Below are 57,012 nucleotides of genomic sequence, written 5' to 3'. Positions count from 1 at the left end.
CCCGCGCGCTGGAGCTGGGCATGATCAACCGGGTGGTACCCGCCGATCAGGTGCTCGACGCCGCACTGGAACTGGCGGGCCGGATCGCGGCCAACGCGCCGCTGGCGGTGCAGGCCAGCAAGCGGGTGGCGCTGGGCATCGTGGACGGCAAGCTCGCCGACGACGCGTCCTGGGAGCAGAGCAACCGCGAGATCGTCGCCGTCGCGGGCACTGAGGACGTCCGCGAGGGCACCCTCGCGTTCATGCAGAAGCGCAAGCCCGAATGGCAGGCGCGCTGAGCCACACCGCCACCGGCGAACTCAGCCGGGTTCGCCGGTCTGCGCGCTGATCGCCGTGCCCATCCAGCGGCGCAGATAGCGCCGCAACTCGTCCTCGCCGCGCGGCGGATCGCCCGGTGAGAGGAAGAACGACTGCATGGTGCGCAACGCGTACTCCACCAGTTCGCGCAGCGCGGGCTCGTCGTACCCGGCGCCCGCCCAGTCGACGTCGAAGCGCCCGATCATGGTCATGCCGAACGCCTGGGCCTCCTCGGAGGTCAGGCTGTCGGTGTGGGCGCTGGCCGAATACGAACTCGACAGCAGGATGCCCAGGTGCGGCGTCCGGCGGACCTCGGTGAGCGTGTAGACCACCGCCTCGGTCATCGCCTCGGCCGGATCGCGCAGGCCGCGCACATGGGCGGCCAAGCGATCGAGGAAACCGTCGACCGAGGCGATGGCCGCCGCCGTCATCAGGGCATCGGCGCTGGGGAAATACCGGTAGACGGTCTGACGGATGACGCCGAGGGATTCGGCGACATCGGCGATGCTGATCTCCGCCCCGGTCCGGCCGATGAGTTCCACTGCGGCGCCGATGATCCGGCGCGCGGCCTCCTCGTCGTCCCCCGGCGGGCTCCCGCCCCATCCACGTCTACGCGCCACCGACTGGACGCTAGCACAACCCCAGGTCAGGGCGAATTCCGTCAAAGTGATCATACACTCGATGACTCATTCGTATGATTGCGTCACCATCCGAGCAGCCCCGTGCGCGCCCGACAACGAGGTACACCACCGTGACCGATCTTCATGTCCGCAAAATGGACTTCGCCTTCTCCGACTACGACGTGCCGTTCCTGTGGAACCCCGAGAATCCGGCCTTCTCCTCGATGGCCAACGCGGTCTCGTTCCTGGCCATCGGCTTCGAGAAGATGATCGTGCAGCTCATCACCCAGGCGAAGCCGCAGATCACCGACCCCGAGGTGGCCGAGGAGGCCGACGCGTTCATGCGTCAGGAAGGCCAGCACTCGAATGCCCACCGCCAGCATGTGAAGGCGCTGATCCGCCGCTACCCCGGCCTGCAGCAGACCCTCGACGCGGTGATCGGCGAGTTCGACCAGCTCACCGCGAGCACCCCGGTGAAGTACCGGCTCGCCTACACCGCCGATCTCGAGGCCACCTTCACCCCGGTCTTCAAACTCATGCTCGACAACGACGCCACCCTGTTCGCCCCCGGTGACGACCGCGTGGCCTCGCTGTTCATCTGGCACTTCGTCGAGGAGGTCGAGCACCGCAGCTCGGCGCTGATCATCTTCAACTCCGTGGTCGACAGCGAGTTGTACCGGATGCGGGTGGCGCCGTCGATCTTCCGGCACGTGCTGCGGGTGATCCGGGTGGCGTGCGAGGGCTTCAACGAGCATGTGCCGCTGGCGGATCGCCAGGTCGACGCGCTGTCGATGTTCGCCAACTACCGCCGCGGCCAGACTCTGCGCCGCTGGCTGCCCGGCCTGCGCCCCGCCGACAACGGCACCATGCCGCGCGCCTTCGACGACCTGGGCCTGGGCGAACAGCTCGTCGCCCTGGGCGGCATCATCCGCAGCCAGATGCCGCACCACAATCCGGCGCACGAGAACCTGCCCGCCCTGGCCGACGAGTGGTTCCGCCGCTACGACGAGGGCTACGACGTGACCCGGTGGTACACCGCCGATTCCGTGAACTCCTAGGAGCGCGTCATGGCCGAACACTGCTCCCCCACCTTCGCCGAACTCGCCACCGAACTCGGCTTCTCCTGCGAGGAGGCGGGCGGACTCGTCGAGTTCCGCGGCCCGTTCGCCCTGGAGAACTGGACCCTGCCGGTCCTGGAACTCACCATCGTCGTCGGGGCCGTGCTGGCCCTGTGGTTCGCGGTCGCGCGGCTGCGCCGAAAGGGCGACCCCACCGACCTCGTGCTGTGGTTCGGCGCGACGGCGTATCTGTTCGTCATCGAACCGCCGCTGTACTTCCCGGCCGCGTTCGGCATCGAGGACCACGTCGACACGATGTTCGCGCACAACGTGTTCACCGTCGACTTCCTCTGGGGCCGCCTGCCGCTCTACATCGTGGCGATCTATCCGCTGATGGCCACGCTGGCCTTCGGCCTGGTCCGCATGCTGGGTGTGTTCCGGCGGTACGGCACCCTCGTCGGCGCCGCCTGCGTCGGGTTCGTCCATCACGCGTTCTACGAGATCTTCGACCACCTGGGACCACAACTGCGCTGGTGGGAGTGGTCCGTGGACAACCCCATCAACCAGCCCATGTTCGATGCCGTGCCGATGGGCTCGGTGGTGGTCTTCGCGGCGCTGTGGCCGATGTCGCTGGCCTTCTGCGTGCAGTACTTCGTGGGCCGTCAGGTCGAGGCGGGCAGGCATTTCGGTGGCGTCGAATTGGTCTGGCGCACACTGGTCATCGGCCTGCTGGCCTCGGTGGGCACGTTCCTGCTGCCGCTGCCCGCGACGGTGATCGGCCTGGCCGGTGACACCGTGCGCGGCGTGGTCTACGCCCTGGAGCTGCTGACACTGTCGGTGGTCGCGGGGGTGGCACTGGTGCGCCGGTGGCGGCAGTTGCGCGACGGCGCGGCGCCGGTGGAGTACGTCAACCGCTTCGTCCAGCGCTACAGCGTGGTGTATCTGCTCGTGTTCGCGGTGCTCTGGATCGCCTCTCTGCCCGCGTATTTCGACGCCGTCGACGGACAGACCGCCAACGGTGATCCCATCGGCAATCTCTGGTACACCCTGGCCTGCTTCGTGGTCGCGACCCTGACGGTCCTCGCCACGGTCACACTGCCCCGAAACGCCCCGAGCACACCGACGACAGCGGCGGCCGCCGTTCCCGGCTAAACCCCCCGATACCCACCAGAAGCGCCGGTGCAGGAACCCCCTGCACCGGCGTTTCTCTGTGTCACCAGGGGCCGGGTGACGAGAGTTAAGTTACCGACTATTTCTGCCTAAGAGAGACGTTTTCCGGAACTTCCATCGATTCAGCTCCCGAGACGATCCACGACCGATTCCTTGTCAGTGGGAGTTGATCAGCCCTGACGTGCGCGTTCGCGGGCGAATCCCCGATCCGCCGCTTACCGCCACCTCCTGGTGTTAAGTTACTCACCATTCTGAGGTCGACGGAATGAGTGTGAGCTCACCGTCCGGCCGGGCACCGTACTCGACGAGGAGTGGCGTCATGGACGCGATCAACAGGCGCGACGCAATGAAAATCGGCGGAATCCTGGGCGCGGTGGGCGCCTTCGCCGCGACCGCACCCGCCCGCGCGCAACCGTGGACCTGGTCACCGGACGGATCGGTGGCCGGAACCGGGGCGGGCGCCGATCCGATGACGATGTGGGACCCCGAGGCCGATTCCCTGGTCGCGAATCTCATCGACCGGGGCGAGGTCCCCGCGGTCAACGAACTGTTGCGGACCTGGCGGACCAACGGCCAACCGCTGCCCGCCGGATTGCCCTCGGACCTGCGCGATTTCATGGAATACGCCCGACGGCTGCCGCAGTGGACCGACCCCGGTCAGCTCGACGCCGCCATCCGGTTCAACAAGAAGCGCGGCCTGTATCTGGGCGTGCTCTACGGCTTCGCCAGCGGCATGATGAGCACCGTCATCCCGAAGGAGGCCCGCGCGGTCTACTACTCCAAGGGCGGACACGATCTGAAGGACCGCATCACCAAGACCGCCAAGCTCGGTTACGACATCGGCAACGCGAACGCCTATGCCGCCGACGGGGAGATGATCGTCACCTGTGTGAAGACCCGCCTCGTGCACGCCGCGGTACGGCATCTGCTGCCGCGGTCCCCGCACTGGGTGAACTCCGCCCAGGAGGACATCCCGATCAGCCAGAACGACATCATGGTCACCTGGCACAGCCTGCCGACCACCGTCATGAAGCATCTGACCGCGTGGCGGGTGCCGATCCCGGCCGACGAGTCGGCGGGATTCCTGCACTCCTGGCAGGTGGCCGCGCATCTGCTCGGCGTGCGTGACGAGTACATCCCCAACACGTGGCCCGCCGCCGATGCCCAGGCCGCGCAGGTTCTCGATCCCGTCATCGCTGTCACCCCCGAGGGCGTCAAACTCGCCGATCGACTGCTCGGCCTCGGCGCCAATATCGACTTCGCCCTGCTGAGCAAGCCCATCCTGGGCGCGTTCACCCGCTTCCTGCTCGGTGACACCATCGCCGACGGGCTCGCCATTCCGCGTGAACCGGTGTGGGACCCGTTGTTGCGGCTGAGCTGGGGACCGTTCATCGCCGTGCGGGAGGGCCTGCTCACGGCGGTGCCGCCGATCGGCGATCCGTACTGGCTGCTCGACGAGTTCCTGCGCAAGGCCGCGCTGATCTACCTGGCCGAACTGCGCATGCCGATCAGCATCGAGATCCCGACCATGAACCGCGACATGACCCAGCCCCACCGCTGAAAGGACTCACCCACCATGCGTTCTCCGATCACCCTCGCCGCGACCCTGGCGGCCGCGACGCTGCTCGCCACCGCACCGGCCGCCGCGGCCCAGACCGGACCCACTCCCGTCGCCGAGGCCGGAACCGGTTCCGCCGCTGTCGATTCCGGCTCGAACGCCGCGCGATCCGCCGTCGACCTGGCCCAGCGCGGCGACCTCGTCGGATTCCTGGTCCTGCTGGCCATCACCCCGATCCAGATGGTCACCGGCGGCATCTGCGATGTGGTCACCGGCGCGGGCTCGGCCAACCCCTGTAGCCCCACCCGCTACTGACCCGAGCCACACCGAAAGGGGTGGTACCGCGATCGCGGTACCACCCCTTCTCCGTGCAGCGGATCAGATGAGCGCCTTCTGCTTACGGATGCGGCGGCGCACATCGCGCATCATGGCGTGGGTGCCCGCGAACCGGATGAACTTCGGGATGAAGCGGTTCACGAACCCGACGAACAGGAACAGGTGCTCGAAGCGGCGCTGGTCGGACTCGTTCCACTCGATGCCCATCTGGTCGCGGAAGTGCGGCGGCAGGAAACCCGCGGTGAGGAACTCGAGCAGGCTGCCGAACAGGATCCGCAGCGACCAGTGGATCATCCGCAGGTGCACGAGATCGTCGATATAGGCCCGGAATTCGTCGTCGCACACCACGCCCTTGCACGCCTCGAGCCAGTAGGCGTCGAAGTCGGCGCGGGTCGCGGGCCACATGTCCGGATGCACCTGCAGGGTGGTGCCGAAGGTGTCGGCGCCCTGATAGAACGCCTCCAGTTCGTCGTCGGACATCTTGCCGTGCAGCAGCTGGTGGGTGTCCTCGAAGCCGATGTAGATGGCCGCGGCCACATACATCTGCAGGTGCCGGTCGAAGGCGTTGTACTTCACCTTCGAGCCCGGCCGCGACCGCACCTGCCGGTGCGCCACATTGACCGCCTCGCGCATGGCCTTCTTGTCCTCGTCGGTGCCGAGCACCGCCGTCGCGAGATAGGCCGCCGTGGTCCGCAGTCGTTTCCACGGATGCACCATCAGCGCCCCGGATTCGACCTGGCTCTCCATCACCCCGGCGGCGACGCCCTGGTGCGCGAACTGCATCGCCACATTCGCCGCCGCACCGGCGAACATCCAGAAGTCCAGCGCCTCGGCCAGGTGCGCGGGCTTCCTGCGCGGGGAACGGTAGATGTCGGGGATGTGGATGCGCACGCGATCGAGCGTCAGCCCCGCCTCGACCGGCTGGTCCGCCGCGGGGTCCTGCGCGGATCGCCACTGTGGCGCAGGACCCTCCTCGACGTAGCCTGCGCTGGTCGGATCGCTGTACTCGGGGTCGCCGGGCTTCGTTGCCGTGGTCATCGTCATCCTTTCCCTTCAGGGGTCCGCGCCCCCCGGATCTCGCGAACGCGGATCGATGCCAAGAGCTCATCGACGCCCATTATGTTACCGCTGATTCTCGCGGTGGACGGGGCGATTCGAAAGAAGCCGACGAACCTAAGTTGGTGTCAGTTCACAGCATCGCGCATCCTCAGACGAGGTTCGTTCCCCTGGCTCGACGCCTGCGCATATCGCCGAGGTAGTAGTCGAACGGCTGCATGCGCACCGAGGCGGGCGCGACCGCCAGCAGGCGGCCCGCGGTGCGCAACAACACCTCGAAGACACGCTGCCGCCGCGGGCTCCACGCCAGGCCCAGCTCGTCGCGGAACCACTGGGGCAGGAAGCCGGTGGTGAAGAACCGATTCGCGCGTCGGAACACGAATCGGGTGTGCGGGCGATACGGCGCCAGGCCGACGACCTGGTCGAGCAGATAGGCCCGCACCTCGTCGTCGAAGGACAGACCGCCCTGCATCGAGTCCCAGTACTGGGCGAAGGCGGCCCGGTCGGCGGGCCACAGGTCGGCGGGCATCTGCAGCGTCGTCCCGAAACGGGCGGCGTCACGGTACAACTCGTCGGCGAAGGTGTCGTCCAGGCCGCCGTAGAGCCAGGTCAGCGAGTCGAGCGTGCCGCGATACAGGCAGGCGGCGACCCACAGTTGCAGCTTCGGATCGAAGGCGTTGTAGCGGACCGGACTGTCCGGCCCGGAGCGCACCTGACGGTGCGCGGTGCCGACCGCGGCGCGGTAGGCGGCGCGATCCTCGTCGGTGCCGACCATCGCCACGGCCAGGTAGGTCAGCGTCGTGCGGCCACGCTTGACCGGATGCGCGGCGAAGCTGCCGGATTCGACCACGCTCTCCACCACACCCCGCCCCACCGGCGGCAGGCTCAGCTGCATGATCACATTGGCCGGGCCGCCCAGCGCGGCGCCGAATCCGGTGAGATAGCGGCGCCTACGGGCCAGATCGGCGGCCATGTCCTGCGACTCGGCCGCCTGTTCGGACCGCGTCACAGCCCGACCTCCACGCTGAGGTGATGAGAGATTCATTCACCCATACTCTCATCGCGACGTCGGCCGGACAATGGTCGACCCCGGTTCAAGTTACTGCATATTCCTCAATGCATGGAGAACATCCATCGGCGTCCACGTCGCCCACCTCGGAGTAGTACCCAATAAGTTACCAACGATTCTCGCGCCAGCTATGCTCGGTCGCGAGGCGTCGGCACTCCGCTCCGACAGCTCTTCCCCGATCACCCCGACCTTCTCGGAGGTATCCGTGCCCCTGGTCTCCGCCGCGCCGACCACCGTCGTCCGCGCTGTCGCCGACGCCCTGTCCGCCACCCTGGTCCTGCACCGGCGCGGCGCACTCGAACTACGGCACCCCATCGAGCTGGTCCGCACCGCGCGCGACGCCACCACGCTGGGTCCGGTCGTCACGACACTGGCCCACGCGACCCGCGGTACGCGCGGTGCCATCGCGCTGATCGACGATCGCGGACCGATCAGTTTCGAGCAGCTCGACGCGGCCTCCAACCGGCTCGCCAACGGCCTTGCCGCCCAGGGCGTCACACCGGAGACGGTGATCGCGGCACAGTGCCGCGATCACCGGGGTTTCGTGCTGACACTGCTGGCCGCGGGCAAGATCGGCGCCCGGATCGTCCTGCTCAACACCGACATGGCCGGGCCGCGGCTGACGACGGTGCTGGCACGGGAGCGGGTCGGCATGCTCCTGCTCGACGCGGAGTTCGTCGACCGCTTCGGCGATCTCCCCGCCGACCTGCCCGTCGTTCTCACCCGCGCCGGAGACACCAACCGGCGCGGCCTGCCGACCATCCACGGCATCGCCGCCTGGCGTTCGGCCCTGCCGCTGCCGCCGCCGGTCGACCCCGGCGGCATCGTCGTACTCACCAGCGGTACCACCGGTACACCGAAAGGCGCTCCGCGCGGCAAGATCTCGCCGCTGCAATCGGCCCAGTTCCTCGACCGGATCCCGATCCCGAAGGCGAGCACCATCGTGCTGGCCGCGCCGCTGTTCCACGGAACCGGACTGTCCCAGCTCATCCTGGGCTGGGCGCTGGGCAATACGATGGTCGTGCTGCCGGGACGCTTCGATCCCCAGCGCACGCTGGCCGCGGTCGCCCGACACCGCGCGAGCGCGCTGGTCCTGGTGCCGACCATGTTGCAGCGCATCGTGGACCTGGGTCCGGAGGAACTGTCCCGCTACGACACGGCCGCCCTGTCGGTGATCTTCTCCGCGGGGTCTGCGCTGTCGCCGGATCTGAGCAGACGCACCGCCCTGCTGTTCGGCGAGGTGCTCTACAACCTCTACGCCTCGACCGAAGTCACCGTCGCGGCGGTGGCGACGCCGCGGGATCTGCGCGAGGCACCCGGCACGGTCGGCCGTCCACCGGTGGGCTGCCGGGTCGCGGTGTACGACGAGCAGCGGCGCCGGATCACCACCCCGCACGTGGTGGGCACCGTCTTCGTCGGCAGCGCGCTGAGTTTCAGCGGCTACACCGACGGCTCCGGCAAGGAGATCGTCGACGGCCTGCAGTCCAGTGGCGACCTCGGGCATTTCGACGAGGACGGCCGATTGTTCATCGACGGCCGCGACGACGACATGATCGTCTCCGGCGGCGAGAACCTGGGCCGACTCCCGCGCAATGCCACCGGCAAGGTGTCGCGCCACCGCCTGGAAGGTACCGATCACCGGTGACCCACGAACCCGCCGCGGGCCCACTGCTGCGCCGCCACCTGGGCGACCGCCGGTTCCTGCTGATGCTGCCGCGCGCGGTGGGCCTGCAGGTCCTGCACCCCGCCATCGCCCCGGCGCTGATCGAGCACTCGTCGACGCGCCTGTGGGAACACAAGAAACGCGCCGTGCTGCAGATGATCTATCTGGCCTGCGCCGCGCACGACACCGCCGCCGCCATCCGCTTCGCCCACGAACACATCAAGGGCCACGACGATCTGGGGCACCGCTATCACGCGCTGCACCCGGACACCTTCCTGTTCCAGCACGCGACCTACGTCGAGACCCTCATGACGGCGGCCGATGTCTTCGGCCCAGCCCTGACCGACGAGACCCGCGCCGAGCTCTACGACCAGTGCTGCCGCTGGTATCGCGGCTACGGGATCAGTGACCGCTCGCTGCCCGGCACCTGGCCGGAGTTCACCGCCTATTTCGCCGAGGCGTGCGCCACCCGGCTCCGACTGACCCCGGCCGCGACACGACTCGCCGATCAGGTGCTCCGCCCGGACGCCTGGGTCGTCCGGCGACTGCCCACCGCCGCCGTGCGGGCCATGCAGCACGAACGCGCGGTCGAGCTCTACGGCCTGACACCGCGCGCGGGCGACGCGGCGGCACTGCGCGCCGTGGCGGTGGCGACCCGCGCGGGCTTCACGACCGCACCGCGCCGACTCCGGATCGTCACGCAGGCGCGCTGATCCGACGACGACCGCACGCGCCCTGGCACATCGCCGGGGCGCGGCGCGGGGACGTCCACCGGCCCGGTCTCACAACCGTTCGATGATGGTGGCGTTGGCGAGTCCACCGGCCTCGCACATGGTCTGCAACCCGTAGCGGCCACCGGTCTGCTCGAGGTGGTTGACCATGGTGGCGAGCAGGCGGGTGCCGGAGGCGCCGAGCGGATGACCGAGGGCGATCGCGCCGCCGCGAGGGTTCACCCTGTCGGGGTCGGCGCCGAGTTCGTGCTGCCACACCAGCGGGACCGGCGCGAACGCCTCGTTCACCTCGAAGGTGTCGATGTCGTCGACGGTGAGCGAGACGCGCTCGAGCGCCTTGCGGGTCGCGGGGACGACCGCTGTCAGCATCAGCGTCGGGTCGTCACCGGTGACGGCGAAGGAGTGGAAGCGGGCGCGCGGGGTGAGTCCCAGTTTCGCGGCCGTCGCCTCGCTCATGATGAGCGCGGCCGAGGCACCGTCGGTCAGCGGCGAGGAGTTGCCCGCGGTGACCGACCAGCCGATATCCGGAAAACGTTCCAGCACAGCCGGATCGGTGAAGGCCGGGCGCAACCCCGCGAGCCCCTCCACCGTGGTGCCGGTGCGGATGGTCTCGTCGGCGGTGAGGTCACCGGCGCCCACCAGCTCGGCGTCGAAGCCGCCCGCCGCGGCGGTGGCGGCCGCCAGGCGGTGCGAGCGGGCGGCGAACTCGTCGAGGACGGCGCGGTCCAGCTTCCAGCGCGCGGCCAGGATCTCCGCGGCGATGCCCTGCCCGATCAGACCGTCCGGGTAGCGGGCGGCCAGCGGCGCGCGCAGCGAGTCCTTGCCCTGGGTGTTGGAGAACATCGGCGCGCGACTCATCGACTCGACACCGCAGGCGATCGCCACGTCGTAGGCACCGGCGAGCACGCCTTGCGCGGCGAAATGCACCGCCTGCTGGCTGGATCCGCACTGGCGGTCGACCGTGGTGGCGGGCACCGACTCGGGGAACCCGGCGGCCAGCACGGCGGTGCGGGAGATGTTGTTGGCCTGCTCCCCGCTCTGGGTGACGCACCCGCCGATCACATCGTCGACCAGCGCCGGATCGATGCCGGTGCGCGCCACCAGCTCGGCCAGCACTCCGGCCAGCAGCGTGGCCGGATGCACCGACGACAGCCCACCGCCGGGCTTGCCCCGGCCCGAGGGAGTGCGAACCACATCGACGATCACTGCGGACATTGCGTTCCTCCTGCACCGTCACCGACCCTCGGCGACGCTCGCACTAAGTTACTCACGATTCTCGCGGGCGACAACCAGTCCGGGTTTTCTCACGGCGACCTGTAGGCAATCGCCGATTCATGCGATATGTTACCCGTAATTCTCATCACAGCAGCGAGAATTAGTAGTAACTTATCTCGGATGCACGCTGCGGATCGCCGCAGACGTCGCCCAGCCGTCCGGAGATCACGGGGAGGATCGCCGGTCGTCAAGCACCCTTCCCCAAGAATCATCGGCAACATCACCTGACCGTCGACGACGACGTCGGCCCGCCACGTCGCCCCGGACGGTCCCCGCAGGAAGGAACACCGGTACCGCCATGTTGCGACGGCTGGACAGGTTTCTCAGCTACGAGATGAAGGTGTCCGAATTCCTCGGCACGCTCATCATCATCGGCATCCCCTACGGCCTCGTCGGGGTCGTCTGGTCACTCACTCACACGAGCCATCTCGGCGATCTCCACGGCGTCGACCTGGTCGTCTCGTTCCTCGGATCGATCGTGTGCTGGCCCGTGCTGCTCTTCGCGAACGTGACGATGACCTGATGATGGCGCTGGTCTGGGTCATCGATCTCGTGGTGATCATCGTCAAGATCCTCGGCGGCCGCACGCAGGTGAATCCGGTGCTCCGCTTCGGTATGTGGCTGGCCGTTCTGTGCGTGCTCGCCCTCGGTCTGGCGGCCGTCGCCGGACTCGTCGTCCTGCTCCACCACTGGCTGAGCACGCTCTAGCCCCGAGCCCCCACCCCGCAGCAAGAAAGGATCGGTGCAGCGTGACGCCGCAACCGGCCACCGAACCGTCCGAACTCGGGCGGATCATCGACAGCGCCACCGGGCTCTGGCGACGACATCCCCAGCAGTCGGTCGAAACGCTGGGCAGGCAGGTCCTGCTCGGCCGGGCCGCGCTCGCGCAGCTGTTCCTGTCGCTGGTGCGACGGCGATTCCCGTTCCAGGAGTTCGTCAAGCAGTGCGCGTTCATGGCCAATGTCTCGGCCCTCCCGACGGTCTTCGTCGCGATCCCGGTCGCGGTGGTGGTCTCGATCCAGGTGGGCGCGCTGGTCAATCAGGTCGGCGCGACCACCTTCATCGGTGCGGTGGCCGGGCTCGGCATCATCCGCCAGGGCGCGCCGCTGGTGACCTCGCTGATGATCGCGGGCGCGGTCGGTTCGGCCATCTGCGCCGATCTCGGTTCGCGCACCATCCGCGAGGAGATCGACGCCATGAAGGTGATGGGCGTGGACCCGGTGCGCAGGCTGGTCGCCCCTCGGCTGGCGGCGGCGGTGCTGGTGAGCATGCTGCTGTGCGGGTTCATCGTGTTCGTCGGCTTCGCGACGGCCTACATGTTCAACGTCTACGCCCAGCACGGCACGCCCGGCTCGTTCATCAGTTCCTTCGCCTCCTTCGCGGTGGCGAACGACCTGCTGGTGGCGCTGTTCAAGGCCGCGATCTTCGGCGCGCTCACCGCGATCATCGCCTGCGACATCGGCCTGCACACCAAGGGCGGGCCGGGCGGGGTGGCCAACTCGGTGAACTCGGCGGTGGTCACCTCGGCGCTGATGCTGTTCGCCACCAACATCATCGTCACCCAGCTCTACAACAGCTTCTTCCCCTCGAAGGTGGTGTGAGATGGCCGCCGAGTACATTCCCCCGGCCCTGCGTCCGGTCCGCGCGCTGAGCAATACGGTCAAGGTCCCGGTCGAGGTCAACCAGCGCATCGGGCACCAGGCGATCGTGTTCTTCCAGGCGCTGCTGGCCATCCCGTTCACCCTGCGCCACTACCGCAAGGAGGTGGCGCGACTGGTCGCCGATGTCGGCTGGGGCAACGGATCGTTGATCGTGGGCGGCGGCACGGTGGGTGTGGTGGTGGTGCTGTGTGCCTTCGGCGGCATCACCGTGGGCGTGGAGTCCTACACCGCGCTCAACCTGCTGACGATGGGACCACTGACCGGCGCCATCTCCGGCTTCGCCACCACCCGCGAGATCGCGCCGATCCTGGGCACGCTCGCCTTCGCCATCCAGTCCGGCTGCCGCTTCACCGCCCAGCTCGGCTCCATGCGGATCTCCGAGGAGATCGACGCGCTCGAGTCCATCGCCATCCGGCCGCTCCCTTACCTGGTGACCACCAGGATGATCGCGGCGACCATCACCATCGTCCCGCTCTACACCCTGGGCCTGGCGGTGGCCTATATCGCGACCAAGCTGTCGGTGCTGTTCCTCGGCAGCACCACCGCGGGCACCTACGACCACTACTTCTTCCAGTTCCTGCTGGGCGGGGACGTGTTCTTCTCGCTGTTCAAGGTGGTGGTGTTCGTGCTCATCGCCGCGTTCATCCAGTGCTACTACGGCTTCGTGGCCACCGGCGGTCCCGAAGGTGTCGGGGTGGCGGCCGGACGCGCGATCAAGATGGTCATCGTCGTGATGGTCTTCACCAATCTCTTTCTCACCCTTGCGATCTGGGGCATCGACCCCGGATTCCGGATCTCGGGATAGGTCGATCGAATGATTCTCGATCCCAGCGGCCGCGGCCCCAAACCGCTGCAGCTCACGCTCGCGGGGCTGGCGGTGATCACCGCCTTCGCGGTGGCGCTGTATCTGCTCGCGTTGCGCTACAACGGCGAGTTCGAGGACACCGTCGTGGTCGGCGCCGACCTGACCAGCACCGGTGACGGGCTACCCCAGCGCGCCGACGTGAAGTTCCGCGGCATGGTCGTCGGCGTGGTCGGCTCGGTGGAGATGGTGGCCAAGGGCGAACGCCAGCGCGCCACCTTCGAACTGAAACCCGGTCTGGCCGAGACGATCCCGGACACGGTGACCGCCCGCGTGGTCCCCGACAACATCTTCGGCGTCTCCTCCATCCAGCTGGTGGACAACGGCACCGCGACCTCCACGCTGCGCGCGGGGGTCACCATCGCCGAGGACACCAGCGAGGCCACCGTCCAGCTCCAGTCCACCCTCAACACGCTGCGCGATGTGCTGGCCACCATCCAGCCCGAGAAGCTGGGCCGCGTTCTGGCCACTCTCTCGGCCGCGCTCGACCCCGGTGCCAGGGTGCCCGGGTCCACCATCGAGCGGCTCGACCAGTGGCTCACCACCGTGCACCAGATCCCCGAGATCGGCGGGCTGCTCGGTGATCTGGGCCGGGCGGCGACGGCGCTGAGCGAGTCGGCGCCCGAGCTGGTCGGGGTGCTGGCCGATTCGGTCACCTCGGCGCGCACGCTCAACGAGCACCGCGCGCAGCTGGTCGACCTGCTGGTGCAGGGCAACGCCACGGTCGACTCGGTGAACGCGCTCTTCGCCGCGAACCCGAATTCGGGCAAGGAACTCGTCGCCGGGTTGGACGGGCTGATCGGCGGAATGGCCAAGGACCCCGGCGCGCTGCAGTCCACGGCGGCCAATCTCAACGCCTCGTTCCGGAAGTTGCAGCAGACCTTCAACTTCGGTCCGCGCGAGCAGATGACCTGGCGCATGGATGTGACCTTCACGCCGTTCCAGCAGTACACCGCGCAGGACTGCCCCCGCTACGGCGAGATGACCGGCCCGCGCTGCGGCGGCCCGACCGTGCCCGATGTCGCACCGCCGCAGGAGTATCCGGCCTCGATGCTGCCGGGGTGGCTCGAGGCGGCCGGGCCCGCACCGGAGGCCCCGGCGGTGCCCCTGCCCGGCCTGCCCACGCTGCCGCAGATCACCCTCCCGACGCTGCCCGGCCTGCCCGCGATCCCGGGACTGCCCGCCATCCCGGGCATCACCGCCCCGGCCGCGGCCGTCGATCCCGCGCCCGCCACCACCCCGGCGACACCACCCCGCCTCACCGGGATCGCCGCGGTGTCGGCGCTGGTGGGCGGGACCCCGACCTTCAGTCAGCTGCTGCTACTCGGGTCGATCCTGGGCAATGTTCCCGTCGTCCCCGACACCGAAGGGGGTGTCCAGCAGTGAAATCCGGTAAAGCGCTCATCGGGTTCAGCCTGTTCGTCGTCCTGGCGACCGTGCTCACCTACACCATCTGGTCGACGCTGCAACGCAGCGTCCCCGGCACCACCTCCAGCTACTCCGCGGTGTTCACCGATGTCCTCGGTTTGCGCGTCGGGGACGACGTCCGGATGGCCGGGGTGCGGGTCGGGCGGGTCGACGAAATCGACTTCACCGACGACTACGCGGCCAGGGTCGAGTTCCGGATCGAGTCACGTCAGCATCTGACCGACACCACCAAGGCCCTGGTGCGCTACCAGAACCTGATCGGTCAGCGCTATCTCGCGCTGGCGCCGGGCACCGAGGCGGGAGCGGTGCTGGCGCCGGGCGCGGAGATCCCGCTGGACCGGACCGAGCCGTCCTTCGATGTCTCCGCGCTGCTGTCCGGGTTCGAGCCGCTGTTCAGTGTGCTGCAACCCGATCAGATCAACTCGCTGTCGGAGACGCTCATCCAGGCGTTGCAGGGCAACGAGGTCTCGCTCTCGGCGCTGATCACCCAGGCCGCGCAGCTGGCGAGCACCTTCGGCGAGCGCGATCAGATCCTCGGCGACGTGCTGAGCAATCTCAGCTCGGTGCTGGCCGGTCTGGCCAATCGCAGCGGCGAACTGGAAACCCTCATCACCCAGACCCGCAGCCTGATGGACGGGCTCTACGCCGAAGGCGAAGCGCTGAAGAGTTCGGTGGAGCGGGTGGCCGGGGCGACGGATTCGCTGGTCTCGCTCATCGGCCAGGTCAAGCCCGGCATGGCCGAGGCACAGCGCAACGCGACCACCGGCGTGATGATGCTGCTCTACAACGGGGCCGCCCTGGACCGCATGGCGCTCGAGTTCCCCGACTTCCTCAACGGCGTGGCCCGGTTCACCCAGTACGGCACCTACGGCAACGCCTACATCTGCCGCCTCGACGTCTCGCTGTGGGGCGTTCTCCTCCCCGAGGGCCTGTTCTCGCAGGTCGGCGGCACCTCGCAATCGGGAGTGTGTCGATGATCAAGCCACGCGTTCCAGCGTTCCTGCTGCACAACCGGCATCTGCGACTGGGCCTGCTCGCGGCGGCGTCGGTGCTGGTGCTGCTGGGAGCCTCGAGCTTGCTCACCCAGATCCGGCTCGGTGATGTCACCGTGCACGCCGAGTTCGCCCAGGCCGCCGGTCTGCAACCGGGCGCGACCGTCGACATCTCGGGGATCGAGGTGGGTGCGGTGCAATCGGTGAAGCTGGTGAACGACCGCGTCGACGTCGCGCTGCGCATCCGCCACGACATCCGGCTCGGCGCCGACGCCCGCGCGGCGATCGAGATGTCGACCATCCTCGGTCGCCTCCACATCGACCTGCATCCCGGCGACGGGAAAGGGCTGCCCGACAAACGGATCAAGATCGGGAACACCTCGGTGCCCTACAACCTGAGCAAGGTCATCCAGGACCCGAAGTACACCTCCTCGTTCGAACGGATCGAACGCATCGACCCGGCCAAGCTGCGCACCGCGCTCGACGTGTTCAGCGCCCAGCTCGGTGACTCCCCGGCCATGGCGGTGCAGGCGCTCGACAGCATCGGCGCGCTGGCCCAGGTGATCAACAGCAGGCGCGACGAGGTCGACACGCTGTTGAAGAGCATGGACCAGGTCTCCCAGCTGGTCTCGGACAACCGCAACAGCGTGCTCGTGCTGCTGACCAGGGGCGAGGCGATCGGCGCGGCCGTACAGCAGCGCCAGACCCTGCTCGCCCAGCTGCTCGACAACGTCGCCGAGATGTCGAAGTTGTTGCAGGACATGGGTATCGAGAACAACGGCGAGCTCGGTCCGCTGATCACGAACCTCAACACGATGTCGGACGGGTTGACCAAGAACAAGGAGAACCTGGACCGGCTCTACGAGATCGCGCCGGTCACCTTGCGCCAGTTCAACAATCTGCTGGGCAACGGCCCGTACGGCGAGATCTGGGCGCCGTGGATCCTGCCGGACAACTGGCTGTGCTTCGCGCAGGCCGTACAGGGGTGCAACTGATGAGGACAGGCAAACTCGCGGCGCTGTGCCTGGCGGCGCTGCTCGCGTCGGGCTGCGCGCTGCTGCCCGACAGCGTCACCGGGCTCGGTGACCGGCTGCTGAGCGAACACAAGCGCATCAGCGCCGATTTCGAGAACGTGGCCGGGCTCTACCCGGGCAACGAAGTCTCCATCCTGGGCGTGCCGGTCGGCGTGGTCGACTCGGTGACCCCGCGCGGCAGCTATGTCGAGGTGGTGATGTCGGTCGACCGCGAGGTGCGCGTGCCCGCCGACGCCATGGCGGCGCTGATCTCGCCGCAGCTGATCACCAACCGGCACGTCGAACTCGCCCCGGCCTACACCGGGTCGGGCCCGGAACTGGCCGACGGCGCGCACATTCCGCTGGCCCGCACCAGGACACCGGTCGAACTCGACCGCATCCTGGCCAATTTCGACCAGCTCGGCGAGGCACTCAAAGGCGACAGCGAGAACGGGCCGATGGCCAGCCGGGTGCTGTTCCCGCTGCTCGACGGCAACGGCGACCGGCTGCGCGAGACCCTCGACCAGCTCTCCGCGGCCTTCGAGGTCACCTTCGCCAACAAGGACCAGATCGCCAACACCATCGTGAAACTCGGCGAGATCACCCAGATCATCGCCGAGAACGACCAGACCGTGCGGGATTTCAGCGGGCGCATCACCGAACTGGTGGCGCTGTTCGGTCAGCAGTCCCCCGGCCTACAGGCGGTGCTGGCCCAGCTCGACGACTTCATCACCAACACCTCCTCGGTGGTCGGGCAGAACCAGGACCAACTCGCGGGCGCGCTCACCAAGTTCGTCGCCATCGCGGCCCAGATGCGGGCCAATGCCCGCAATCTCACCGAGATCATCGATGTGGGACCGCTGATGTTCCAGAACTTCGACAACGCGATCAGCCGCGAGCACCAGGCCCTGCGCCTGCACGGCCTGCTCGACAAGATCGTGCTCGACAGCGAGGTCATCGCCACCTTCTGCGAGCGCGTGCAGATGCGGCTCGACGGCTGCCGCACCGGCAAGATCTCCGACATGGGCCCGGATTTCGGGTTGACCGCCGCGCTGTTGGGACTGACGAAATGACCCTGCGCACCTCCCTGGCCGCGGCCCTGTGCGCCGCCGCCGTCACCGTCGCGGCCACCGGTTGCTCGATGACCGTGGCCGAACTGCCGATGCCCGAACCCGGCATCGGTGGCCCCGGCTACACCCTGCACGCCACCTTCCGCGACGCGCTCAACCTGCCCGATCGCGCCCACGTGAAGATCGGCGGCACCGATATCGGCGTGGTCACCGGGATCTCCACGACCTCGTTCCTGGCCGATGTGGAGATGTTGATCCGCACCGACATCCAGCTGCCCGAGGGCACCACGGTGGAGCTGCGTCAGGCGACTCCGCTCGGTGACATCTTCGTGGCCGTCACCCTGCCCAGCGCCGAGCAGGCCGGGCCGCCCCTGCGTCCCGGTGCCACCATCGGCGCCGAGCACACCGCCTCGGCGGCCTCGGTCGAGCAGCTGATGATGTCGGTGTCGATGCTGATCAACGGCGGCGGCCTGAACCAGGCCGCCCGGATCACCGCCGAACTCGACGCCATCTTCGCGGGCAAGGCACCCCAGCTCCAGCACCTGATCGGCGAGATGACCTCGGTGATCACCGCGCTCAACGAACGCACCGGCGATCTCGACGCCACCCTGCACGGCCTGTCGGTGCTCACCGGTGAACTGGCCCGGCGCAAGGCCGAACTCGGTGCCGCCGCCGACAGTTTCCCGCAGCTGATCGGCTTGTTCGCCGAGAACAACCAGGCCATCGTCGATCTGATCACCAAGGTGGCGGTGACCATGGACGCGCTCGGTGATTTCAGCGCCAGCAACGGCCCGCAGTTCGTCAGCCTGTTCCAGAGCATCCAGAACCTGATGAACGGGTTCGTCCAGATGGGTGACGATCTCACCGGCGCCCTCGACGGCTTCCACCAGATCTACCCGTCGGTCATGGACAGCATGCGCGGACCGAACCTCTCGGTCGGGGCGATCCTGTCCTATCTCGACATCGGCGCGATCACCGATCCGGCGGGCAGCCGCTGGCCCGACGGCACCGACATCCCCGCCTTCGTCGGCAGCATCACCGATGTGATCGCCAAGGTGACCGGCCGTCTCAACAGCACCCCGCAGGCGCCGCCGCAGGAGGGACCCCGATGAATTCACCGTTGTGGCACTGGCTGGTTCGCCGCCGCGTGGCGGTCGCCAATGCCGGGCTGGTCGTGGTGCTGGTGCTGGGCAGCCTGTATCTGGGCGGCGCGGTGCTGCGGATAGACCCGACCGGGAAGCGCTACGCCGTCACGGTCGAGTTGGCGACCTCTGGTGGGCTCACCGTCGGCAGCGATGTGTCCTTCCGCGGCGTGCGGGTCGGGCGGGTCGACGACGTGCGCGTCGACGGCACCGGGATCGTCGCGGTGGCCGAGATCGAGGAGGACACCCGGATTCCGGTCGGCGGCACGGTCGCGGTCGCGCGCCTGTCCGCGGCCGGAGAGCAGTATCTGGACTTCCGGCCCGACACCGACACCGGGCCGTATCTGCGGGACGGCGCCGTGGTCGCGCGCGCCGACACCGCGGTCCCGGTGCAGGTGCAGTCGGTGCTGGGCAATATGGCGGGGCTGGTCGGCGGCATGAATCCCGAGCGGCTCAATGTCATCGTCGACGAGCTCGACAAGGCCCTGTCCGGCGGTCCGGACGGGCTGCGCAACATGATCTCCGGGCTCAGCCGGGCGATGGCCGGGCTCACCGAGTTGCTGCCCCAGACCGAGCAGCTGCTGCGCAATCTCACGGTCATCGCCGAGACCACTTCGCACGCCCAACCCGACCTGGGCACCCTCACCGGCGCGGGCAGCGCGCTGTTCCAGCAGTTCACCGCCGCCGACGCGGAACTGCGGCACCTGCTCGAACAGGGCCCCGGCCAGCTGGCCACCCTGGGCGGGTTCATCTCCCGTACCCAGAATCCGATCACCGACCTGGTGACGAACTTCGTCGCCATCACCCGGGCCGCCAAGCTGCGCCAGCCCGCCATCGAGCTGCTGTTCCCCACCCTGAGCCGCTTCGCCGAGGCGGTCGGCGTGCCCGCCCACGACAATGCCTTCTTCACCCTGGTCGATCCGTGGCCGCGCCCGACCTGCGACTACGACACGGTGCCGATCGTGCCGACCACCGTCACCACCGACACCCGGGTGCGCCTCTACAACTACTGCGTCACCGACAATCCCGCGCTGCAGGTGCGCGGCTCGGCCAACGCGCCCCGGCCGCCGGGTCCCGACAACGGGTCGGGTCCACCGCCCGGCGTGACCGGCGACGAACTGTCCCAGCCCGCGGTCCCCGCACCCCGATGAGGAGCACACCACCCCATGAGCAGTGACGAAACACCCACCGACACCACGACATCCGACGCGACCACCGCCGACGCGGCACCCGCGCGGACCAGATGGTGGTCCATGGACCGCAAGTCCCTGGGCCTGCGCGGCGCCGCGGCCATCGTGCTCGGCGCCTCGGTGGCGACCTCGGTGTTCCTGTTCGTCGAGAACGAGGACAGCAAGGATCTGCTGGCGGCCCAGCAGCAGGCCCGCGAGGCCGCCTGCCGCTACGCCCCGGTGCTGGCCGACTACGACAGCAAGAATCTCGACACCTACTTCGCCGCCGTGCTCGACGGCGCCACCGGCGACTGGAAGAAACAGTTCGAGGCCACCAGCACCGAACTGCGCGACGCGCTCACCCAGGGTGAGGTGGTCTCCCGGACCACCGACACCCAGTGCGCGCTGCGCACCGGTGACGAGTCCTCGGCCGAGGCCATCGTGGTGATCGGCACCACCATCTCCAGCCTCGGCACCGAGCACAAGGCCAAGCCGGGTCAGCTGTCGATGGTGCTCGGTCTGCGCCACGACGACGACCGCTGGCTGGTCGAGAAGGTGAACTCGCCACTACCGGCGGTGCCCGGCCAGTGAGCGAATCCGGTGCGCCGGACCTACCGGCGCAGGCGATAGCATGACGGGCAAGATCATCGGGAACGTGCGCTCCCCGCGAGGAACAAAGGGCAAGACGACGAGCAAGCAGGCAGACGAAGCAGCTCCGGAGACACCGGCGCGCCCGATCCGGCGCAGGCCGAAGAACCGGCGTGCGCAGATCGCGGCGGAGTCGGCGGCCGCGTTCGGCGCGCACGGCTATCACGGCGTCAGCATGGACGACATCGCCCGCAGGCTCGACATCAGTTCCACCGCGCTCTACCGGCACTTCCCGAGCAAATACGCGCTGTTCCGCGAGGAATTGCTGCGGCTGTCCGGGCTGGCGCTCAGCGCCACCGAGCTGCCCCCCGAGGCGGCCGACTGGTCGGCCCGCGAGCGGGTGAACCATGTCGTGGACGCGATCATCGGCCTGACCATCGCGAACCGGCCGACCGTGGCTCTCGTGCGCTGGGAACGCCGCTACCTCGAGCCCGCCGATTTCGACGAGCTCAACGCCCAGTTCACCGCGGCCATTGCCGCCCTGCGCACCCTGATCGGGGACGTGCGTCCCGAACTGGACCGGCGCGATCTCGCCATCCGCGCGGTGTCGATCTTCGCCGTGGTCAGCAGCATCGGTGACCACCACGCGACGGTGCCCGCCAAGGCTCTCGCGCCGCTGCTGGCCGCGACGAGCTGGGCGTTGATCGACGCGGACCTGGTCCGCCCCGACGCCACCGCCCCGGTCGGTGCCGCCAAGGAGCGCTATCAGCCGTTCAAGCACGATCTGCTGCTGCGCAAGGCGGTGGAGCTGTTCCACGAGCGCGGCTATCCGAACGTCAGCATGGAGGACATCGCCGGGGCCGCGGATCTGTCGGCCGCCTCGGCGGTCTACCGCTACTACCGCAGCAAGAGTGATCTGCTGGTGGCCGCGTTCCGGCGCGCGGCCGACCGGGTCTCGGCGGCCATCGCCCCGGCCATCGCGGCCGCGGACACTCCCGCCGGAGCCCTGGCCACGCTGATCGAGCTCTATGTGGCCGGTTCGTTCGACGAGCGGGCGCTGACCTTCGTCTACTACGCGGAGTTCAGCCATGTCGACCACGCCGACCAGGTGACCCTGCGCCATCTGCAGCAGCTGATCATCGCCGAGTGGGCCAAGCTCGTCGTCGCGGCCCGGCCGGAACTGTCCATGGGCGAGGCCCGGATCCTGGTGCACGCCGCCTTCAGCCTGGTCGTCGACCTGGGTCGCGCCTTCGGCGACGCCACCGTCTGCCCGCAGGAGACGGTGGCGCAGTTGCTCGAGACGATTCTGCTGGGTCGGCCGCTGCCCCGGTAGTTCGTTCCCGCGCGCAGACCACGGGCGCCCGGTCGGAGATTCCGGCCGGGCGCCCGTTCCCCTCCTTGGTCAGAGGCCGAAGGTCTTGCCGATGATGTCGCGCTGGATCTCGCTGGTCCCACCGAAGATCGTGGAGACCAGGGCCCCGCGCACGTGCTTCTCCATGTCGAACTCGCGGGCGTAGCCGTAGCCGCCCATCATCTGCATGCCCGCCAGCGCCACCTGCTTGGCGGTCTCGGTGGCCTTGAGCTTGGCCATCGACGCCTCACGCGCGAAGGTCTTGGTCGGGGCGGCGTCGACGGCGGCCGCCACGCTGTAGACCAGCAGCTTGGTGCACTCGATCTCGGTGGCCAGGTCGGCGACGCGGTGACGCAGGGCCTGGAAGGAACCGATCGGCCTGCCGAACTGCTTGCGCTCGGAGATGAACTGCAGGGTGTCCTCGAAGGCGCGTTCGGCGGTGCCCAGGCTCATCGCGGCCAGCACCAGGCGTTCGAAGTTCAGGCCGGTCATCAGCTGACGCCAGCCGTTGCCCACCTCGCCGACCACCGCGTCCTCGGGGAGTACACAGTCGGTGAAGTACAGGTCGTTGGTCTCCTTCTGGTTGCCCATCAGCTCGATCGGGCTGATCTCGAGGCCGGGCGTGTTGGCGGGCACGTGGAACATGGTGAGTCCCTCGTGCTTGCCGCCGCTGCGGTCGGTGCGCGCGACGAGCAGGATGTTCTCGGAGATGTGCGCGTTGGAACACCAGGTCTTCTGGCCGTTGATCAGCCAGCCGTCGCTGGTCTTCTCCGCGCGGGTGGTGATGTTGCCGACGTCGGAGCCCGCCTCGGGTTCCGACATCGAGATCGACTGCGAGGCACCGCGCACGATGCCGCGCAGCACGGTCTCCTTCTGCGCCTCGGTGCCGAACTTGGCGTAGGCACCGCCGGTGATCAGGGTCGGGCCGATGGCCCCGATCGGCAGCAGGCCGCGCAGGCTCTCCTCGAGCAGGATGCACATGTCGACCATCGAGGCGTCGGAGCCGCCGTAGGCCTCGGGCACGGTCAGGCCCAGCCACCCCAGCTCGGCCATCTTGGCGTACACGCCCGCGTGGTGCTGCTCGGCGTCGTGGTCGGTGAGCGCGTCGCGCTTCTCCCTGGTGCCCGCCTCACGCTTGGCGAACGCGGCGACCGCCGCGGCGAAATCCCGCTGTTCCGGGCTGAATTCGACGCCCATGAGTGTGTTCCTCTGCTTTCGTGGATGGTGATGGGTTACTTGGCGCGCCCGAAACGGCGGGCGGTGAGTTTACGGACCAGCGACATGGTCGACGCGGTCCGGGAGAACGAGAGCAGCACCATCCCGGGAACGGCGAAGCGCTGCCGCGCGATCGAGTGCGGCCGGGTGAAACCGAGCAGTCCGGCCGCGCCGTGGATGCGGCCGATCCCGGACTCCCCCACCCCGCCGAACGGCAGCGCCGGAATGGCGGCGTAGGCGGCGGCGCTGTTCACCGAGGTGGCGCCGACGCGCAGCTGCCGGGCGATCTCCATGCCGCGCTTGCGGGAGAACACCGTCGAGGCCAGCCCGTAGCGCGAGGCGTTGGACAGCCGGATGGCCTCCTCGACGTCGGCGACGCCGCGGATGGTGAGGGTGGGGCCGAAGGTCTCCTCCGCGACGGCGAGGGAGTCCTCGGGGGTATCGAGCAGCACGATCGGGCTCACGAAGGGCGCCTGGATCGCCTCGCGACCGCCGACGACGGCCTTGGCGCCCTTGGCCAGGGCGTCTTCGACATGCTCGGTGACGATGTCGAGCTGGGCGGGCAGGGTCATCGGGCCGTAGGCGGCAGCGGGACCGGAGCCGGGCTTCAGGTCGGCGACCCGCCGGGTGACCTCGGCGACGAACTCGTCGAGCACCGAGTTCACCACGTAGCAGCGTTCGGTACCGACACAGGTCTGCCCGGAGTTGGCGATGGCCGACCAGACGATGGCGTCGGCGGCCGCGGCGACATCGGCGTCCTCGGCGACGATGGCCGCGTCCTTGCCACCGCATTCCAGGACCACCGGGGTCAGCTTCGCCGCGGCGGCGGCCATGATCCGCTTGCCGGTGGCGGTGGAGCCGGTGAAGGCGATCATGTCGACGTCGGATTCCACCAGCGCGCGGCCGGTCGCGCCGTCGCCGCTGACCACGCTCAGAATGCCCTGCGGCAGCGTGGGATTGGCCTTGGTGAACGCGTCGGCGAACCAGTGCCCGACGCCGAGGGTGAGCTCGCTGGGCTTGAACACGACGGTGTTGCCCGCGGCCAGCGCGTAGGCGATGGACCCGTTGGGCGTGTAGACGGGATAGTTCCACGGACCGATCACGCCGACCACCCCGTGCGGGCGCTGCTCGATGACGGCCTCGTGGTTGGCCATCATCAGGCCGGGAAAGACCTTCTGCGGCTTCAGCACCTTGCCCGCGTTCTCCGCGGCCCAGTTCAGGTGCTCGACGGCGGTGATCACCTCGAGGTAGGCGTCGTCGAGTGGCTTGCCGTTCTCGGCTTTGATCAGCGCGCAGAACTCGTCGATGTTATTCACGATGCCCGCGGCCCAGCGCTGCAGTGCCCGCTTCCGCCCGGTGAACCCGAGTTCACGCCACGTCTGCGCGGCGGTCCTGGCCCTGGCGACGGCCGCGGCCACGCTCGCCGCGTCGTCGACGGCCCAGCTGCCGACGGTCTCGCCGGTGGCCGGGTCCAGGGTGTGGACCATTGTCGCAGAAATGGGGGCGGTAGTGGGAGTTTCGGTCATTCTCGACCATCCTTCGGATTGCTCGGCGGCGGTCCCGCGCGACGCGGCTCGGACAGGGAGTCCTCGGGGCCCGGCGGACGGCGCGGCCTATTGACACGCCGCGTCAGCCACCGTTAAGTTAATCGTAATTCTCGATAAGTTAATCACGATTCTCCTCGGTTGCAAAGAGCTGTCGCGGCACGGCGCCACTGCGGGGAACGACGAATCCGGAGGGAGAGCGCAAATGCTGCGCACCCGATTCACCGAGGCCTTCGGTGTCGAGCACCCGATCGTGCAGGGCGGGATGATGTGGGTCGGCCGGGCCGAACTCGCCGCCGCCGTGTCCGAGGCGGGCGGCCTGGGCATCCTCACCGGGCTGACCCAGCCGACGCCGCAGGCGCTGCGCGAGGAGATCGCCCGCACCAGGGACCTCACCGACAAGCCGTTCGGGGTGAATCTGACGATCCTGCCGTCCATCACGCCGCCGCCCTACGAGGAGTACCGGCAGGCGATCATCGACGGCGGGGTACCGATCGTGGAGATCGCGGGCGGCAATCCGGCCACCCACCTGCCGTTCCTCAAGGACGCGGGCATCAAGGTGCTGCACAAGTGCACCAGCGTCAAGCACGCCCTCAAGGCCCAGCAGGTGGGCGTCGACGCGGTGAGCATCGACGGCTTCGAATGCGCCGGTCACCCCGGCGAGAACGACACCCCCGGCCTGGTCCTGATCCCGGCCGCGGCACGCGAGCTGGAGATCCCGATGATCGCCTCCGGCGGCATCGCCGACGCGCGCGGGCTGGTCGCGGCCATGGCGCTGGGCGCCGACGGGGTCAATATGGGCACCAGGTTCCTGTGCACCGTGGAGTCGCCGATCGCGCACGCCGTGAAGGAGAAGATCGTGACCAATACCGAGCTCGACACCAAATTGATCTTCCGGACCATGAACAACACCGCCCGCGTGGCCGACAACGCGGTCAGCCGCGAAGTGGTCGAGATCGAGCGCGCGGGTGGCACCTTCGCCGATGTGCGCGAGCTGGTGGCGGGTGCGCGGGGCCGCAAGGTCTACGAGAACGGCGATCTGGACGCGGGCATCTGGAGTGTCGGCCAATGTCAGGGGTTGATCCACGACATTCCCACCTGCGCGGAGCTGGTCGGCCGGATCGTGCGCGAGGCCGAAGACCTCATCGCGGGCCGTCTGGCCGGTGCGCTGGTCGGGGCGGTGGCCCGATGAGCGAGAGCGTGCTGATCGAGCGCGAGCGCGGGGTCCTGCGGATCACCGTCGACCGCCAGGCCCGGATGAACGCCATCGACCTGGCCACCATGGACGAACTCGGTGAACTCGTCACCGCCGCGCACACCGACCCGGAGACCCGGGTCATCGTGCTGACCGGCGCGGGCAAGGCGTTCTGCACCGGCGCCGATCTGGCCGCCGCGGCCGCCGCCGGAGGCAACGAGGCCCCGCCCGAGCGGGTGATGGACAGCGCCAACGCGGTGATCCGCGCGATCGTGGCCTCCCCGCTACCGGTGATCGCGCGGGTCAACGGCCCGGCCGCCGGGGTGGGCACCTCGATCGCGCTGGCCGCCGACCTGATCTACGCGGCCGAGACCGCCTATCTGCTGTTGCCGTTCACCTCCATCGGCCTGATGCCCGACGGTGGCGCCACGGCGATGGTCGCCGCCGCCATGGGCCGGGTCAGGGCCGCCGAGCTGGCCCTGCTCGGGGCCCGTCTGCCCGCGCCCGAGGCCGCCGCGGCGGGCCTGATCACCCGCAGCCTGCCCGCCGACCAGCTCGACGCCGAGGTCGACGCGGTCGCCGCCAAGCTCGCCGCGGGCCCGCGTCGTTCGCTGGAGCTGACCAAGGCGGCCATCAACGCCGCCACCCTGACCGAGCTCGACGCCGCGCTCGACCGGGAGAAGACCGGACAGTCCGAGCTGCTGGTCTCGCCCGATTTCCTCGAGGGCATGACCGCCGTGCTGACCCGTCGCCCACCGCGTTTCGCCGGTGCGCCCGCTCCGATCGCCGACCCGGCCTAGTCCTCCCGAGGAGACGTTTCCATGACCACTGCCGTCGAACCGCTGCGCTCGCGCCGCAACCACTGGATGAACCAGATCGCCCTGCACGCCACCACCATCCCGGACGCTCCCGCGCTGCGGTTCCTGGGCGAGACCACCACCTGGGGGACCCTGCACGCCCGCGTCCAGCGCCTGGCCGACGCGCTGGCCCGCCGCGGTGTCGAGGCGGGCGACCGGGTGATGATCCTGATGCTCAACAACACCGAGTACATCGAATCGGTGTTCGCGGTGAACACCCTCGGCGCCATCGCGGTGCCGGTGAACTTCCGGCTCACCCCGCCCGAGCTGGTCTATCAGGTGAACGACAGCGGCAGCGCCGTGCTCATCACCGATGCCGTGCTGGCGCCGCTGGCCGCCGCCGTGGCCATGGGCACCGACACGCTGCGCACCCGGATCGTGGTCGGCGCGCCGACCGGTGACGGCGTGCTCGGCTACGAGGATCTCATCGCCGAGGAGGGCGTGCCGCACGCACCGCGTGACGTGCCCGAGGACTCGGCCGCGCTGATCATGTACACCTCGGGCACCACCGGCAGCCCCAAGGGCGCGGTGCTGACCCACCTCAACATGCAGGCCCAGGCGCTGACCTGTATCCGGGCCATGCGCTACACCGACGACGACATCGCCTTCTGTGCCTCGCCGCTGTTCCACATCGCCGGATTGGGCAGTATCGCCTGCTGTTTCGTGCTCGGCGCGCTCACGGTGATCCACCCGCTCCAGGCCTTCGACGCCACCGAGGTGCTCGACGCGTGGGAACGTGAGCGGGCCACCTCGGTGTTCCTGGTCCCCGCGCAGTGGCAGATCGTCTGCGCCGATCCCACTGTGCCGCAGCGGGATCTGCGGCTGCGGGTGATCAGCTGGGGCGCCGCGCCCGCCTCGGACACGGTGCTGCGCGCGATGGCCGAGACGTTTCCTCGGGCGCTCAATGTCGCGGTGTTCGGGCAGACGGAGATGTCACCGATCACCTGTGTGCTCGACGGCGAGGACGCCATCCGCAAGCTGGGTTCGGTCGGCAAGCCCATTCCGACCATCGCCACCCGCATCGTCGACGACGAGATGAACGATGTGGCGCCCGGTGAGATCGGCGAGATCGTCTATCGCGGACCGACGCTCATGCGCGAGTACTGGAACAACCCGCGCGCCACCGCCGACGCCTTCGCCGGTGGCTGGTTCCACTCCGGTGACCTGGTGCGTCGCGACGACGAGGGCTTCGTCTACGTGGTGGACCGCAAGAAGGACATGATCATCTCCGGCGGCGAGAACATCTACTGCGCCGAGGTGGAGAACGTGCTGTTCGCCCATCCCCGTATCCGCGAGGCCGCGGTGATCGGACGACCCGACGAGAAGTGGGGCGAGGTGCCCGTGGCGGTGGTCGCGGTCGACGACGCCGAGCCGATCGAACTGGCCGACCTCACCGAGCACCTCAACGCCCACCTGGCCCGCTACAAGCACCCCAAGGCGCTGGTCGTGGTCGGGGCGCTGCCGCGCAATGCCGGGGGCAAGGTCGTCAAGCACCAGCTGCGCGACGAGCACGGCACGGCGGCCGCGATCAGCGGCTGAGGAACTCCTCGATCGCCGGATAGGTCGATTCCGCGGCGGTCGCGCTGGCCAGCAGGCCCAGGTGACCGCCGCGGACCTCGACGAAGCGCGCCTCGGCCGCGTGCGGCAGCACGTCCAGGCCGCGGCGCACCGAGGTGGCGGGCACCACCACATCGCCGCGGCTGCCGATGAGCAGCACCCGGCAGGTGACTTTGGCCAGCTCGATCACCAGGTCCGAGCGCAGCCGCACCGAGCCGGTGGCGAGCTCGTTGCGCAACACCAGGCTGCGGTGGATCTGCCAGTAGGAGCGGCCGGGATAGCCGGGCATGCTGGACATGAAGCGGTCGGTGGCCTCCATCCGGGCCAGCGCTTCGGTGTCGAGGGCGTTGCGCGCCAGGAACATCGGCCGGGACAGTTCCCGGTCGAAGGCCTGCAACCGGAACCCGATCCGCACGAATTCCTGCGGGATACCGCCCATGATCCGGGTCGCTAGGGCCATCTCCCGGCCGCCGGTGAGCTTGCCGACCAGCCGCAGCGGGGTCAGCATGGCGGTGCGGCGCTGATCGATGGGCGGGGCCAGCGCGGTGATCGAGGCGATCGGCAGGTCCGCGTGGGCGGCGGCGGTGAGCAGCGAGATGACTCCGCCGAGCGACCAGCCGATCAGGTCGACCGGGCCGTCGTGTTCCTCGGCGACGCGCCGGATCGCTTCGGGCAGGATGTCGTGGGTCCAGTCCTCGAGCCCGAGATCGCGGTCGGCGTAGCCGAAGTGGCCGTAGTCGATGACATAGGGCTGCCTGCCCTGCTCGAGCAGGTAGCGCACCAGGCTCTGGCCGGGGCGCAGGTCGAAGCAGGACGGGGTCACCGCCAGCGGCGGCACCAGCAGCACCGGGTTCCCGGTGGCCGGAGTCGCGCGGTCGAAGCGCTTCAGATGCCGGTGCTCGCCGTCGTAGATCGTCGTCGACGGCGCCGGATCATCCGACTCGATCCCCCCGCCGAACGACACCGACCACACATTGCGCACCGCGCGCGGCACATCCGCGACCAACCCCACGAACCTGTCCCCTCACTCCACACCAACGCACCTGCCGGGCGGCAGGTTTCGATATTCGTCGCCCCGCTCAGGCGGCCGGGCGGGCCGCTTTCTTGCGCAGCACGTCCTCGCGACGGCTCGCCGAGGGCGTCAGCGGTCGCGCGAACAGCGCCTGGGCAGCGCCGCGCACCAGATCGCCCAGCCCGCGATGGCCCGCGGGCAGCCGCAGCAGGCTCCACACCGTGGTGGTCGCCGAGGGCGTCGGCCGGTGCCCGGCGAACCGGTCGGCCAGCCAGTTCAGGCTCAGCGGCGTCGAGATCGGCAGCAGGCCCAGGTGCTCGCTGCACCGGTCGCGCAGGTAGGTCACCTGGGCGCCGTGCGCGCGGTAGCGGTCGACCAGGGCGTCGATGCCCTCCGCGGCGATGATCTGATCGTGCGTCGACTGCACCACCAGCAGCGGCACCTCGGGCGCGACGGTTCCCAGCTCCAGGTCGGCGAACATCGCGACCAGCTCCGCGAGCGCGAGGACCTCCGCGATCGGGAGCGAGGTGGTGTGCAGGTCCAGGTTGTGCCGGATCAGCCGCAGCACCGCGGCGCCGGTGGTGCTGCGCGCGGCGCGGTCGAGGATCGCGCGCCCCTCGTCGGAGATGTGCGCCTCGATCGCCGCGTCGAAGGCGGGGTAGACGCGCCGCAGAGCCGCGACGACCAGCGTCGGCAGACCGGCGTGCAGGCTGCCGTTGAGCCGGTGGAAGGTCTCCACCAGATCGCCGACCGGCGAGCCGAGCACTGCCCCGGCGATGTCGAGTTCGGGCGCGTAGGTGGGCGCGACCTCGGCTGCCCAGGAGGTGGCCAGGCCGCCGCCGGAGTAGCCCCACAGGCCCACCTGACAGTCCGCGGCCAGCCCCAGCGGGGCGAAGCGCTGGGCGGCGCGCACGCCGTCGAGGGTGCGGTAGCCGGGTTCGCGCGGGGCGCCCCAGGCACCGAGCATGCCCTCGTGATCGGGGATCGACAGCGCCCAGCCGCGCTTGAGCGCGTCCATGAAGCAGAGCAGTTCGACGTGGGCGAAGGTGCCGATCGCGCGCGAGCCGCGTTGCAGCGAGTAGGACGGGAAACCGCGCGAGGAGATGGCGTCGATGGCGCACTGGAACGACAGCAGCGGGGTGTCGGCGGTGACACCGCCCACCGGGGCGATCACGGTGGTGACGGTGGCGTCGGGTTGCCCGTTGAGATCGGTGGTGCGGTAGAGCAGCTGCCAGGCGGTCGCCCGCAGCGGTACCAGGCCGAACGCGGCCAGCTCGACCGGCCGCCAGCGCAGCACCGTGCCCTCGGGCTCCTGCTCGAAGCCGGGCGCGGGCAGGTAGAACGGATCGTCGTCGGGCAGCGTCGCGCGGGTGGGCGCGGGCCAGCACTCGGCGCGCAGGTCAGCCGAGCCGGGGGCGGACAGCGTCATCGATGTCTCCTAATCACGGGTACATCGACCAGATTAGTGGTACTTGAGGTACCACACAAGCGTAGCCGCTACTTCTCGTTACATCTATTTCGCCGGAGCGTTGACCAGTTCGGCGATCGGGGTCAGCGGATTGAGCATGACCCCGGCCTTGCGCAGGCTGTTGTCCACGATCGCCCAGATGGCTTCCTGCAGGTAGGACGACAGTTCCGCGGCCGTCATCGGTTGCATGGACTGGCTCAACCAGCGGTTCACACTGCCGTCGACGAAGCCGACCAGGCCGAACGCCATCGGCTCGGCGATCGTGGTCGGCGCGCCCTGCGCGCGCAGCGCGTTCTCGAAGACCTCGCGCACGGTGCCCGCGATGGCGATCTTGGTCCCGGACACCAGCGGCGAGTTGCGCCGCCCTTCGCGCCCGTCGGACCCGGCGCCGAGGAAGTAGTGCAGCCGCGGATTCACCGCGATCCAGCCCACATAGGTGTCCACCGAGCGCGCGATCGCCTCGGCGACGGTGCCCTCGGGGTTCAGCGTGGGCTCGAGCACCCCCATGAGGTCCTCGAGAATGCGCGCGCGCAACTGTTCGTCGAGATCGCGACGGTCCTTGAACAGGCGATAGAGCACCGAGCGCGGGACCTCGGCCAGGTCCGCGATCTCCTGGACACCCACCGAGGCACCCTTGGCCTGCACCGCGGCGAGAGCCGCTGCGAGGATACGTTCCCGCCGGTCGGCGCGATGCCGATCCCATCGGCTCGCCCGCCCGTCGGCGTGCTGTGCGGTCACGGTCCTCCTGTGTTTCTCGGAGCGCTGGCGCGCTCGGGCGGGGCCCTTCGGGCCCCTGCAAGAACACTAAACACATCGGGGTGTTCGACGGGTGAGCGGCCCGGTTCCCGGAAACGTTGTCCGGGAACCGGGGGCGATCAGCTGTTCACCGAGGCATCTCGGGGCAGGCCGAGCATCCGCTCACCGATCACATTGAGCTGCACCTCGGTGGTGCCGCCGTAGATGGTGGTGGCGCGACCGGCGATGAGCTGTTCCATCGCGTGATCACTGCGCTCACCCGGCACCGAGACCACTCCGGCGATGCCGAGTTCGGCGACGACGAACTCCGAGATGGCCTGTCCCAGCGCCATTCCCAGCAGCTTGCCGACGCTGGAGGTGGTCGACACGTCGATCCCGGACAGCTGCTTGAGCACCACCCGCGAGCCGATCACGTCCACCGCGCGGCTCTCGGCCATGAGCTCGCCGACCCGGTAGCGCGCCACCGGCGAGAGCTCCCGGCCCACCGCGAAGCGCAGCAGGTCGGTGTCGGTGGCGTAGGCCTCCATCTTCTGGCTCAGCGCCACCCGCTCGCCCGCCAGGGTCGTGCGGGCCACGTGCCAGCCGTCGTCGACGGCCCCGACCACGTTCTCGTCGGGGATGAAGACGTCGTCGAGGAAGACCTCGTTGAACAGCGCCGAGCCGGTCATCTCGCGCAGCGGGCGCACGGTGATACCGGGCGAGGACATGTCCAGCACGAAGTAGGTGATGCCCTCGTGCTTGGGCTTGTCCGGGCTGGTCCGCGCGATCAGCATGGCCCACTCGGCGAACTGGGCGACCGTGGTCCAGATCTTCTGACCCGTCACCTTCCAGCCGCCGTCGACCTTGACCGCCTTGGTGGTCAGGCTCGCCAGGTCCGAACCGGCGCCCGGCTCACTGAACAGCTGGCACCACACCACCTCGCCGCGCAGCGTCGGCACGACCAGTTCGCGCTTCTGCCGCTCGTCGCCGTGCGGCACGATCGCCCCGACCGCCCAGGTGCCCATGAGCAGCTGCGGCATCGGGATGCCGGAGGCCTTGATCTCCTGGGCGATGACGACCTGCTCGAGCGGCGAGGCCGAACGGCCGTAGGGCCGGGGCAGGTGCGGCAGGTTCCAGCCGCCGTCACCCAGGGCGACCAGCTGCTCGTCCTCGTCGTCGATGGCGGCGATCGTGGCCAGTTCGGCCTTCACCTCGGCCCGGATCCGCTCCGCCTCGGCGGGCAGTTCCAGTTCGCTCGACAGCGTCAGCCCGGCCAGGGCGTAACCCGCGACCGCCTCGGCGCGTTCGTCGCGCGCGCCGAGCAGACCGCGCAGGGCCAGCGTCCGCCGGTAGTACAGGTGCGCGTCGTGCTCCCAGGTGAACCCGATGCCGCCGTGCACCTGGATGCAGTCCTGCGCCACCTGCACCGCGGCGTCGGGAATGATCAGTCCGGCGATGGCGGCGGCGTAGTCGGCGGTCTCGTCGGCCCGGTCCAGCGCGAACGCCGCGTCCCACAGCACCGCGCGCGCCTTCTCCAACGCGATGCCCATCTGGGCGCACTTGTGCTTGACGCCCTGGAACTGCCCGATCGGACGACCGAACTGCACCCGGGTCTTCGCGTATTCCGACGCGGTCGACACACACCACGACATGACGCCGACCGCTTCGGCGCCGAGCACCACCGCGGCCACCGAGCGCACCCGCTCGGCGGACACGTCCAGCACCCGCTCCAGCGGGACCTCGACCGAATCCGCGTGCAGCCACGCCGAACCGCGCAGCACGTCGACGCTGTCCTGGGCGGTCACGGTCAGGTCGGTGTTCTCGAAGGCCACCCACCGCCGCGTGCCGTCGACGGTGACCGGCGCGAGGATCACATCGGCCCCCAGCGCGCCGAGCACACCGTCGGCGATGCCGTCGACCACGAGCACCCCGTCACGCTCGGTGCCGGTCAGGGCCGACGCGGTCGCGACGGCGCCGGTGCGCGAGCCGTCGGTCAGCCCTGGCAGCTGGGCCGCCGCCCATGCCCCGCCCACCTGGGCGAGCACGGCGCTGGCCAGCGCGGTCGGCACGAACGGGCCGGTGTGCAGGCCGCGCCCGAGGGGCTCGAGCGCGACGGCCAGGGTCAGCAGTCCCGCGCCCTGCCCACCGGACTCCTCGGCCACGTGCAGGCCGAGCAGATCCTGGGCGACGAGCGCGTCCCAGTACGGCAGTCGCTTGCCCGCGTCGCTGGATTCGACGGCGGCGCGGACGGTGTCGGGTGTGATGGTGCGTTCGACGAAGCCGCGCACGGCGTCGGCGAGGGCCAGGTGGTCCTCGCTGACGCCCACGCCGAGCTCATAGCTGGTGCGCGCCATGGCTAGCTGGTCTCCTTCAGCCGAGCGGCGACCTCGTCGATGGTCCACGGGCCGTCGGTCTCGACCGTGCGCACGTCGTGCCACCCGGCCAGTTCCACGATCGCCCCGCCCTGCACCGCGAACACCTTGCCGGTGAGCGGGCAGTCGGCCTCGGCCAGGTGGGCCACCAGCGGCGAGATGTTCGACGGCGCGAACGCGTCGAACTCGCCCTCGGGGACCTCGGCGGCGAACAGCGCGCCCATGCCCGGGGTGGCCAGGGTGAGCCGGGTGCGCGCGATCGGGGCGATCGCGTTGACCCGCACGCCGTAGCGCTCGAGCTCGTCGGCGGCGACCAGCGTCAGCGCGGCGATCCCGGCCTTGGCCGCACCGTAGTTGCCCTGACCGGCGTTGGGCATGAACGTGCCCGAGGCCGAGGCGGTGTTGATCACCGCGGCGTTGACGGGGTTGCCCGCCTTGGACTGCGCCTTCCAGTAGGCCGCGGCGTGGTGCAGGGTGGCCGCGTGGCCCTTGAGGTGCACCGCGATGACGGCGTCCCACTGGGATTCGTCCATCCCGGCGATGAAGGCGTCGCGCAGGATGCCCGCGTTGTTGACCACCACGTCCAGGCGGCCGTACTCCGCGATCGCCTGATCGATGAGTTCCTTGGCGCCGTCCCAGGTGGCGATGTTGTCGGTGTTGGCCACGGCCTTGCCACCGGCGGCGACGATCTCGTCGACCACCTGCTGGGCCGGACCGGCATCGGTGCCGGTGCCGTCGTTGGCGCCGCCGAGATCGTTGACCACCACCGCCGCGCCCTCGCGGGCGAACAGCAGCGCGTGTTCACGGCCGATACCGCGACCGGCGCCGGTGATGACGGCGACGCGTCCGTCGAGCTTTCCCATCAGTCTTGTCTCCTAGTTGAATTCGACGCGGCCGTCGGTGATGGCCAGGGCGCCCTCGGCCTCGGTCTCGAAGGCGAAGGCGTTCGGCTCGGTGCGCCAGAAGGTGGTGGTGATGTCCTGGCCGGGCAGCACCGGCTTGGCGAAGCGCACCGCGAGGCGGCGCAGGCGCGCGGTGTCGCCCCCGGCGAGTTCGGTGAGCGCGGCCCACGAGGTGAACGCCATGGTGCACAGACCGTGGTTGATGATGCCGGGCAGACCCGCCATCCGGGCGATCTCGTCGTCGAGGTGGATCGGCATCGGATCACCGGAGGCGGGCGAGTACCGGAAGGTCTGGTCCTCGTCGATGTGCGCGGTGACCCGGGCGGCGGGCTCGCCCGCCCGGTCGGCGTCGGTGATGCGGTGACCGGGTGCCTGTTCGCCCTCGCCCGGTCCCGCGTCGACCTTGCGGAAGAACGCCGTCATCCACTGCTCGTTGACGAGTTCGCCCGCGGCGTCGCGGGTTTCGGCGTAGATGACCACCGTCGACCCGTTCGGCTTGCCGAGGTAGCCGATCGGCTTGGCCCGCACCACCAGCTCGTCCCCGGCCACGATCGGCCGGTGGAACAGGAAGTCCTGTTCCCCGTGCACGAGCTTCATGAGCAGTTCGACCGGCGCCACCGACAGCGCGGCGGGTGCCATCGAGGTGAACACGGGCACCACCGCGAACACCGGCGGGGCGATCTGCCCGCTCCGGTGCGCCTCGATCGGATCGTTGGTCGCCGCGGCGTATTCCGCGATCCGCTCGGCGGTGACCGAGAACCGTTCCTCGTCGGTCCACTCCCCCAGCGCGGAGCCGTCGAAGACGACTCCGGCCGATTCCGAGGTGGTCATGCCGCCGAGCCGACGAGCTCGGTGAACTTGGCCATCGACTCCTTCAGGTCGGCCTCGGCGTGCTTGGCCACGGCCTTGCCGATCGGGCCGACGATCATGGTGCCCTTGAAACTGGCGTCGAACTTGGCCGAGGATCCGGTCGCGGTGGGCTCCACCTCGAGCGCGAATTCGACGGTGACCCCGGCCATGCCGGTGCCGGTGATCTTGAGGAACTTCTGCGGGTCGACCTCGGCGACGGTCCACTCGATCTTGTTGGCCATGTTCATCACCGAGACGACCTCGATGAACCGCGACCCGGCGGTGAGCTCGGCGGGCAGCTCACTGCGCCAGCCCTGGTGGATGGTCAGCCACTGCTCCCAGTTGGCCAGGTCGCTCAGGCGCGCCCACGCGGCTTCGGGGGTGACGGGAAGTTCGGTGGAAACGGACACGGATGCCATGGGGTTGCTCCTCGTTGAGTGATCGAAAACGTCGGGGGAAAGGTCAGCGGACGGCGGGGCGGTAGGCGGTCACCACGACCGCGCCGCCGAGGCCGATGTTGTGCTGCAGGGCGATGCGGGCGCCCTCGACCTGGCGGGCGTCGGCGGTGCCGCGCAGCTGCCAGGTGAGTTCGCTGCACTGCGCCAGGCCGGTGGCGCCCAGCGGGTGCCCCTTGGAGATCAGGCCGCCAGAGGGGTTGACGACCCAGCGGCCGCCGTAGGTGGTGGCGTTGTCGTCGACGAGACGGCCGCCCTCGCCGGGAGCGCACAGGCCCAGCGCCTCGTAGGTGAGCAGTTCGTTGGTGGAGAAGCAGTCGTGCAGTTCGATGACGTCGACGTCCTCGGGACCGATCCCGGCCTGCTCGTAGACCTTCAGCGCGGCGGTCCGCGACATGTCGGCACCGACCAGGTTGATCGCGGTCGGGTCGGTGAAGGTCGAGCTCAGGTCGGTGACCATCGCCTGTCCGACCATCTCCACCGCGCGGTCGGCCAGGTCGTGGCGGTCGACGAAGGCCTCGCTGGCGAGGATGACCGCGCCGGAGCCGTCGGAGGTCGGCGAGCACTGCAGCTTGGTGAGCGGGCCGTAGATCGGCTTGGCCGCGAGCACTTCCTCGAGGCTGTATTCCTTCTGGAACTGCGCGTACGGGTTGTTCACCGAGTGCTTGTGGTTCTTGACGCCGATCTTGGCGAACTGCTCGGCGGTGGTGCCGTAGCGCTCCATGTGCTCTTTACCGGCGGCGCCGAACATGTACGGCGCGGGCGGCATGGCGAACTCCTGGAGTTCGGCCAGCGCCAGCAGGTGCCGCATCATGGGCTGCTCACGGTCGTCGAAGGTCGATCCGAGCGAGCCCTTCTGCATCTTCTCGAAGCCCAGGGCCAGGGTGCACTCCGCGAGCCCACCTCGGATGGCCTGGGCGGCGAGGTAGAGCGCGGTCGAGCCGGTGGAACAGTTGTTGTTCACGTTGACCACCGGAATGCCGGTCAGCCCCAGCTCGTAGACCGCGCGCTGACCCGAGGTGGACTCGCCGTAGACGTAACCCACATACGCCTGCTCGACCTGGTCGTAGTCGATTCCGGCGTCCGCGAGGGCCTTGGTCCCCGCCTCCCGCGCCATGTCCGGGTAGTCCCACTCCAACTCGCCCGGCTTCTCGAACTTCGTCATGCCGACGCCGACGACGAACACCTTCTGTGTCATGTACGCACTCCCGTGTCGCGTGTGCCCCGAATACCTGGGACACCGTGTCCCTGCAATTTAGGTTGGACACGTCGTCCAGGTCAATACCTTGGCCGAAACCGGCCATCGACCGGTCACAGCCGGGAAAAGGTTGTGCGATTCCCGCCCGAGCGGCGACTGTATGGGATATACGTCCCGGATACCTCCGGACGACGAACGGCCCGGCGCATCGTGTCGCCGGGCCGTTCGTCGAGCGCGAATTCGGTTATGTACCTGTGGTTTCGCCACCAGAGGCGACGATCTCGTCGAGGTCGCGGGCAGCTTCGGAGAACACGATCGGTGGTACCCGCGTCAGTGGAACCGGCACACCGTCACGCAGAAAGCGCAGCTCGCCGATCTCGACCTCGGCCTGCCCGAAGTAGCCGGAGAATTCGCAGCGCAGGGCGGCGGTCAGACCGTCGCCGACAGGCTTCGTGGCCTGGTGATCGCTGTATCGGCCGTGGGTCGACCAGCCGCGTGCCGACAGCATCGGCACCGCCCGCTGGCCCTGGACGGCCTGTCCGACATACCGGCGGACGACCTGCCCGGCGAGCTCGTCCGGCGTCGCGCGGAAGAACGACCGCTGCACCTGATCGACCGGCTGCGCCACGCCCCGTTCGGCGAGTTCGTCCCGCCACCGGACCAGCGTGCCCCGCTGGTCGAGCTCGAGGGGATGGACGGCGGTGACCGGGCCGGTGCGATCGAGTTGGTCGAGCAGCCCGATCGCGTCGGTGCTGTCGCGCCAGAGTAGGGCGGGCAGCATGGCCGCCCCGGCGGGTAGCGAGAGCAGGCGGGTCAGTTCGGGTGGCGTCAGCGTGCCCGCGGTGGCGACCAGCCGTTCCACCAGGCCGGAACGCATGCGGCGGGCCTGATCGCGCAGTCGTTCCTGGTGTTCGCGCAGTTCCTGGTAGGCCGGGTCGCCGCGCACCGCCGACGGCACCGATTTCAGAACCTTCCCGGCCCGGTCGACCACCAGATCGGCCTCGGAACCGGTGATCCGCAGGGCGACGTGATAGTCCCCGATGGTCGCCTCCGTGCGCGTCGCGGTGGCGATCCGCGCCTCGCAGTCCCACTCCACCCGGTCCGGGCCGTCGACTCCGGCCACCTGCGCCAGATGGTCGAGCGCCACGGCGACAGCGGCGGCATGGCTGATCCGACGATTCGGTCCGAGCTTGGCACCGCGTCGGCCACACTCGCGGATGGCCAGATACCGATCGAGGACGGTCTCCCCCGCCTCCAGCGGCAGCATGCCGAAGGCCGCGATGCCGTGCAGCGCATTGTTCTTCACGCGCTTCAGGACTTTCGCGCGGTTGTCCCCCAGGACGGCCGAGACGAGTTCGTTCGGCTCGAGTGCCAGGACGCGGCGCGCGTCCTCGTCTCCGGTCTGCTCGATCGCTCGCAGCAGCGCCGCCCGGTCCTGCCGAACGACCTCGTCGGTGGGTATCGCCCGGATCATCCGCAGCAGGTCGGCGCCGTGCCCGAGGCCGAACAGCGGCAGCAGCACATGTGCGTCTCCGGCGGGCTTGCGCCACGAGAAGACCCGCCGCTGCTCGGCGAGCGGGCGCGAACGCAGTTCCTCGACCAGTTCCGCCCGCTCGGCCTCGGTCAGTTCCGCCGCGCCGAAGTGCTCGGCCGCCCTCGATTCATCGGTCCACCGCAGCGCCAGCCGAACGAACCGCAACCCGCGCGGCGCGAATCCGGCGGGCACGCGATCCCACTCCACCGGCTCCGGCCCCGACACCAACCGCCAGGTGTGCTCGTCCACCAGCGCGCGCACCGCGTCCGCGCAGGCCAGCGGCGCCCCGGTGACCTCCCCGCTCCCGTCACGCCCGACGATCGCGTACCCGAGATAGCGGTCGTCGGTGAACGCCCGCACAACCACGGCCGCGTCCAGGGCATCGGCCCGATACAGCGCGTCGAGGATGCCCGCCACCGAGGTCCGATCCAGCCAGCCCAGCGGGGTGACGACGAGCAGACGCAGCAGGGCGACCTCCCCCGCGGCCACGGCTCGCCCGGCCACCTCGTCGAGCAGCAGACGGTGCCGGACATCGACGCCGAGATACCGCGCGAGCAGGGCCTTCCGGTGCGCCGATGGCCACGGCGCGGCGAGCAGGCAGGCGACGTCGTCGGGATCGTCAGCGGGGAACGCGGCATCGTAGATCTCGTCGAGCACGGCCACGAGATCGCCGACATTCGATTCCAGGTGGCCCAACGCCCGGTCCTCCCCCTCGGCCAAGCGCGTCAGGGCCTGATCGGCGATCCGTCGCAGCTCGGCGGGGTCGTCGGCGCGCTGTCGCGCCCGCTCCACCAGTTCGCCCAGGGCCCGCCGTTCCTCGTCGACGATCCCGACGTACTCCGCGGGGACCGGCCATCGCTCGTTCTCGACCACGCCCGCCACGCTACAAGCGCCCGCCGACAGGCAGGGCTACGGTGGATTCGTGATCACGGTCCCCACGGAGTTCGCCGACAAGAAGCAGTACAGCGCAAGCGAATCCGGACGTCGCTGGATCGCCGCCCTCCCGGGGATCGTCGCCGAACTCATGGACCGCTGGTCCTGCGTGCCCGACGGCGCGATCCGCTACGGCGAGGTCGGCCTCGTCGTCCCGGTCCGGCACCGTGACCTCCCGCCCGCCGTCGTCAAGGTGTCGTTCCCGCATCCCGGCAATGTGCACGAGCCCGACGCGTACACCGCCTGGCGGGGCAGCGGCGCCGTCCACCTCTACGCGCGCGCCGACGAACACTTCGCCATGCTGCTGGAACGCGCGCACGACACCCTGGCCACGGTCACCGACGACGACGCGGCCCTCACCATCCAGGGCACCCTGACCCGAACCCTCGCCGTCCCGGCACCGGCCGAACTGCCGCGCCTGGCCGACCGGATGGACGAGTGGGAGAGCGAGATGATCGCCACCGCCGCGCGATTCGGCGACCCCATCCCCCGCCCGGTGTTCGACGCCGCCCTGGCCACCCTCCACGAACTGGGCCGCGATCAGCCCGCCCTGCTCGTGCACGGCGACCTGCACGACGCCAATGTCCTGGCCGGACACCGGGCGCCCTGGCTGGCCATCGACCCCAAGTGCCTAGTCGGCGATCCCGCCTACGACGCGCTCAATGTCATCCGCAGTCCCCGCTTCGCCCCGCTGCTGCTGTCGCCGAACCCGAAACAGCGCCTCCTGCGCTGCATCGACGTCTACAGCGACGCCGCCGAACTCGACCCCGTCCGCGCACGCCGCTGGATCCAGGCCGGATCGGTCAAGGAAGCGCTGTGGGGCCGTGAGCACGGTGATCCCGACTGGCTCGTCCAGGCCACCGAGTGGCTCGCGACGGCGCTGACCGAGGGCCAATAGCGCACGGCGCCATCACTTTTCACTCACCGTGACATTCCTGATACCGTTTCGGCGATGCCGATTCGGTGAGTCATGCAATGGAACATGTTGCAGGACACAAGATTCACTCCGCACGGATCGGTGGCTCCACCGTCTTCACCCCCGTGGCACCACTGCCACGCTGCGCGACGACGCGCGTTGACCATCGTTGCCTCCGACAGGAGTACGTGCTGTGATGCCCCAGACCTCGGCTGCCCCCGCGCAGACCCCGCCGGTGCCGAATTCGCTCAGCGACATGGACCGGGTGCCGCTGTACTCCCCGGAGTTCGCCGCCGATCCGCAGGCGACCTACCGCGAGATGCGCCGCCGCTTCGGCTCGCTCGCCCCGGTCGACCTGGTGCCCGGCGTCCCGGCGACCCTGGTGATCGGCTATCGCACCGCGGTCCAGATCCTCAACGATCCCGACCACTTCCCCGCCGACGCCCGGATGTGGCAGCGCGACATCCCCGCGGACTGCCCCATCCTGCCGATGATGTGCTACCGCCCCAACGCGATTCGCACCTCCGGCCTCGAGCACACCCGCTACCGGCAGGCCACGGTCGCCGGGATCGCCGGAGTCGACCTGTACCGGCTGCACAGCACCGTCGAGCAGATCGCCATGCCGGTGATCAATTCCTTCTGCGCCGACGGCAGCGCGGACCTGTTGAGCCAGTATGCCTACCCGGTCATCTTCGCCACCATCAACGCGATGCTCGGCGTCGGTGAGGAACTGGGCGCGCGGATCGCCACCGGGATGGCCCAGATGTTCGAGGGCGGCGACACCGCGGTGCAGGGCGCGCAGATGCTGGAGGACTCGCTCTACGACCTGGTCCGACAGAAGCAGGCCGAACCCGGCGACGACATCGCCACCCGCCTGGTCCAGCACCCGGCCCGACTCGATGACGAGGAGCTGATGAACCAGCTGCTCACCATCTACGGCGCCGGGATCGAGCCCATGCTGAACCTGATCCTCAACACCGTCCGGCTGATGCTCACCGATCCGCGTTTCGCGGGCAGCCTGCTCGGCGGCAGCCTATCGACCCGCGACGCCCTGGACGAGGTGCTCTACACCGACCCGCCCATGGCCAACTTCTGCACGACCTACCCGCGCCAGCCGATCCTGGTCGACAATGTCTGGCTGCCCGCGCACCAGCCGGTGGTGATCAGCATGGCCGCCTGCAACAACGATCCGGCGATCGGTACCGGCGAGTTCCTGGACAATCGCGCGCACCTGGCGTGGAGCACGGGCCCGCACAGCTGCCCGGCCAAGTCCCCCGCCTATCTGATCGCCCAGGAGGCGATCGACCAGCTGCTCGACGCGCTGCCCGAACTCGAATTGGCCGTTCCCCCCGAGGAATTGGTGTGGCGGCCCGGGCCGTTCCACCGCGCGCTGGCGGGGCTGCCGGTGGTCTTCCCGAAGACGGCCCCGCTGCCGCTGCCGTGAGCACCGTCCGGCCGGGCACACGCCCGGCCGGACAGCTCGCGGGAACTACGCTCCGTCGACGATCACCGGCAGGTGCCGGTGCCCGTTGGAGATGAAGCTGGGCACCGTGCCGAGTTCCTCGACCGGCGCCGCCAGACTCATCTTCGGGAACCGCTCGAACAGCGCGGGCAGCGAGACCAGCGCCTCCAGCCGGGCCAGCGGCGCGCCGAGGCAGTGGTGGGCGCCGTAGCCGAAGGCCATGTGGGACTGGTTGTCCCGGTGCGGGTCGAACTCGTCGGCGGTGGCGCCGTGACGCTGCGGGTCGCGTCCGGCGGCGGCGTATCCGGCCAGGATCGCCTCGCCCTGGGCGATCCGCACGCCGTCGATCTCGATGTCGGACACCGCGTAGCGCAGCGGCAGGTGCGCCACCGGCGATTCGAAGCGCAGCGTCTCCTCGATCACGTCGGGCCAGGTGACCGTGCCCTCGCGCAGGTTCTCCAGCACCTCGGGCCGGGTGAGCAGCACGGTGATGGCCTGGTCGAGCAGGTTCACGGTGGTCTCGTGCCCGGCCGAGATCACCAGCAGCAGCGTGGCGACCAACTCCTCCTCGGTGAGCTGGGCGTCGTCGCCCTCGTCGTCGCGCTGGGCGATGAGCAGGCTGGTCATGTCGTCACCGGGCTGCTCGCGGCGCAGCGCCACCAGTTCGCCGAGGATCCGGTACATCTCCATGTAGTTGGCCTGCGACTCCTCCGGGCTGAGGGTGGTGTCGAAGATGCCGTCGACGCATGTGCGCAGCCCGGGCCCGAGCGATTCCGGCACACCCATCAGCTCGGAGATCACCTGGATGGGCAGCGGGTAGGCGAAATGCTCACGGAGATCGACGGTTTCGCCCGCCGGGACCTCATCGAGGGCGTCGAGCAGCTCGGTGGTGATCCGCTCGACCCGCTCACGCATCGCCTCGGTCCGCCGCGCGGTGAACGCCGGTGCCACCAGGCGACGCAACCGTCGGTGGTCGGCGCCGTAGGCGGTGAACATGTTGGGCACCGCCACCCACAGGTACAGCGGCCAGTCGGCGGGGATCTCCCCCGCGACGAACGGCGGCCAGTGCTGGGCGGCGTTCTTGGACACCCGCGGATCGATGAGCAGCTTCTCCAGCAGCGCCGCGTCGGTGACCGACCACGCGGGCACCCCGCCCGGCAGCTCGATCAGGGTGGCGCGCCCGCGCTCGCGCAACGCCGCGTTCTCGCCTTGGATGTCGTTTCCCGTCGGATCGATTACCCACCGATTCGTCACCGATTCCACCATGAAGCCTCTCGATCACCGGTGTTCCGTGGACCCGTGCGCAGCGGCCGCAGCGAAACATGTTGCTGGACTAGACCTTCCGGTCCGTTCAGCGATGCTACCGCTCCGCCCGAGGCCCTGCAGCGCCTCGGGCGGAACGGCGCGAATCGGTCGTGGAGGCGCCGGTCAGCGCAGCGTGACGGTGGTGGGCAGGGCCGCGAACCCCCGATTGTTGGAGGAGTGGATGCGCACCGCGGCCTCGGTGTCGACCTCGTAATCGGCGACGGCGGCGACGATTTCCTCCAGGGCCACCCGCAGCTCGAGCTGGGCCAGATTCGCCCCGAGGCAGTGGTGCCTGCCGGAGCCGAAGGCCAGCGAGGCGCCGGTGTCGCGGTCGAGATCGAAGGTGTCGGGATCGGCGAACACCGACTCGTCGCGGTGGGCCGAACCGGTGAGCAGCAGGATGCGGGCACCGGCCGGGATCTCGACCCCGTGCAGCTCCAGCGGGGCGGTCGTGGTGCGCAGCTGGGACTGGGTGGCCGGGTCGTAGCGCATGGCCTCGGCGATCCAGTCGTCGACGCGGCCGTCGAAGGCGGCGCGACGCTGGTCGGGATGCGCCGCGGCCGCCGCCCAGGCATTGCCGAGGGTCAGCATGACCGTCTCGATACCGGCGCCGACGAGCAGGATGAGCACGCCGACGATCTCCTCGGGGCTGAGCCGGTCGTCGCCGTCGGCGGCGTCGAGCAGCCCGGAGAGCAGGTCGTCGGTGCGCTGGCGAGCGCGCGCGATCGTCAGCTCGGTGTAGTAGCCGACCAGCGCGCCGATGGCCGCCATGGCCTCCGGCCGCAGATCGGTCGACTCGGCGTCGGTGTACATGATCTCCATACCGAGCTTGCGCACCAGATCGCGATCGGATTCGGGCACGCCGACCAGCTCGGAGATCACCTCGGTGGGGAACGGCCCGGCGAGATCGGCCATCAGGTCGAAGCTGCCCTTGGCCAGGGCGGGGGCCAGGATGCGGCGGGCGATCTCGCGTAGTCGCGGTTCCAGGGCCTGGACCCGCCGCTGGGTGAACGCGCGCACGACCAGCTCGCGCATCCGGGTGTGCTTGGGCGGGTCCATCGCCACGAAGGAGAACAGCTTCTCGGCCTGCGGGCCCCAGAAGGCCGGTTCCATGCGCAGGCCGTTGGCGCTGGAGAAACGCTCGGAATCGCGCAGCGCCGCGCGGACGTCGGCGTGGCGCGACAACGCCCAGAAGTCGTCGGCCTCGTTACGGTAGACGGGGGCCTCGGTACGCAACCTGGCATAGTACGGGTAGGGATCGGCGTGGACGTCGAAGTCATAGGGGCTGAACTGCAGGGGCATGGTCGTGCCTTCTCGAGTCGGGCTGATCCCGACGACGGTAGTCGAGCGAAAGGAAGGGCGCCGTGGACTTCGAATCCGCCGCCGACCGGGTGGACGTCACCAAACCCCACCCGGCCCGCCGGTACGACTACTGGCTCGGTGGCACCGCCAATTTCGAGGCCGACCGCAAGTCCGCCGACGCGGTCGCCAAGGCCTTCCCGTCGATCCACTTCGCCGTGCTGGAGAACCGTCGTTTCCTGCGCCGCGCGGTCGACCACCTCGCGCGTGTCGAGGGCGTGCGTCAGTTCCTCGACATCGGCACCGGCCTGCCCACCGAGGGCAATGTGCACGAGCTGGCCCAGGCGATCGCGCCCGCGGCCCGCATCGTCTACGTCGACAACGACCCGATCGTGCTCTACCACGCGCGCGACCTGCTCGACAGCTCCCCGACCGGCGCCACCGCCTACATCGACGCCGACCTGCGTGATCCCGCCTCGATCCTGACCCACCCCGCGCTGACCGGCACCCTGGACCTGGACCAGCCCGTCGCGCTCATGCTGTGCGCGGTGCTGCACTTCCTCACCGACGACGAGCAGGCCTACGCCGTGGTGCGCGAACTGCGCTCGGCGCTGGCGCCGGGCAGCTACCTCACCCTCACCCACGCCACCAACGATCACCTGTCCGCGGAGGACCGCGCCGAGACAGACGCGGCCAATCTGCGCAGCGGCGTGCCCTTCCGCACCCGCTCGACCCCCGAGTTCACCCGCTTCTTCGACGGACTCGACCTGATCGAGCCGGGCATCACCTCGGTGATCGACTGGCGTCCCACCGAGTGGCGCCCGCATCCGCGCCGGGAAGCGGTGTCCATGCTCGGTGGGATGGCCAGGATTCCCTAGGACTCGATCCGCAGGGCGAAACGGAAACCGCAGCTGGTCTCCAGCGACTCGGGGCGGTCGGCCTCGGGCGCGCTGCGCACATCGATGCTCAGGTCGATGTCGTCGATGCCCTCGCGGAACCGGTCGGCCAGCCAGAATTCGGTGTGCCAGGCGGTGCGTCCGGCCAGCGCGTCGCCGGGTTCGGGGCGGAAGTCGGTGCGGCGCACGCAGATCGGGGTGCGTCCGTCGGTGTCGGGGGCCAGGTACAGCACGACGGGGCCGTGCATGGCGGTCATCAGCTGCAGCACGTCGTCGGCGTCCTCGGTGGCCGCGACGGCGCGGTGGCGGTGCTGAACTACCCCGGCGTGGTCAAGCATGGTGCACTCCTTGCAGATTCTCGACGTGTGGTCGGGTTGCCCGACACTATGGGTGGGCAAGGTTGGTCCAGGGTTGGTGCGGATCGAACGTTGCGAAGTTCCGGCCGATTCCGTCCGCCTCGGCTCGGTCGGCCGGACGTTCGGCGCATCGGCGTGTTTCCTCCTACGACAAATCGCGCACGGACATTTCGGCGCGCGAAACAACGGCACCGGACGGGTCGACATATTCACGTGCCGCCCTTTCGTGAGGTCCCTCACGGTAGACCAACCATACCGAGCCCCTCACGTGACACCAAAGTCGTGTGATCGCCGGGTAGCTGAAGCTTTGCCGATGCGTCGAAACCCGAATCTTCCTGCGGTGACAGCACCCAACGGTCGATAGCCGAATTTCCGAAACTTCCAGTTACAGATAGCCTGTTCCTGGGTGCGTCACACCTCGAGGACGTCTCGCTTCGTCACCGATCACACGGTTACTCTTCGGTAGCGTTCGATCGCATCGGCGATCAGAATCGCCCCGAGGCACCCTTCCGACGTATTCAGGAGTTCCCGTGTCGCATTCGCGTTTCGAGTCAATCGGCGCTTATCTTCCGTCGAATATCGTGTCGACCGAGGAATTGATTTCGCGTCTGTCCGTGCCGCCGTCGTTCGACCTGGAGAAGATCACCGGAATCAAACAACGGCGGGTCCGCGACACCTCCCCGGAGAACCAGGAGGACTCCTTCGCCCTGGCCATCGCGGCCGCGCGGGACTGCCTGTCCCGATCCCGTTATGCCCCGAACGAACTGGAGGTGATCATCTCCTGTTCGATCACCCGCAGCGACCAGGGCACCCGGATGTACATGGAGCCCTCCTTCGCCTCCAGCATCGCCAAGAACCTCGGTGCCGGGTCCGCGATCACCTTCGACGTGTCCAACGCGTGCGCGGGCATGCTCACCGGTACCTACCTGCTGGACCGGATGATCCGCTCCGGGGTGGTCCGCAACGGCATGGTGGTCAGCGGTGAGTCCATCACCCCGATCGCCGACACCGCCGTCAACGAGATCTCCGAGAAGTACGACCTGCAGTTCGCCTCGCTGTCGGTGGGCGACTCCGGCTGCGCGGTGATCCTGGACGAGGCCGTCGACGACGCCGACAAGATCCACTACATCGAATTGTTCACCGCCGCCGAGCATTCGCACCTGTGCCTGGGCATGCCCAGCGACAAGTCCTCCGGCGTGGCGCTCTACACCGACAACCGCAAGATGCACAACGAGGCGCGGTTCCTGCTCTGGCCGGACGCGCAGGGCGACTACCTCGACGGGCAGGGCCGCGGCTTCGCCGACGAGGAATTCGACTACATCATCCACCACCAGTTCGGCGCGGCGGCCGTGCCGTACCTGAACGCGGTGGCCGCGCGGGAGTTCGGGGTGCCGATGCCGCCGGACCTCAATGTGATCGAGAAGTACGGAAACACCTCGACCACCTCGCATTTCATCGTGCTGCACGATCAGCTGTCCGACCAGAACATCGCGGCGGGCTCCAAGCTGCTCATGGTTCCGGCCGCCTCCGGTGTCGTCGCCGGGTTCCTGTCCACCACCATCTCCTCCCTGAAGGTCTGAGGTTCGTCATGGGCGTACGTATCCGAACCACCGGCACCAGCACCGCCACCGACACCCACAGCGTGGTCGAGCACAGCGGCACCGCCGCTCGGGAAGCCGTGCGGCGCGCGGGAATTCGCACCGACCAGGTCGGTGTGCTGATCAACACCGGCATCTTCCGCGACTCCAACACGGTGGAACCGGCCGTGTCCGCGCTGATCCAGAAGGCCGCGGGCATCGGCCTGGACTACACCAGGGGTGACGCGCGCACCTTCTCCTTCGATCTGATGAACGGCGCGGTCGGCGTGCTCAACGCCGTGCAGGTGGCGGGCTCGATCCTGACCACCGGCAGCACCGAGCACGTGCTGATCGTCGCGGGCGACACCCATCCCTCGCTCACCCGCTCGGCCGCCGACGCCGAATTCCCCTATGCCACCGCCGGTGCCGCGCTGCTGCTCGACAACACCGACGGGCCCGAGGGTTTCGGCCCCGTACACACGGCGACCGCGCCGGGGACGCCCGCCGAGCAGGCCTATGTCGACACCGCCACCATGGGTACCGTCGGCCGCGGCATCATGACCGTCGAGCGCGAGCCCGATTTCGAGGACCGGGTGCTGGCCGTGGCCACCGAGGTGGCCCGCACGGCGCTCGCCGGGAACGACACCGCGCGCGTGGCGCTGATCGCCTCGACGCCGAGCCCGCAGTTCCCCAAGCTGCTCGCCGACGCGCTCGGCCTGGACCAGGACGCGGTCCGGGTGCCCGACCTGTCCGCCGGTGACCCGCACACCGCCACGCTGCCGCTGGCCTACGATCGCGCCGTCACCGAGGGCTCGCTGGCCGGATACACCCACGTGCTGTTCGTCGCCGCTGGTGCCGGTCCCTCGGCCGCGGCCAGCCTCTACCGCCTGCCCGCGGAGACGGTGTGACCACCGCGACCTACTGGGAGACCATCGACGCGTTCCGGCAGTTCGCCGCCGCCCAGCCCGATCGCGCGGCGGTGATCTACCCGGACGGCACCACCCCGGGCGGGCTGCCCGACTACCGGCAGATCACCTACCGCGAACTCGACGAGTGGTCCGACGCCGTCGCCGAACAGCTCGTCGCCTCGGGCGTGGGCAGCGGGACCCGCACCATCGTGCTGGTGCTGCCCAGTCCGGAGCTCTACGCGACCCTGTTCGCGCTGCTCAAGATCGGCGCGGTGCCGGTGGTGATCGACCCGGGCATGGGTGTGCGCCGGATGGTGCACTGCCTGCGGGCGGTCGAGGCCGAGGCCTTCATCGGTATTCCGCCCGCGCACGCGCTGCGGGTGCTGTTCGCGCGCAGTTTCCGGCACGTGCGGACCACGGTCACCGTGGGGCGGCGCTGGTTCTGGGGTGGGCCGACGCTGCGCTCGTGGGGTCGTCGGCCCGCCGGGGTCCTGCCCGCGCGGGTGCCCGCCGCTCCCGACGATCTGCTGATCATCGGGTTCACCACCGGCAGCACCGGCCCGGCCAAGGCGGTCGAGCTGACGCACGGCAATCTCGCCGCGATGGTCGAGCAGGTGCACAGCGCGCGTGGTGGCACTCCGCCGGAGACCTCGCTGATCACGCTGCCGCTGGTCGGTGTGCTCGATCTGCTGCTCGGTTCGCGCTGTGTGCTGCCGCCGCTGATCCCGAGCAAGGTCGGCTCGACCGATCCGGCGCACGTGGTCGACGCGATCGAGCGCTTCGAGGTACGCACCCTGTTCGCCTCCCCCGCGCTGCTGATCCCGCTGCTCGCGCACCTGCGCGCGCGTCCGACGCCGCTGCCCTCGCTGGCCAGCGTGTTCTCCGGCGGTGCGCCGGTGCCGGACTGGTGCGTGGCCGGGCTGCGCGAGGTGCTGCGCCCCGATGCCGAGATCTACGCCGGATACGGGTCCACCGAGGCACTGCCGATGTCGACCATCGAATCGCGCGAGCTGCTCGATGGCCTGGTCGAGCGGGCCCACACCGGTGACGGCACCTGCATCGGCCGCCCGGCCGACCGCGTCGAGGTGCGCTTGCTCGGCATCACCGACGCTCCCGTGCGTACCTGGGACGGAGCCGAACAGCCGTCCGGCCCACGGGAAGTCGGCGAACTGGTGGTCGCCGGGCCGAACGTGAGCACCCGCTACTACTGGCCCGCGCGGGCCAACACCGAGGGCAAGATCGCCGACGGCGACCGGGTCTGGCATCGGACCGGCGATCTGGGCTGGATCGACGAGCAGGGCCGGATCTGGTTCTGCGGGCGCAAGAGTCAGCGGGTGCGCACCGCGCGGGGGCCGATGTTCACCGTGCAGGTCGAGCAGGTCTTCAATGTGGTGCCCGGGGTGGCGCGGACCGCGCTGGTCGGGGTCGGTACGCCCGGCGCCCAGCGGCCCGTGCTCTGTGTCGAGGTCGAGACCGGGGCCGACGCGGCGGCCGTGCTCACCCGATTGCGCACGCGTGCGGTTGATTTCGAGGTGACCACGCCCGTCAAGGATTTCCTGGTGCATCCCCGTTTCCCCGTCGACATCCGGCACAACGCCAAGATCGGCCGGGAGGAACTCGCCCGCTGGGCGACCGAGAAGCTGGAGTCGGGCCGATGAAGATCCTGGTCACCGGAGCCTCCGGGTTCCTCGGCGGCAGCCTGGTGCGCGCGCTGGTCGCCGAGGGCACCCACGAGGTGGCGATCCTGGCGCGGCGCACCAGCGTGCTCGACGATCTCGGCGACGCGCGGGACCGGGTGGAGGTCGTGTACGGCGACCTCACCGACGCGGACTCGCTGGTGCGTGCCGCCGAAGGCCGGGATGTGGTGGTGCACAGTGCCGCCCGTGTCGACGAGCGCGGCACCCGCGACAAGTTCTGGACCGAGAACGTCCGCGCGACCGAACTGCTCCTGGATGCCGCCCGCCGTGGTGGCGCCACCCGGTTCGTGTTCGTCTCCAGCCCCAGCGCGATGATGGACCGCGACGGCGGCGACCAGCTCGACGTCGACGAGTCGCTGCCGTATCCGCGCCGCTACCTCAACTTCTACTCCGAGACCAAGGCCGCCGCCGAACGCGCGGTGCTGGCGGCGAACGCGCCCGGCTTCACCACCGTCGCGCTGCGCCCGCGCGCGATCTGGGGTGCGGGTGACCGGTCGGGGCCGATCGTGCGCCTGCTGGGCCGTACCGCCGAGGGCAAGCTGCCCGACCTGTCCTACGGACGCACGATCGAGGCGTCGCTGTGCCACGTGGACAATGTCGTGCGCGCGTGTGTGCTGGCGGCGACGGTCGAAACCCCTGGCGGCAAGGCGTATTTCGTCGCCGACGCGGAGAAGACCGACGTGTGGGGGTTCCTCGGAGAGGTGGCGCGGCGGCTGGGCTACCAGGCACCGACCCGGCAGCCCAACCCACGGGTGCTGGCCGCGGTGGTCGCGGTCATCGAGGCCGTGTGGCGGATTCCCGCCGTCACCAATCGCTGGTCGCCCCCGCTGTCGCGCTATGCCGTGGCCCTGATGACCCGCAGCGCCACCTACGACACCACTGCCGCGCGCACCGATCTCGGCTACACCCCGGTCGTCGACCGCGACACCGGGCTGGCCGAGTTCCTGCGCTGGCTCGACACCCAGGGCGGCATCGAGACGCTCACCCGCCCCCTGCGCTGACCACGCCCGACCTCCCGAAGGCACTCATGAACGCCCGCACCGTCTTCCGTCGTCCGCTGTCCACCACCGAGCGCATGTACTTCCCCATGCGCGAGCTGGCGCCGCCGTTCCTCATGCAGCTCGTCGTCCCCGGCGAGGGCGATCTCGACCCGCAGCGGCTGCGCGACGCGGTGGCGACGGCCGCCGAGGCCACCCCGGGCGCGCGGCTGATGCGCCAGGGCGACGACTGGGTCGACACCGGCATCGCCCCGGCGGTGCGGGTGGTGCCGGGCCACCAGCTGATGTATCCCGCGCTCGAGGCCGACCCGGTGCTCACCAGCCCGATCGGCCCGACTCCGGAGACGACCGTCGAGGTCCTGTTGCTCACGGGCGCGCCGACCACACTGGTGTTCCGGGTGTTCCACGGGGTGATGGACGGCATGGGCATGGTGCTGTGGGTGACCAATGTGCTGCGCGCGCTGCGCGGGGAAGATCCTGTCGCCCAACCGGATCCGGTGGCCGATCAGGAACTCGTCGACCGGATCGGCGCCCCGGGCAAGCCGACGCCGATGGTGCCGCGCTATCGCAGTGCGGTCGGGCGGGGTCGTCAGCGGCACGGACTGCCCCGGCATCTGCTGCGGCACCGGCGCGTCGAGGTCGCCGGGCCGGGCGCGCTGGCCCGGGTGTGCGCGCTGCTGGCCGCCGAGACCAAGGGCACTTCGCGCATCATGATGCCGGTCGACCTGCGCCGCCACGATCCGGCGCTGCGCTCCACCGCCAATCTGGCCCTGCCGCTGTTCCTCGACCTCGCGCCCGGTCAGGACTGGACCGCGATCAAGGAACAGATCAAGACCGGCCTGGGACAGCGCCGGGAACTGAACCAGCTGGCCAATACCAAGATCACCCTGGTGCCCGACGCGGTGAACCGCGGCGTGCTGCACACCACCAACTGGCTCGGCGCGCGCACCGGCCGGAACCTGGCCTCGGCCACCGTGTCCCACATGGGCCGCTTCACCGGCACGGAGCTGGCCGTGCCCGGCTTCCAGCCGACCGGGTTGTTCGTGCTGCCCCAGCACAGCGTCGCGATGCCGCTGCTGTTCGGGATCACCGAATTCGACGGGCACACCGATCTCACCGTGTCGGCCCGCAACGGCGTCGGCATCGAAGCGCGACTCGAGGCCCTGCTCGACCGGATCGTGGCGATGCTCGACAGCGAACTGCCCGTGCCGGACGCGCACCGGTGACCGCCCTCGCCCGCCTGGTCATCGCCCGGCCGCGCGCGGTGCTGCTCGTGGTCGCGGTGTTCATCGGGTTGTGCGCGGCCTACGGCGCCGCGGTCACCGAGCGACTCAGCGCAGGCGGATTCGCCGACCCACACAGTGAATCCGCGTTCGTGGACCGACTGGTCACCGAACATCTCGGACCGCAGAGTCCCGATGTGGTCGCGCTCTACACCGCGCCAGCGGGCGGCGGCATCGACGATCTCGGCCCGCGCGTCCGCGAGGCCGTCGACCGCATCGACCCCGCGCTGCTGGCCCGCCCGGTCGACAGCTATTGGACCTCGATTCCCCCGCGCGAGAACTTCCTGGTCTCCGAGGACCGGCGCCAAGCCGTGGCCGTGGTGTTCACCGCCGGGGACGACACCGCCCGCATCGCCGCCTACCCCGCCATCGCCGAGGCGCTGCGGGTGCCCGGTGTCGAGGTGCGGATGTCGGGTTACAGCGCGCTCAACACCGAGATCATCGAACGCTCGCAACGCGATCTCATCGTGGCCGAATCGATCTCGCTGCCGCTGACGCTGCTGGTCCTGGTGCTGGTGTTCGGCGGTGTCCTCGCCGGTGCGTTGCCGGTGGTCGTCGGCATGCTCGCGGTGGCCGGTTCGCTGGGCGCGATCCGGCTGCTCACCGAGTTCACCGAGGTCACCACCTTCGCGGTGAACATCGCCTCCCTGCTCGGGCTGGGCATGGCCATCGACTACGGGCTGTTCCTGGTCAACCGGTTCCGCGAGGAGTACGCCGAGAGCGACGACATCCACGCCGCCATCACCCGCACCTACGCGACCGCCGGGCGCACGGTCGGCTTCTCGGCCCTGCTGCTCATGTGCGCGTTCGCGGGCACCTTCGTCTTCCCGCAGGCGGTGCTGCGTTCCCTCGGCATCGGCGCGGTCGCCGCCGTAGCGCTGGCGGCGGGCCTGTCGCTGACGGTCCTGCCCGCGCTGCTGGTGCTCTTCGGCGCCCGGATCGGGCGGGCCAAGTCCACCGCCAGGACCGAACGGTTCTGGGCACGGGTGGTCGAGGCCGTGCTGCGCCGACCGGGCACGGTGACGATCGCGGTCGGAGCGATCCTGCTCCTACTCGCCGCACCGCTGACCGGTATCCGGCTCAGTGAGGTCGACCAGCGCGCCCTGCCCGCGAACAGCGAGATGCGCGCCACCGCAGAAGAACTCACCACGAAGTTCCCCGCCGCCGCGAGCGGGGCGACCGTCCTGCTGCGCGGGACCGACGGCATCCCGCCGCAATCGGCGGCCGTCTCCGGTGCGCTGGCCTCGGTCGAGGCCGTACCAGGTGTCCGCGAGGTCCTGCAGGTCGGCCGCGACGACGATTTCGTCGTCCTGCACGCCTTCCTCACCGACGCCGACCGCAGCGACGCGGCCACCGACACCGTGCGGGCGCTGCGGGCACTGGAACCGCCGCCGGACACGGAGTTCCGGGTCGGTGGCGACACCGCCGCCACCCTCGACACCGTCGATGCCACGGTCGAGCGCCTACCGCTCATGATCGCGGTGATGGTGCTGGCCACGCTCGTCCTGTTGACGACGGCGTTCCGTTCGATCATGTTGCCGCTCAAGGCCGTCGCCATGGCCTTCCTCAGCCTCGGCGCCAGCTTCGGCGTGCTGACCTGGATCTTCCTCGACGGTCACTTCGCCGGGGTGCTCGGGATCAGTCCCGGCCCGCTCCCGGCAGGCATGCTGGTGCTGATCATCGCGGTGGTCTTCGGCCTGTCCACCGACTACGAGGTCTTCCTGCTCTCGCGGATGGCCGAGGCGCACCGGGCGGGCGTCGACACCGCCACCGCCGTGCGGGTCGGGACGGTCAAGACCGCTCGGGTCATCACCGCGGCGGCCGTACTGCTCGTGCTGGTCACCGGCGCGTTCGCGTTGTCCCCGCTCACCCCGATGCGCCTGCTCGGCATCGGCATGATCATCGCCCTGATCCTGGACGCGACGCTGGTGCGCATGCTGCTCGTCCCGGCTCTGGTGCAGTTGATGGGCCCGGTGAACTGGTGGCTGCCGGGGCGCCGCTCAGTGGCAGGCCAGGACCGACTCGAACGCGCGCAGTAGCTCGGTGGGAGCGAAGACCTGGGGCTCGGGCGCGTCGGCGCGCGAGACGAGGTAGCGCACGGCGTACTGACTCGGCCGACCCGAGGGTTCCCGGTCGTGGGCCCGCGCGAGCACGCTGGGGCACCGCGCGCACTCGATCCACGGCAGCACCGTCGTGCCGTCCTCGACCGCGGCCCGCACCTCGCTGTCCGGAACCAGGCGCACGGTGGCGGCCTTGTCGGGGTCTTTCGCGCACGCACCGACGCGATGGTGCACCGAGAGCCGTTCGCCCCAGTGCTCGGCGAGCACCTCGATCTCGGCCAGTGTCGCGTCATCGACCGGCACCGCGAGGTCGGCGAGGCGTTCGAGCAGGAACCAGAGCCCGGCCTCCTGCTCGCCGATCTCGCGACTGTCGCGGAAGCTCTCGGCGTCCTGGCGCGAGGGCAACAGTCGTGCCAGCCGCTCCCACAGACGCGCTTCCCACTCCTCGAACCGGCTCCTGTCACCCATGGGGTGCGACTGTACTGATCAGAATCCGGCCAGGGCTGAGGCGAGGTCGTCGGTGCCGAAGGCGGCGATGGCCTGATCGCGCACATCCGGGCAATTCTCGGTGGTCACCGTGTCGATGACCTCCCGATTGCGGGTGACCGCGGCATTGACCGCGCCGTTGCGCAGGGCCCAGTTGTGCACGGTCCCGTTGAACGACACCTTCGCCACCGTGGTCCCCTGCTGCTGCCAGTTGCCGATCTCGGCGCGCATCATGTCGCAGAGCTGAGTGGCGGCCTCGGCGCCGACCTGCGGCGAGTCGGCCGTGGTGGACACGGTCGGGCCCTGCGGATCGGTGCTGGTACCGCACCCGAGCAGCGTCGCCGCGGCCAACGCGGCCAGTCCGGTGGCGACCACCGTGCGCGGATTCGCGGGGACGTTCATGACGTCCCCCGGTCAATCCCGGCCCAGGGCGTGGGCGAGTTCGCTCTTGGTCATCTTCGAGCGGCCCTCGATATTGCGATGCTTGGCCTCTTCGTAGAGCTGGTCACGGGTCAGCCCGCGCGGCCCCTTGCGATGGGCCCGCTGACCACCGCGCTTGCCCGAGGACATATCCGTGCGGGAGAGCTTGCTCGACGTCTTGGCCTCGCCGGACCTGGCGCGTTCCTTGTTGACCGTGCGAGCCGCGATCTCCTCGGCCCGGTCCTCGCCGACGCCGCGGTCCTCCTGCGACTCCTTGATGTGCTCGTACTGCCGTTCGCGCTTGTCGCTCCATGCTTGCTGCGGCATGCTCACACCTCCTGAGCTGGTTCCATCCGTCGTCAGGGCGGCTACCCGCTACGCGCGGGGAGAAACAGCGCTAGGCGGTGAGGTCGACCGGCTCGTGCGGGGCCGGTTCGGCCAGCGCCTGCTCGCGCAGCGTGCCCAGGGTGCGCGCGAGGATCCGCGAGATCTGCATCTGGGACACGCCCAGCTCCTCGGCGATCTGGCTCTGGGTCTTGGATTCGTAGAACCGCATGATCAGCACCTGCCGCTGCTCGCCGGAGAGTCCGGCGATCAACGGTCGCACCGCCATCGCGTCCTCGGTGAGCTGGTAGCAGGGCTCGTCGGCCCCCAGGGTGTCGGTGATCGGCTGGGTGGCGTTGTCGCGGCCGTCGTGGGTGATGTCGTCGATGGAGTTGGTCTGGTAGCCGTTGGCGGCGACGAGGGTGCGGGTGACCTCCACGAGGTCGACCTCGAGCTCGTCGGCGAGTTCCTGGGCGGTCGGTACCCGACCCAGGCGCTGGGACAGTTCCTCGGTGGCCGGACCGATCCGCAGTTGCAGTTCCTTGAGCCTGCGCGGGACCCGCACGGCCCAGGTCCGGTCGCGGAAGTGCCTGCGGACCTCGCCCATGATGGTCGGGATGGCGAAGGACAGGAACGACGAACCACGGGTCACGTCGTAGCGGTCGACCGCCAGCACCAGCCCTACCCGGGCCGTCTGCTCCAGATCGTCGAATTGTTCGCCGCGGCCGGTGAATTTCCGCGCGATGTGGTCGGCCAGCGGGAGGCAGCGACCGATGATTTCGGCGCGGACCTCGTCGTGAGCGTGGTCATCGCGCGGTATCTCCCGCAATTTCTCGAACCACGGCTCGATGTTGTCGTAGCTGTCTCCGCGCGAATGGGACCGTCGCGCGGTCGGATGATCGACTGTGTTCGTTTCCCCTGTCATCGCCGGTGTGCCTCGCTTCCCGGACGGTTGCCGAACTCCTGGGTGTCTTCTTCGGGTACCCGACAGGCCGTACGCTAACCCTTTCGCGGCTTCGGCTTCAGGAAACCGCCGAACCTCGCGACCGCCGGATCCACCCGAATTCCACCGTAGCGGGAAATCCGCCGC

The 57,012-nt window shown here is 69.4% G+C and carries 54 protein-coding genes (2 of these 54 cut by a window edge); 31 read left to right on the top strand and 23 right to left on the bottom strand.

Annotated features, from left to right (window positions below; translation table 11 throughout):
* Positions 1–278 carry the 3' end of a crotonase/enoyl-CoA hydratase family protein gene (locus QC180_RS08100; protein WP_278262011.1) on the top strand. 502 nt of this gene lie to the left of the window's left edge, so 278 of the gene's 780 nt are visible here — the last part of the coding sequence; its start codon lies beyond the left edge, outside the window; the stop codon is at positions 276–278.
* Between the two features lie 21 nt (positions 279–299).
* Here QC180_RS08100 and QC180_RS08095 read toward each other — a convergent pair whose 3' ends face one another.
* Positions 300–917, bottom strand: coding sequence for a TetR/AcrR family transcriptional regulator (locus QC180_RS08095; RefSeq protein WP_278262010.1), 618 nt, complete (start codon positions 915–917; stop codon positions 300–302).
* A gap of 131 nt (positions 918–1,048) precedes the next feature.
* Between QC180_RS08095 and QC180_RS08090 the strand changes: the two genes are divergently transcribed.
* The 4 genes from QC180_RS08090 (at position 1,049) to QC180_RS08075 (ending at position 5,018) form a co-directional block, all read left to right on the top strand.
* Positions 1,049–1,975 carry a metal-dependent hydrolase gene (locus QC180_RS08090; protein WP_278262009.1) on the top strand — a complete coding sequence of 309 codons (927 nt, stop codon included), beginning with the start codon at positions 1,049–1,051 and terminating at the stop codon, positions 1,973–1,975.
* Positions 1,976–1,984: 9 nt separating this feature from the next.
* Positions 1,985–3,127 (top strand): hypothetical protein, encoded by a 1,143-nt coding sequence (locus QC180_RS08085; protein WP_278262008.1) that lies wholly within the window; start codon positions 1,985–1,987, stop codon positions 3,125–3,127.
* 337 nt (positions 3,128–3,464) lie between these two features.
* Positions 3,465–4,706 carry an oxygenase MpaB family protein gene (locus QC180_RS08080; protein ID WP_278262007.1) on the top strand — a complete coding sequence of 414 codons (1,242 nt, stop codon included), beginning with the start codon at positions 3,465–3,467 and terminating at the stop codon, positions 4,704–4,706.
* 15 nt (positions 4,707–4,721) lie between these two features.
* A complete protein-coding gene (locus QC180_RS08075; RefSeq protein ID WP_278262006.1) occupies positions 4,722–5,018 on the top strand; it encodes a hypothetical protein in 297 nt (98 codons plus the stop codon).
* A 63-nt stretch (positions 5,019–5,081) separates the two neighbouring features.
* Here QC180_RS08075 and QC180_RS08070 read toward each other — a convergent pair whose 3' ends face one another.
* Together QC180_RS08070 and QC180_RS08065 are read right to left on the bottom strand one after the other, a co-directional pair.
* On the bottom strand, positions 5,082–6,077 hold the full coding sequence (locus tag QC180_RS08070; RefSeq protein ID WP_278262005.1) for an oxygenase MpaB family protein: 996 nt from the start codon (positions 6,075–6,077) through the stop codon (positions 5,082–5,084).
* A gap of 169 nt (positions 6,078–6,246) precedes the next feature.
* A complete protein-coding gene (locus QC180_RS08065) occupies positions 6,247–7,104 on the bottom strand; it encodes an oxygenase MpaB family protein (RefSeq protein WP_278262004.1) in 858 nt (285 codons plus the stop codon).
* A 265-nt stretch (positions 7,105–7,369) separates the two neighbouring features.
* On the opposite strand from QC180_RS08065, the gene QC180_RS08060 reads away from it, so the two are divergent.
* Positions 7,370–8,809, top strand: coding sequence for an AMP-binding protein (locus tag QC180_RS08060; RefSeq protein ID WP_278262003.1), 1,440 nt, complete (start codon positions 7,370–7,372; stop codon positions 8,807–8,809).
* Positions 8,806–9,540 carry an oxygenase MpaB family protein gene (locus QC180_RS08055; protein ID WP_278262002.1) on the top strand — a complete coding sequence of 245 codons (735 nt, stop codon included), beginning with the start codon at positions 8,806–8,808 and terminating at the stop codon, positions 9,538–9,540. Before QC180_RS08060 ends, QC180_RS08055 begins: the two co-directional genes overlap by 4 nt.
* Positions 9,541–9,609: 69 nt before the next feature.
* Here QC180_RS08055 and QC180_RS08050 read toward each other — a convergent pair whose 3' ends face one another.
* Positions 9,610–10,773, bottom strand: a complete 1,164-nt coding sequence (locus tag QC180_RS08050) for a thiolase family protein (protein WP_278262001.1) — start codon at positions 10,771–10,773, stop codon at positions 9,610–9,612.
* A 358-nt stretch (positions 10,774–11,131) separates the two neighbouring features.
* On the opposite strand from QC180_RS08050, the gene QC180_RS08045 reads away from it, so the two are divergent.
* From QC180_RS08045 to QC180_RS07990, 12 genes are read left to right on the top strand one after another with little or no spacing between them, the layout of a single operon-like run.
* A complete protein-coding gene (locus QC180_RS08045) occupies positions 11,132–11,356 on the top strand; it encodes a hypothetical protein (protein ID WP_278262000.1) in 225 nt (74 codons plus the stop codon).
* The gene (locus QC180_RS08040; protein ID WP_278261999.1) at positions 11,356–11,541 is read left to right on the top strand and encodes a hypothetical protein; all 186 of its coding nucleotides are present in this window, start codon (positions 11,356–11,358) and stop codon (positions 11,539–11,541) included. Before QC180_RS08045 ends, QC180_RS08040 begins: the two co-directional genes overlap by 1 nt.
* Before the next feature lie 41 nt (positions 11,542–11,582).
* The gene (locus QC180_RS08035; protein ID WP_375926607.1) at positions 11,583–12,434 is read left to right on the top strand and encodes an MlaE family ABC transporter permease; all 852 of its coding nucleotides are present in this window, start codon (positions 11,583–11,585) and stop codon (positions 12,432–12,434) included.
* 1 nt (position 12,435) lies between these two features.
* The gene (locus tag QC180_RS08030) at positions 12,436–13,299 is read left to right on the top strand and encodes an ABC transporter permease (RefSeq protein ID WP_278261998.1); all 864 of its coding nucleotides are present in this window, start codon (positions 12,436–12,438) and stop codon (positions 13,297–13,299) included.
* A gap of 9 nt (positions 13,300–13,308) precedes the next feature.
* A complete protein-coding gene (locus QC180_RS08025; protein ID WP_278261997.1) occupies positions 13,309–14,742 on the top strand; it encodes an MCE family protein in 1,434 nt (477 codons plus the stop codon).
* Entirely contained in the window at positions 14,739–15,761 is a 1,023-nt protein-coding gene (locus tag QC180_RS08020) for an MCE family protein (RefSeq protein ID WP_278261996.1), read from the top strand. Before QC180_RS08025 ends, QC180_RS08020 begins: the two co-directional genes overlap by 4 nt.
* Positions 15,758–16,771, top strand: a complete 1,014-nt coding sequence (locus tag QC180_RS08015) for an MCE family protein (RefSeq protein WP_278261995.1) — start codon at positions 15,758–15,760, stop codon at positions 16,769–16,771. Before QC180_RS08020 ends, QC180_RS08015 begins: the two co-directional genes overlap by 4 nt.
* Entirely contained in the window at positions 16,771–17,862 is a 1,092-nt protein-coding gene (locus tag QC180_RS08010) for an MCE family protein (protein WP_278261994.1), read from the top strand. The genes QC180_RS08015 and QC180_RS08010 overlap by 1 nt, the downstream gene beginning before the upstream one ends.
* The gene (locus tag QC180_RS08005; RefSeq protein ID WP_278261993.1) at positions 17,859–18,971 is read left to right on the top strand and encodes an MCE family protein; all 1,113 of its coding nucleotides are present in this window, start codon (positions 17,859–17,861) and stop codon (positions 18,969–18,971) included. Before QC180_RS08010 ends, QC180_RS08005 begins: the two co-directional genes overlap by 4 nt.
* The gene (locus QC180_RS08000) at positions 18,968–20,152 is read left to right on the top strand and encodes an MCE family protein (RefSeq protein WP_278261992.1); all 1,185 of its coding nucleotides are present in this window, start codon (positions 18,968–18,970) and stop codon (positions 20,150–20,152) included. Before QC180_RS08005 ends, QC180_RS08000 begins: the two co-directional genes overlap by 4 nt.
* Positions 20,153–20,167: 15 nt before the next feature.
* A complete protein-coding gene (locus QC180_RS07995) occupies positions 20,168–20,761 on the top strand; it encodes a hypothetical protein (RefSeq protein WP_278261991.1) in 594 nt (197 codons plus the stop codon).
* A gap of 40 nt (positions 20,762–20,801) precedes the next feature.
* Positions 20,802–22,091, top strand: coding sequence for a TetR/AcrR family transcriptional regulator (locus QC180_RS07990; protein WP_278261990.1), 1,290 nt, complete (start codon positions 20,802–20,804; stop codon positions 22,089–22,091).
* Between the two features lie 69 nt (positions 22,092–22,160).
* Here QC180_RS07990 and QC180_RS07985 read toward each other — a convergent pair whose 3' ends face one another.
* Together QC180_RS07985 and QC180_RS07980 are read right to left on the bottom strand one after the other, a co-directional pair.
* Positions 22,161–23,306, bottom strand: coding sequence for an acyl-CoA dehydrogenase family protein (locus tag QC180_RS07985; RefSeq protein ID WP_278261989.1), 1,146 nt, complete (start codon positions 23,304–23,306; stop codon positions 22,161–22,163).
* Between the two features lie 35 nt (positions 23,307–23,341).
* Positions 23,342–24,850 (bottom strand): aldehyde dehydrogenase family protein, encoded by a 1,509-nt coding sequence (locus QC180_RS07980; RefSeq protein ID WP_474646406.1) that lies wholly within the window; start codon positions 24,848–24,850, stop codon positions 23,342–23,344.
* Between the two features lie 223 nt (positions 24,851–25,073).
* Here QC180_RS07980 and QC180_RS07975 point away from each other — a divergent pair, with 223 nt between their 5' ends.
* Genes QC180_RS07975 through fadD5 form a run of 3 tightly spaced genes read left to right on the top strand, consistent with a single transcriptional unit; the run spans position 25,074 to position 28,459 of the window.
* Positions 25,074–26,060: an NAD(P)H-dependent flavin oxidoreductase gene (locus QC180_RS07975; RefSeq protein ID WP_278261987.1), complete on the top strand. Its 987-nt coding sequence runs from the start codon at positions 25,074–25,076 to the stop codon at positions 26,058–26,060.
* Positions 26,057–26,863, top strand: a complete 807-nt coding sequence (locus QC180_RS07970; RefSeq protein ID WP_278261986.1) for an enoyl-CoA hydratase — start codon at positions 26,057–26,059, stop codon at positions 26,861–26,863. Before QC180_RS07975 ends, QC180_RS07970 begins: the two co-directional genes overlap by 4 nt.
* A gap of 21 nt (positions 26,864–26,884) precedes the next feature.
* Positions 26,885–28,459, top strand: a complete 1,575-nt coding sequence (fadD5, locus tag QC180_RS07965) for a fatty-acid--CoA ligase FadD5 (RefSeq protein WP_278261985.1) — start codon at positions 26,885–26,887, stop codon at positions 28,457–28,459.
* Here fadD5 and QC180_RS07960 read toward each other — a convergent pair.
* The 9 genes from QC180_RS07960 to QC180_RS07920 all read right to left on the bottom strand — a co-directional run bounded on the left by QC180_RS07960 (position 28,449) and on the right by QC180_RS07920 (position 39,875).
* Positions 28,449–29,489, bottom strand: a complete 1,041-nt coding sequence (locus QC180_RS07960; RefSeq protein ID WP_278261984.1) for an alpha/beta fold hydrolase — start codon at positions 29,487–29,489, stop codon at positions 28,449–28,451. The two genes, fadD5 and QC180_RS07960, sit on opposite strands and share 11 nt — an antisense overlap.
* 67 nt (positions 29,490–29,556) lie before the next feature.
* On the bottom strand, positions 29,557–30,918 hold the full coding sequence (locus QC180_RS07955) for a lipase family protein (protein ID WP_278261983.1): 1,362 nt from the start codon (positions 30,916–30,918) through the stop codon (positions 29,557–29,559).
* Positions 30,919–31,002: 84 nt separating this feature from the next.
* Complete coding sequence (locus tag QC180_RS07950) at positions 31,003–31,695, bottom strand: TetR/AcrR family transcriptional regulator (RefSeq protein WP_278261982.1); 693 nt, start codon at positions 31,693–31,695, stop codon at positions 31,003–31,005.
* Between the two features lie 137 nt (positions 31,696–31,832).
* Positions 31,833–34,046, bottom strand: a complete 2,214-nt coding sequence (locus tag QC180_RS07945) for an acyl-CoA dehydrogenase family protein (protein WP_278261981.1) — start codon at positions 34,044–34,046, stop codon at positions 31,833–31,835.
* Positions 34,047–34,048: 2 nt separating this feature from the next.
* Positions 34,049–34,927 (bottom strand): SDR family oxidoreductase, encoded by an 879-nt coding sequence (locus QC180_RS07940; protein WP_278261980.1) that lies wholly within the window; start codon positions 34,925–34,927, stop codon positions 34,049–34,051.
* Between the two features lie 12 nt (positions 34,928–34,939).
* A complete protein-coding gene (locus tag QC180_RS07935) occupies positions 34,940–35,797 on the bottom strand; it encodes a MaoC/PaaZ C-terminal domain-containing protein (protein ID WP_278261979.1) in 858 nt (285 codons plus the stop codon).
* A complete protein-coding gene (locus QC180_RS07930; protein ID WP_278261978.1) occupies positions 35,794–36,234 on the bottom strand; it encodes a type II toxin-antitoxin system Rv0910 family toxin in 441 nt (146 codons plus the stop codon). Before QC180_RS07930 ends, QC180_RS07935 begins: the two co-directional genes overlap by 4 nt.
* Positions 36,235–36,277: 43 nt before the next feature.
* The gene (locus QC180_RS07925) at positions 36,278–37,468 is read right to left on the bottom strand and encodes a lipid-transfer protein (RefSeq protein ID WP_278261977.1); all 1,191 of its coding nucleotides are present in this window, start codon (positions 37,466–37,468) and stop codon (positions 36,278–36,280) included.
* A gap of 244 nt (positions 37,469–37,712) precedes the next feature.
* Positions 37,713–39,875 (bottom strand): DUF4132 domain-containing protein, encoded by a 2,163-nt coding sequence (locus QC180_RS07920; RefSeq protein ID WP_278261976.1) that lies wholly within the window; start codon positions 39,873–39,875, stop codon positions 37,713–37,715.
* Between the two features lie 49 nt (positions 39,876–39,924).
* Between QC180_RS07920 and QC180_RS07915 the strand changes: the two genes are divergently transcribed.
* Entirely contained in the window at positions 39,925–40,833 is a 909-nt protein-coding gene (locus QC180_RS07915; RefSeq protein ID WP_278261975.1) for an aminoglycoside phosphotransferase family protein, read from the top strand.
* Between the two features lie 214 nt (positions 40,834–41,047).
* On the top strand, positions 41,048–42,295 hold the full coding sequence (locus tag QC180_RS07910; protein WP_474646405.1) for a cytochrome P450: 1,248 nt from the start codon (positions 41,048–41,050) through the stop codon (positions 42,293–42,295).
* A gap of 45 nt (positions 42,296–42,340) precedes the next feature.
* Here the strand turns inward: QC180_RS07910 and QC180_RS07905 are convergent, their stop codons facing one another.
* On the bottom strand, positions 42,341–43,579 hold the full coding sequence (locus QC180_RS07905; protein ID WP_278261974.1) for a cytochrome P450 family protein: 1,239 nt from the start codon (positions 43,577–43,579) through the stop codon (positions 42,341–42,343).
* A 162-nt stretch (positions 43,580–43,741) separates the two neighbouring features.
* On the bottom strand, positions 43,742–44,920 hold the full coding sequence (locus tag QC180_RS07900) for a cytochrome P450 (RefSeq protein ID WP_278261973.1): 1,179 nt from the start codon (positions 44,918–44,920) through the stop codon (positions 43,742–43,744).
* 62 nt (positions 44,921–44,982) lie between these two features.
* Here QC180_RS07900 and QC180_RS07895 point away from each other — a divergent pair, with 62 nt between their 5' ends.
* Complete coding sequence (locus QC180_RS07895) at positions 44,983–45,795, top strand: SAM-dependent methyltransferase (RefSeq protein WP_278261972.1); 813 nt, start codon at positions 44,983–44,985, stop codon at positions 45,793–45,795.
* On the opposite strand, the gene QC180_RS07890 is transcribed toward QC180_RS07895, so the two are convergent.
* Positions 45,792–46,151, bottom strand: coding sequence for a DUF779 domain-containing protein (locus QC180_RS07890; RefSeq protein WP_278261971.1), 360 nt, complete (start codon positions 46,149–46,151; stop codon positions 45,792–45,794). The two genes, QC180_RS07895 and QC180_RS07890, sit on opposite strands and share 4 nt — an antisense overlap.
* A gap of 548 nt (positions 46,152–46,699) precedes the next feature.
* Here QC180_RS07890 and QC180_RS07885 point away from each other — a divergent pair.
* Genes QC180_RS07885 through QC180_RS07860 form a run of 6 tightly spaced genes read left to right on the top strand, consistent with a single transcriptional unit; the run spans position 46,700 to position 54,671 of the window.
* Positions 46,700–47,749, top strand: coding sequence for a 3-oxoacyl-ACP synthase III family protein (locus tag QC180_RS07885; RefSeq protein ID WP_278261970.1), 1,050 nt, complete (start codon positions 46,700–46,702; stop codon positions 47,747–47,749).
* Positions 47,750–47,757: 8 nt separating this feature from the next.
* Positions 47,758–48,654, top strand: coding sequence for a beta-ketoacyl-[acyl-carrier-protein] synthase family protein (locus QC180_RS07880; RefSeq protein WP_278261969.1), 897 nt, complete (start codon positions 47,758–47,760; stop codon positions 48,652–48,654).
* Positions 48,651–50,312, top strand: coding sequence for a fatty acid CoA ligase family protein (locus QC180_RS07875; RefSeq protein ID WP_278261968.1), 1,662 nt, complete (start codon positions 48,651–48,653; stop codon positions 50,310–50,312). The genes QC180_RS07880 and QC180_RS07875 overlap by 4 nt, the downstream gene beginning before the upstream one ends.
* Positions 50,309–51,352 carry an NAD-dependent epimerase/dehydratase family protein gene (locus QC180_RS07870; RefSeq protein WP_278261967.1) on the top strand — a complete coding sequence of 348 codons (1,044 nt, stop codon included), beginning with the start codon at positions 50,309–50,311 and terminating at the stop codon, positions 51,350–51,352. Before QC180_RS07875 ends, QC180_RS07870 begins: the two co-directional genes overlap by 4 nt.
* A gap of 26 nt (positions 51,353–51,378) precedes the next feature.
* The gene (locus QC180_RS07865) at positions 51,379–52,575 is read left to right on the top strand and encodes a peptide synthetase (RefSeq protein WP_278261966.1); all 1,197 of its coding nucleotides are present in this window, start codon (positions 51,379–51,381) and stop codon (positions 52,573–52,575) included.
* Entirely contained in the window at positions 52,572–54,671 is a 2,100-nt protein-coding gene (locus tag QC180_RS07860; protein ID WP_278261965.1) for an MMPL family transporter, read from the top strand. Before QC180_RS07865 ends, QC180_RS07860 begins: the two co-directional genes overlap by 4 nt.
* On the opposite strand, the gene QC180_RS07855 is transcribed toward QC180_RS07860, so the two are convergent.
* The 5 genes from QC180_RS07855 to QC180_RS07835 all read right to left on the bottom strand — a co-directional run.
* On the bottom strand, positions 54,633–55,160 hold the full coding sequence (locus tag QC180_RS07855) for a hypothetical protein (protein WP_278261964.1): 528 nt from the start codon (positions 55,158–55,160) through the stop codon (positions 54,633–54,635). The genes QC180_RS07860 and QC180_RS07855 overlap by 39 nt on opposite strands.
* 18 nt (positions 55,161–55,178) lie before the next feature.
* Positions 55,179–55,580, bottom strand: a complete 402-nt coding sequence (locus QC180_RS07850; RefSeq protein WP_278261963.1) for a hypothetical protein — start codon at positions 55,578–55,580, stop codon at positions 55,179–55,181.
* Between the two features lie 12 nt (positions 55,581–55,592).
* On the bottom strand, positions 55,593–55,925 hold the full coding sequence (locus QC180_RS07845) for a plasmid stabilization protein (RefSeq protein ID WP_278261962.1): 333 nt from the start codon (positions 55,923–55,925) through the stop codon (positions 55,593–55,595).
* Between the two features lie 70 nt (positions 55,926–55,995).
* On the bottom strand, positions 55,996–56,847 hold the full coding sequence (locus QC180_RS07840; protein ID WP_278261961.1) for an RNA polymerase sigma factor SigF: 852 nt from the start codon (positions 56,845–56,847) through the stop codon (positions 55,996–55,998).
* 97 nt (positions 56,848–56,944) lie between these two features.
* Positions 56,945–57,012: the 3' portion of an anti-sigma factor gene (locus QC180_RS07835; RefSeq protein WP_278261960.1), read on the bottom strand. 370 nt of this gene lie beyond the right edge of the window; 68 of the gene's 438 nt are visible here — the last part of the coding sequence; its start codon lies off the right edge, out of view — the gene reads right to left on this strand; its stop codon occupies positions 56,945–56,947.

Origin of the sequence: Nocardia anocheti, assembly GCF_029675105.1 — a bacterium.
Lineage (GTDB): Bacteria > Actinomycetota > Actinomycetes > Mycobacteriales > Mycobacteriaceae > Nocardia.
This window is presented reverse-complemented; position numbering and strand designations above follow the sequence as displayed.

Excerpts from the sequence above, each read along its gene's own strand:
- QC180_RS07925 (WP_278261977.1), bottom strand. The coding sequence starts at position 37,468 with ATGACACAGAAGGTGTTCGTCGTCGGCGTCGGCATGACGAAGTTCGAG.
- QC180_RS07990 (WP_278261990.1), top strand. The coding sequence starts at position 20,802 with ATGACGGGCAAGATCATCGGGAACGTGCGCTCCCCGCGAGGAACAAAG.
- QC180_RS07975 (WP_278261987.1), top strand. The coding sequence starts at position 25,074 with ATGCTGCGCACCCGATTCACCGAGGCCTTCGGTGTCGAGCACCCGATC.
- QC180_RS07995 (WP_278261991.1), top strand. The coding sequence starts at position 20,168 with ATGAGCAGTGACGAAACACCCACCGACACCACGACATCCGACGCGACC.
- QC180_RS08050 (WP_278262001.1), bottom strand. The coding sequence starts at position 10,773 with ATGTCCGCAGTGATCGTCGATGTGGTTCGCACTCCCTCGGGCCGGGGC.
- QC180_RS07910 (WP_474646405.1), top strand. The coding sequence starts at position 41,048 with ATGCCCCAGACCTCGGCTGCCCCCGCGCAGACCCCGCCGGTGCCGAAT.
- QC180_RS07985 (WP_278261989.1), bottom strand. The coding sequence starts at position 23,306 with ATGGGCGTCGAATTCAGCCCGGAACAGCGGGATTTCGCCGCGGCGGTC.
- fadD5 (WP_278261985.1), top strand. The coding sequence starts at position 26,885 with ATGACCACTGCCGTCGAACCGCTGCGCTCGCGCCGCAACCACTGGATG.
- QC180_RS07880 (WP_278261969.1), top strand. The coding sequence starts at position 47,758 with ATGGGCGTACGTATCCGAACCACCGGCACCAGCACCGCCACCGACACC.
- QC180_RS07900 (WP_278261973.1), bottom strand. The coding sequence starts at position 44,920 with ATGCCCCTGCAGTTCAGCCCCTATGACTTCGACGTCCACGCCGATCCC.
- QC180_RS08085 (WP_278262008.1), top strand. The coding sequence starts at position 1,985 with ATGGCCGAACACTGCTCCCCCACCTTCGCCGAACTCGCCACCGAACTC.
- QC180_RS07970 (WP_278261986.1), top strand. The coding sequence starts at position 26,057 with ATGAGCGAGAGCGTGCTGATCGAGCGCGAGCGCGGGGTCCTGCGGATC.
- QC180_RS07890 (WP_278261971.1), bottom strand. The coding sequence starts at position 46,151 with ATGCTTGACCACGCCGGGGTAGTTCAGCACCGCCACCGCGCCGTCGCG.
- QC180_RS07865 (WP_278261966.1), top strand. The coding sequence starts at position 51,379 with ATGAACGCCCGCACCGTCTTCCGTCGTCCGCTGTCCACCACCGAGCGC.
- QC180_RS08040 (WP_278261999.1), top strand. The coding sequence starts at position 11,356 with ATGATGGCGCTGGTCTGGGTCATCGATCTCGTGGTGATCATCGTCAAG.
- QC180_RS07945 (WP_278261981.1), bottom strand. The coding sequence starts at position 34,046 with ATGGCGCGCACCAGCTATGAGCTCGGCGTGGGCGTCAGCGAGGACCAC.
- QC180_RS08070 (WP_278262005.1), bottom strand. The coding sequence starts at position 6,077 with ATGACCACGGCAACGAAGCCCGGCGACCCCGAGTACAGCGATCCGACC.
- QC180_RS07980 (WP_474646406.1), bottom strand. The coding sequence starts at position 24,850 with ATGACCGAAACTCCCACTACCGCCCCCATTTCTGCGACAATGGTCCAC.
- QC180_RS08030 (WP_278261998.1), top strand. The coding sequence starts at position 12,436 with ATGGCCGCCGAGTACATTCCCCCGGCCCTGCGTCCGGTCCGCGCGCTG.
- QC180_RS08000 (WP_278261992.1), top strand. The coding sequence starts at position 18,968 with ATGAATTCACCGTTGTGGCACTGGCTGGTTCGCCGCCGCGTGGCGGTC.
- QC180_RS07855 (WP_278261964.1), bottom strand. The coding sequence starts at position 55,160 with ATGGGTGACAGGAGCCGGTTCGAGGAGTGGGAAGCGCGTCTGTGGGAG.
- QC180_RS07845 (WP_278261962.1), bottom strand. The coding sequence starts at position 55,925 with ATGCCGCAGCAAGCATGGAGCGACAAGCGCGAACGGCAGTACGAGCAC.
- QC180_RS07955 (WP_278261983.1), bottom strand. The coding sequence starts at position 30,918 with ATGACGCTGTCCGCCCCCGGCTCGGCTGACCTGCGCGCCGAGTGCTGG.
- QC180_RS08080 (WP_278262007.1), top strand. The coding sequence starts at position 3,465 with ATGGACGCGATCAACAGGCGCGACGCAATGAAAATCGGCGGAATCCTG.
- QC180_RS07930 (WP_278261978.1), bottom strand. The coding sequence starts at position 36,234 with ATGGCATCCGTGTCCGTTTCCACCGAACTTCCCGTCACCCCCGAAGCC.
- QC180_RS08025 (WP_278261997.1), top strand. The coding sequence starts at position 13,309 with ATGATTCTCGATCCCAGCGGCCGCGGCCCCAAACCGCTGCAGCTCACG.
- QC180_RS08045 (WP_278262000.1), top strand. The coding sequence starts at position 11,132 with ATGTTGCGACGGCTGGACAGGTTTCTCAGCTACGAGATGAAGGTGTCC.
- QC180_RS08010 (WP_278261994.1), top strand. The coding sequence starts at position 16,771 with ATGAGGACAGGCAAACTCGCGGCGCTGTGCCTGGCGGCGCTGCTCGCG.
- QC180_RS08005 (WP_278261993.1), top strand. The coding sequence starts at position 17,859 with ATGACCCTGCGCACCTCCCTGGCCGCGGCCCTGTGCGCCGCCGCCGTC.
- QC180_RS07870 (WP_278261967.1), top strand. The coding sequence starts at position 50,309 with ATGAAGATCCTGGTCACCGGAGCCTCCGGGTTCCTCGGCGGCAGCCTG.
- QC180_RS07850 (WP_278261963.1), bottom strand. The coding sequence starts at position 55,580 with ATGAACGTCCCCGCGAATCCGCGCACGGTGGTCGCCACCGGACTGGCC.
- QC180_RS08075 (WP_278262006.1), top strand. The coding sequence starts at position 4,722 with ATGCGTTCTCCGATCACCCTCGCCGCGACCCTGGCGGCCGCGACGCTG.
- QC180_RS07935 (WP_278261979.1), bottom strand. The coding sequence starts at position 35,797 with ATGACCACCTCGGAATCGGCCGGAGTCGTCTTCGACGGCTCCGCGCTG.
- QC180_RS07840 (WP_278261961.1), bottom strand. The coding sequence starts at position 56,847 with ATGACAGGGGAAACGAACACAGTCGATCATCCGACCGCGCGACGGTCC.
- QC180_RS07905 (WP_278261974.1), bottom strand. The coding sequence starts at position 43,579 with ATGGTGGAATCGGTGACGAATCGGTGGGTAATCGATCCGACGGGAAAC.
- QC180_RS07940 (WP_278261980.1), bottom strand. The coding sequence starts at position 34,927 with ATGGGAAAGCTCGACGGACGCGTCGCCGTCATCACCGGCGCCGGTCGC.
- QC180_RS08015 (WP_278261995.1), top strand. The coding sequence starts at position 15,758 with ATGATCAAGCCACGCGTTCCAGCGTTCCTGCTGCACAACCGGCATCTG.